The organism is Xanthomarina arctica (assembly GCF_014638915.1).
GTDB lineage: Bacteria > Bacteroidota > Bacteroidia > Flavobacteriales > Flavobacteriaceae > Xanthomarina > Xanthomarina arctica.
Map to the genome: position 1 here is coordinate 173,015 of NZ_BMFQ01000001.1, position 57,671 is coordinate 230,685.

At 32.4% G+C, this 57,671-nt stretch carries 62 protein-coding genes and 2 tRNA genes (2 of these 64 running past the window's edge); 33 read left to right on the top strand and 31 right to left on the bottom strand.

Features of this window, described 5'->3' with window-relative positions; translation table 11 throughout:
- The 8 genes from IEV77_RS00750 to IEV77_RS00785 all read left to right on the top strand — a co-directional run.
- A protein-coding gene (locus tag IEV77_RS00750) for a DnaJ C-terminal domain-containing protein (RefSeq protein WP_188460891.1) crosses the window boundary here: on the top strand, window positions 1-555 show its 3' portion. 336 nt of this gene lie to the left of the window's left edge; the window shows 555 of its 891 coding nt (coding positions 337-891); its start codon lies beyond the left edge, outside the window; its stop codon occupies window positions 553-555.
- Window positions 556-557: 2 nt separating this feature from the next.
- Window positions 558-854, top strand: coding sequence for a chaperone modulator CbpM (locus IEV77_RS00755; RefSeq protein WP_229736552.1), 297 nt, complete (start codon window positions 558-560; stop codon window positions 852-854).
- A gap of 150 nt (window positions 855-1,004) precedes the next feature.
- Entirely contained in the window at window positions 1,005-1,535 is a 531-nt protein-coding gene (locus IEV77_RS00760; protein ID WP_188460895.1) for a hypothetical protein, read from the top strand.
- 98 nt (window positions 1,536-1,633) lie between these two features.
- Window positions 1,634-2,389 (top strand): NYN domain-containing protein, encoded by a 756-nt coding sequence (locus IEV77_RS00765; RefSeq protein WP_188460897.1) that lies wholly within the window; start codon window positions 1,634-1,636, stop codon window positions 2,387-2,389.
- A 9-nt stretch (window positions 2,390-2,398) separates the two neighbouring features.
- Complete coding sequence (locus tag IEV77_RS00770; protein ID WP_188460899.1) at window positions 2,399-3,283, top strand: ChaN family lipoprotein; 885 nt, start codon at window positions 2,399-2,401, stop codon at window positions 3,281-3,283.
- A 79-nt stretch (window positions 3,284-3,362) separates the two neighbouring features.
- Window positions 3,363-4,193, top strand: a complete 831-nt coding sequence (locus IEV77_RS00775) for a glycosyltransferase family 32 protein (protein WP_188460900.1) — start codon at window positions 3,363-3,365, stop codon at window positions 4,191-4,193.
- 187 nt (window positions 4,194-4,380) lie between these two features.
- The gene (locus IEV77_RS00780; protein WP_188460902.1) at window positions 4,381-4,626 is read left to right on the top strand and encodes a hypothetical protein; all 246 of its coding nucleotides are present in this window, start codon (window positions 4,381-4,383) and stop codon (window positions 4,624-4,626) included.
- Window positions 4,619-4,840 carry a type II toxin-antitoxin system RelE/ParE family toxin gene (locus IEV77_RS00785; RefSeq protein ID WP_188460904.1) on the top strand — a complete coding sequence of 74 codons (222 nt, stop codon included), beginning with the start codon at window positions 4,619-4,621 and terminating at the stop codon, window positions 4,838-4,840. The genes IEV77_RS00780 and IEV77_RS00785 overlap by 8 nt, the downstream gene beginning before the upstream one ends.
- A 476-nt stretch (window positions 4,841-5,316) precedes the next feature.
- On the opposite strand, the gene IEV77_RS00790 is transcribed toward IEV77_RS00785, so the two are convergent.
- The 3 genes from IEV77_RS00790 to mutS form a co-directional block, all read right to left on the bottom strand.
- Window positions 5,317-5,400 (bottom strand) — tRNA-Leu (locus IEV77_RS00790).
- A gap of 31 nt (window positions 5,401-5,431) precedes the next feature.
- Window positions 5,432-5,503 (bottom strand) — tRNA-Gly (locus IEV77_RS00795).
- Between the two features lie 96 nt (window positions 5,504-5,599).
- A complete protein-coding gene (gene mutS / locus IEV77_RS00800; RefSeq protein ID WP_188460906.1) occupies window positions 5,600-8,212 on the bottom strand; it encodes a DNA mismatch repair protein MutS in 2,613 nt (870 codons plus the stop codon).
- Window positions 8,213-8,369: 157 nt separating this feature from the next.
- Here mutS and IEV77_RS00805 point away from each other — a divergent pair, with 157 nt between their 5' ends.
- Together IEV77_RS00805 and IEV77_RS00810 are read left to right on the top strand one after the other, a co-directional pair.
- Window positions 8,370-8,804, top strand: a complete 435-nt coding sequence (locus IEV77_RS00805; RefSeq protein WP_188460908.1) for a DUF1573 domain-containing protein — start codon at window positions 8,370-8,372, stop codon at window positions 8,802-8,804.
- Between the two features lie 71 nt (window positions 8,805-8,875).
- A complete protein-coding gene (locus IEV77_RS00810; RefSeq protein WP_188460910.1) occupies window positions 8,876-9,415 on the top strand; it encodes an RNA methyltransferase in 540 nt (179 codons plus the stop codon).
- On the opposite strand, the gene IEV77_RS00815 is transcribed toward IEV77_RS00810, so the two are convergent.
- Both IEV77_RS00815 and folK read right to left on the bottom strand, forming a co-directional pair.
- Window positions 9,412-9,903, bottom strand: a complete 492-nt coding sequence (locus IEV77_RS00815; protein WP_188460912.1) for a GyrI-like domain-containing protein — start codon at window positions 9,901-9,903, stop codon at window positions 9,412-9,414. The genes IEV77_RS00810 and IEV77_RS00815 overlap by 4 nt on opposite strands.
- The gene (gene folK / locus IEV77_RS00820; RefSeq protein WP_188460914.1) at window positions 9,890-11,032 is read right to left on the bottom strand and encodes a 2-amino-4-hydroxy-6-hydroxymethyldihydropteridine diphosphokinase; all 1,143 of its coding nucleotides are present in this window, start codon (window positions 11,030-11,032) and stop codon (window positions 9,890-9,892) included. Before folK ends, IEV77_RS00815 begins: the two co-directional genes overlap by 14 nt.
- 352 nt (window positions 11,033-11,384) lie before the next feature.
- On the opposite strand from folK, the gene IEV77_RS00825 reads away from it, so the two are divergent.
- The 4 genes from IEV77_RS00825 to IEV77_RS00840 all read left to right on the top strand — a co-directional run bounded on the left by IEV77_RS00825 (window position 11,385) and on the right by IEV77_RS00840 (window position 15,767).
- Window positions 11,385-14,078, top strand: coding sequence for an AsmA family protein (locus tag IEV77_RS00825; protein WP_188460916.1), 2,694 nt, complete (start codon window positions 11,385-11,387; stop codon window positions 14,076-14,078).
- A 137-nt stretch (window positions 14,079-14,215) separates the two neighbouring features.
- Window positions 14,216-15,079 carry a sigma-70 family RNA polymerase sigma factor gene (locus tag IEV77_RS00830; RefSeq protein WP_188460918.1) on the top strand — a complete coding sequence of 288 codons (864 nt, stop codon included), beginning with the start codon at window positions 14,216-14,218 and terminating at the stop codon, window positions 15,077-15,079.
- A gap of 41 nt (window positions 15,080-15,120) precedes the next feature.
- Window positions 15,121-15,315, top strand: coding sequence for a 30S ribosomal protein S21 (gene rpsU, locus IEV77_RS00835; protein WP_188460919.1), 195 nt, complete (start codon window positions 15,121-15,123; stop codon window positions 15,313-15,315).
- A gap of 5 nt (window positions 15,316-15,320) precedes the next feature.
- Complete coding sequence (locus tag IEV77_RS00840) at window positions 15,321-15,767, top strand: GNAT family N-acetyltransferase (protein ID WP_188460921.1); 447 nt, start codon at window positions 15,321-15,323, stop codon at window positions 15,765-15,767.
- A 6-nt stretch (window positions 15,768-15,773) separates the two neighbouring features.
- Here the strand turns inward: IEV77_RS00840 and IEV77_RS00845 are convergent, their stop codons facing one another.
- Window positions 15,774-16,565, bottom strand: coding sequence for a DUF2797 domain-containing protein (locus IEV77_RS00845; protein WP_188460923.1), 792 nt, complete (start codon window positions 16,563-16,565; stop codon window positions 15,774-15,776).
- 42 nt (window positions 16,566-16,607) lie between these two features.
- On the opposite strand from IEV77_RS00845, the gene IEV77_RS00850 reads away from it, so the two are divergent.
- Entirely contained in the window at window positions 16,608-18,122 is a 1,515-nt protein-coding gene (locus IEV77_RS00850; protein ID WP_188460925.1) for a GH3 auxin-responsive promoter family protein, read from the top strand.
- A gap of 337 nt (window positions 18,123-18,459) precedes the next feature.
- Here IEV77_RS00850 and IEV77_RS00855 read toward each other — a convergent pair whose 3' ends face one another.
- Window positions 18,460-19,332, bottom strand: a complete 873-nt coding sequence (locus IEV77_RS00855) for a MerR family transcriptional regulator (RefSeq protein ID WP_188460927.1) — start codon at window positions 19,330-19,332, stop codon at window positions 18,460-18,462.
- A 151-nt stretch (window positions 19,333-19,483) separates the two neighbouring features.
- Between IEV77_RS00855 and IEV77_RS00860 the strand changes: the two genes are divergently transcribed.
- The 5 genes from IEV77_RS00860 to IEV77_RS00880 all read left to right on the top strand — a co-directional run bounded on the left by IEV77_RS00860 (window position 19,484) and on the right by IEV77_RS00880 (window position 24,480).
- Window positions 19,484-20,911: a fasciclin domain-containing protein gene (locus IEV77_RS00860; RefSeq protein WP_188460929.1), complete on the top strand. Its 1,428-nt coding sequence runs from the start codon at window positions 19,484-19,486 to the stop codon at window positions 20,909-20,911.
- 111 nt (window positions 20,912-21,022) lie between these two features.
- Window positions 21,023-22,486, top strand: coding sequence for a bifunctional phytoene desaturase/3,4-desaturase (gene crtID, locus IEV77_RS00865; RefSeq protein ID WP_188460931.1), 1,464 nt, complete (start codon window positions 21,023-21,025; stop codon window positions 22,484-22,486).
- 1 nt (window position 22,487) lies between these two features.
- On the top strand, window positions 22,488-23,324 hold the full coding sequence (locus IEV77_RS00870) for a phytoene/squalene synthase family protein (RefSeq protein WP_188460933.1): 837 nt from the start codon (window positions 22,488-22,490) through the stop codon (window positions 23,322-23,324).
- A gap of 22 nt (window positions 23,325-23,346) precedes the next feature.
- The gene (locus tag IEV77_RS00875) at window positions 23,347-23,796 is read left to right on the top strand and encodes a sterol desaturase family protein (protein ID WP_188460935.1); all 450 of its coding nucleotides are present in this window, start codon (window positions 23,347-23,349) and stop codon (window positions 23,794-23,796) included.
- A 3-nt stretch (window positions 23,797-23,799) separates the two neighbouring features.
- Window positions 23,800-24,480 (top strand): lycopene cyclase domain-containing protein, encoded by a 681-nt coding sequence (locus IEV77_RS00880; protein WP_188460936.1) that lies wholly within the window; start codon window positions 23,800-23,802, stop codon window positions 24,478-24,480.
- Between the two features lie 4 nt (window positions 24,481-24,484).
- Here IEV77_RS00880 and IEV77_RS00885 read toward each other — a convergent pair whose 3' ends face one another.
- The 7 genes from IEV77_RS00885 to IEV77_RS00915 all read right to left on the bottom strand — a co-directional run bounded on the left by IEV77_RS00885 (window position 24,485) and on the right by IEV77_RS00915 (window position 30,652).
- Complete coding sequence (locus tag IEV77_RS00885; protein ID WP_188460938.1) at window positions 24,485-25,006, bottom strand: GNAT family N-acetyltransferase; 522 nt, start codon at window positions 25,004-25,006, stop codon at window positions 24,485-24,487.
- Between the two features lie 71 nt (window positions 25,007-25,077).
- On the bottom strand, window positions 25,078-26,310 hold the full coding sequence (clpX, locus tag IEV77_RS00890) for an ATP-dependent Clp protease ATP-binding subunit ClpX (protein ID WP_188460940.1): 1,233 nt from the start codon (window positions 26,308-26,310) through the stop codon (window positions 25,078-25,080).
- Window positions 26,311-26,397: 87 nt separating this feature from the next.
- Window positions 26,398-27,072, bottom strand: coding sequence for an ATP-dependent Clp endopeptidase proteolytic subunit ClpP (clpP, locus tag IEV77_RS00895; RefSeq protein ID WP_188460942.1), 675 nt, complete (start codon window positions 27,070-27,072; stop codon window positions 26,398-26,400).
- A gap of 202 nt (window positions 27,073-27,274) precedes the next feature.
- The gene (gene tig / locus IEV77_RS00900; protein ID WP_188460944.1) at window positions 27,275-28,603 is read right to left on the bottom strand and encodes a trigger factor; all 1,329 of its coding nucleotides are present in this window, start codon (window positions 28,601-28,603) and stop codon (window positions 27,275-27,277) included.
- An 82-nt stretch (window positions 28,604-28,685) separates the two neighbouring features.
- Window positions 28,686-29,033 (bottom strand): phage holin family protein, encoded by a 348-nt coding sequence (locus IEV77_RS00905; RefSeq protein ID WP_188460946.1) that lies wholly within the window; start codon window positions 29,031-29,033, stop codon window positions 28,686-28,688.
- 43 nt (window positions 29,034-29,076) lie between these two features.
- Window positions 29,077-29,844 (bottom strand): alpha/beta fold hydrolase, encoded by a 768-nt coding sequence (locus IEV77_RS00910; protein ID WP_188460948.1) that lies wholly within the window; start codon window positions 29,842-29,844, stop codon window positions 29,077-29,079.
- A gap of 94 nt (window positions 29,845-29,938) precedes the next feature.
- A complete protein-coding gene (locus IEV77_RS00915) occupies window positions 29,939-30,652 on the bottom strand; it encodes a pyridoxine 5'-phosphate synthase (protein WP_188460950.1) in 714 nt (237 codons plus the stop codon).
- Between the two features lie 89 nt (window positions 30,653-30,741).
- Between IEV77_RS00915 and IEV77_RS00920 the strand changes: the two genes are divergently transcribed.
- The 8 genes from IEV77_RS00920 (at window position 30,742) to murI (ending at window position 39,005) form a co-directional block, all read left to right on the top strand.
- Window positions 30,742-31,401 (top strand): CBS domain-containing protein, encoded by a 660-nt coding sequence (locus IEV77_RS00920; protein WP_188460952.1) that lies wholly within the window; start codon window positions 30,742-30,744, stop codon window positions 31,399-31,401.
- 1 nt (window position 31,402) lies between these two features.
- A complete protein-coding gene (locus IEV77_RS00925) occupies window positions 31,403-32,287 on the top strand; it encodes an NAD kinase (RefSeq protein WP_188460954.1) in 885 nt (294 codons plus the stop codon).
- 100 nt (window positions 32,288-32,387) lie between these two features.
- A complete protein-coding gene (porG, locus tag IEV77_RS00930) occupies window positions 32,388-33,077 on the top strand; it encodes a type IX secretion system protein PorG (RefSeq protein WP_188460955.1) in 690 nt (229 codons plus the stop codon).
- Window positions 33,078-33,818 (top strand): undecaprenyl pyrophosphate synthase, encoded by a 741-nt coding sequence (uppS, locus tag IEV77_RS00935; RefSeq protein ID WP_188460957.1) that lies wholly within the window; start codon window positions 33,078-33,080, stop codon window positions 33,816-33,818.
- Window positions 33,751-36,432, top strand: coding sequence for a BamA/OMP85 family outer membrane protein (locus IEV77_RS00940; RefSeq protein WP_188460959.1), 2,682 nt, complete (start codon window positions 33,751-33,753; stop codon window positions 36,430-36,432). The genes uppS and IEV77_RS00940 overlap by 68 nt, the downstream gene beginning before the upstream one ends.
- A gap of 171 nt (window positions 36,433-36,603) precedes the next feature.
- Window positions 36,604-37,614, top strand: coding sequence for an OmpH family outer membrane protein (locus tag IEV77_RS00945; protein WP_188460961.1), 1,011 nt, complete (start codon window positions 36,604-36,606; stop codon window positions 37,612-37,614).
- A 36-nt stretch (window positions 37,615-37,650) separates the two neighbouring features.
- Window positions 37,651-38,160 (top strand): OmpH/Skp family outer membrane protein, encoded by a 510-nt coding sequence (locus IEV77_RS00950; protein WP_188460963.1) that lies wholly within the window; start codon window positions 37,651-37,653, stop codon window positions 38,158-38,160.
- A 65-nt stretch (window positions 38,161-38,225) separates the two neighbouring features.
- Window positions 38,226-39,005 carry a glutamate racemase gene (gene murI / locus IEV77_RS00955; RefSeq protein ID WP_188460965.1) on the top strand — a complete coding sequence of 260 codons (780 nt, stop codon included), beginning with the start codon at window positions 38,226-38,228 and terminating at the stop codon, window positions 39,003-39,005.
- 27 nt (window positions 39,006-39,032) lie between these two features.
- On the opposite strand, the gene IEV77_RS17425 is transcribed toward murI, so the two are convergent.
- The 3 genes from IEV77_RS17425 to IEV77_RS00970 form a co-directional block, all read right to left on the bottom strand.
- Entirely contained in the window at window positions 39,033-39,515 is a 483-nt protein-coding gene (locus IEV77_RS17425) for a DUF6265 family protein (RefSeq protein ID WP_308419205.1), read from the bottom strand.
- Between the two features lie 6 nt (window positions 39,516-39,521).
- On the bottom strand, window positions 39,522-40,040 hold the full coding sequence (locus IEV77_RS00965) for a gamma carbonic anhydrase family protein (protein WP_188460968.1): 519 nt from the start codon (window positions 40,038-40,040) through the stop codon (window positions 39,522-39,524).
- Window positions 40,041-40,173: 133 nt separating this feature from the next.
- Entirely contained in the window at window positions 40,174-41,184 is a 1,011-nt protein-coding gene (locus IEV77_RS00970; protein ID WP_188460970.1) for a PorP/SprF family type IX secretion system membrane protein, read from the bottom strand.
- 247 nt (window positions 41,185-41,431) lie between these two features.
- On the opposite strand from IEV77_RS00970, the gene IEV77_RS00975 reads away from it, so the two are divergent.
- The 5 genes from IEV77_RS00975 (at window position 41,432) to IEV77_RS00995 (ending at window position 46,024) form a co-directional block, all read left to right on the top strand.
- Window positions 41,432-42,340: a NifU family protein gene (locus tag IEV77_RS00975; protein WP_188460972.1), complete on the top strand. Its 909-nt coding sequence runs from the start codon at window positions 41,432-41,434 to the stop codon at window positions 42,338-42,340.
- A 51-nt stretch (window positions 42,341-42,391) separates the two neighbouring features.
- Window positions 42,392-42,592 carry a dodecin family protein gene (locus IEV77_RS00980; protein WP_188460974.1) on the top strand — a complete coding sequence of 67 codons (201 nt, stop codon included), beginning with the start codon at window positions 42,392-42,394 and terminating at the stop codon, window positions 42,590-42,592.
- Between the two features lie 146 nt (window positions 42,593-42,738).
- Window positions 42,739-44,778, top strand: a complete 2,040-nt coding sequence (locus IEV77_RS00985) for a thioredoxin domain-containing protein (protein ID WP_188462923.1) — start codon at window positions 42,739-42,741, stop codon at window positions 44,776-44,778.
- A gap of 2 nt (window positions 44,779-44,780) precedes the next feature.
- Window positions 44,781-45,134, top strand: a complete 354-nt coding sequence (locus IEV77_RS00990; RefSeq protein ID WP_188460976.1) for a DUF1304 domain-containing protein — start codon at window positions 44,781-44,783, stop codon at window positions 45,132-45,134.
- Between the two features lie 77 nt (window positions 45,135-45,211).
- On the top strand, window positions 45,212-46,024 hold the full coding sequence (locus IEV77_RS00995) for a mechanosensitive ion channel family protein (protein ID WP_188460978.1): 813 nt from the start codon (window positions 45,212-45,214) through the stop codon (window positions 46,022-46,024).
- Between the two features lies 1 nt (window position 46,025).
- On the opposite strand, the gene tsaB is transcribed toward IEV77_RS00995, so the two are convergent.
- The 14 genes from tsaB to cyoE form a co-directional block, all read right to left on the bottom strand.
- The gene (tsaB, locus tag IEV77_RS01000; protein WP_188460980.1) at window positions 46,026-46,703 is read right to left on the bottom strand and encodes a tRNA (adenosine(37)-N6)-threonylcarbamoyltransferase complex dimerization subunit type 1 TsaB; all 678 of its coding nucleotides are present in this window, start codon (window positions 46,701-46,703) and stop codon (window positions 46,026-46,028) included.
- 4 nt (window positions 46,704-46,707) lie between these two features.
- A complete protein-coding gene (locus IEV77_RS01005; RefSeq protein ID WP_188460982.1) occupies window positions 46,708-48,087 on the bottom strand; it encodes a TolC family protein in 1,380 nt (459 codons plus the stop codon).
- Entirely contained in the window at window positions 48,080-49,195 is a 1,116-nt protein-coding gene (locus IEV77_RS01010) for an efflux RND transporter periplasmic adaptor subunit (protein ID WP_188460983.1), read from the bottom strand. The genes IEV77_RS01005 and IEV77_RS01010 overlap by 8 nt, the downstream gene beginning before the upstream one ends.
- A 74-nt stretch (window positions 49,196-49,269) precedes the next feature.
- A complete protein-coding gene (locus tag IEV77_RS01015) occupies window positions 49,270-50,514 on the bottom strand; it encodes an ABC transporter permease (protein WP_188460985.1) in 1,245 nt (414 codons plus the stop codon).
- A gap of 1 nt (window position 50,515) precedes the next feature.
- Window positions 50,516-51,745 carry an ABC transporter permease gene (locus tag IEV77_RS01020; RefSeq protein ID WP_188460987.1) on the bottom strand — a complete coding sequence of 410 codons (1,230 nt, stop codon included), beginning with the start codon at window positions 51,743-51,745 and terminating at the stop codon, window positions 50,516-50,518.
- Entirely contained in the window at window positions 51,738-52,439 is a 702-nt protein-coding gene (locus tag IEV77_RS01025; RefSeq protein ID WP_188460989.1) for an ABC transporter ATP-binding protein, read from the bottom strand. Before IEV77_RS01025 ends, IEV77_RS01020 begins: the two co-directional genes overlap by 8 nt.
- An 80-nt stretch (window positions 52,440-52,519) precedes the next feature.
- Entirely contained in the window at window positions 52,520-52,747 is a 228-nt protein-coding gene (locus tag IEV77_RS01030) for a CAMCR motif-containing small membrane protein (RefSeq protein WP_188460991.1), read from the bottom strand.
- 10 nt (window positions 52,748-52,757) lie between these two features.
- A complete protein-coding gene (locus IEV77_RS01035) occupies window positions 52,758-53,303 on the bottom strand; it encodes a DUF420 domain-containing protein (protein WP_188460993.1) in 546 nt (181 codons plus the stop codon).
- Window positions 53,296-54,042, bottom strand: coding sequence for an SCO family protein (locus IEV77_RS01040; RefSeq protein ID WP_188460996.1), 747 nt, complete (start codon window positions 54,040-54,042; stop codon window positions 53,296-53,298). Before IEV77_RS01040 ends, IEV77_RS01035 begins: the two co-directional genes overlap by 8 nt.
- The gene (locus IEV77_RS01045) at window positions 54,032-54,754 is read right to left on the bottom strand and encodes a thioredoxin domain-containing protein (protein WP_188460998.1); all 723 of its coding nucleotides are present in this window, start codon (window positions 54,752-54,754) and stop codon (window positions 54,032-54,034) included. The genes IEV77_RS01040 and IEV77_RS01045 overlap by 11 nt, the downstream gene beginning before the upstream one ends.
- A gap of 146 nt (window positions 54,755-54,900) precedes the next feature.
- A complete protein-coding gene (locus tag IEV77_RS01050; RefSeq protein ID WP_188461000.1) occupies window positions 54,901-55,281 on the bottom strand; it encodes a cytochrome C oxidase subunit IV family protein in 381 nt (126 codons plus the stop codon).
- 56 nt (window positions 55,282-55,337) lie between these two features.
- On the bottom strand, window positions 55,338-56,315 hold the full coding sequence (locus tag IEV77_RS01055; protein ID WP_188461002.1) for a cytochrome c oxidase subunit 3: 978 nt from the start codon (window positions 56,313-56,315) through the stop codon (window positions 55,338-55,340).
- A gap of 141 nt (window positions 56,316-56,456) precedes the next feature.
- Window positions 56,457-57,038, bottom strand: a complete 582-nt coding sequence (locus IEV77_RS01060) for a cytochrome c oxidase subunit 3 (protein ID WP_188461004.1) — start codon at window positions 57,036-57,038, stop codon at window positions 56,457-56,459.
- A 3-nt stretch (window positions 57,039-57,041) separates the two neighbouring features.
- Window positions 57,042-57,671 carry the 3' portion of a heme o synthase gene (cyoE, locus tag IEV77_RS01065; protein ID WP_188461006.1) on the bottom strand. The gene runs 264 nt beyond the window's last position, so 630 of the gene's 894 nt are visible here — the last part of the coding sequence; its start codon lies beyond the right edge, outside the window; it ends in the stop codon at window positions 57,042-57,044.

The following is a 57,671-nucleotide window of genomic DNA, read 5'->3' on the forward strand; positions in this document are numbered from 1 at the left end:
TTTGGTGGAGGCGGAAGATCCAGACAAAGTAGTAATAATGCCATGTTTCGAGGTCAGGATTTTAATGCCGAATTACAACTAGATCTTAAGGATGTGTACACAAGTGAAAAACGAACGCTAACCGTTAACAATAAAAACATTAGGATTACCATTCCTGCTGGAGTTGAAAACGGCCAATCCATTAAAATTAAAGGTCATGGTGGCAAGGGTGTCAACAAAGGTCCAAATGGCGATTTATACATTAAATTTAATATTGTAAACAATACCAATTTCAAGAGAGATAAAGAGAATCTTTATACCACGATAGATTTAGATTTATATACCTCTCTTTTAGGTGGCGATGTAACGGTTGATACTTTTGACGGAAAAGTAAAATTAAAAGTAAAACCAGAAACCCAAAATGGCACCAAAGTAAAGCTTAAAGGCAAAGGATTTCCAGTTTATAAGAAAGAAGGTCAATTTGGCGACTTATACATTACTTACAATATAAAAACACCAACAAATTTAACTGATAAAGAAAAAGAATTATTCACCGAATTATCAAAATTAAGATGATTATGGAAAAAGAAAATTTAATATCAATTCAAGAATTTTGTGTCATTTATAAAGTTCCAGAAACTTTTATAAACTCGTTATATGATTACGAGCTTATTGAGATTGTAACCACAGAAAACACCCAATTTGTACAAATAACGCAAATTAAAAACATTGAGAAACTCATTCGGTTTCATTTTGAAATGGACATTAATTTAGAAGGTATTCATGCCATTTCAAATTTACTTAATAAGGTAGAAAATCTTCAAGACGAAATAAATAACCTCAATAATAAAATAGATTTTTACCAGGCAGAATAAGCAAGAAAAGGAGATTTATTTTTAACTAGAACTTGAATTACCGACTAAGATTTAGACTGAAATAACATGATTTCTTTAATAAAGTATTTTAAATGGACTATAAATTTCTTTCAGTAACAAAACCCAAATAACCCAAATAAAAAACCACAGATGAAAATAAAAAACCTACTTCTTATCTTATTTTTAGGATTAATTTTTTTAGCATGCTCTAGCGATGATGATGAAAATCCAGAAGCTGAAAATCAAAACATTGGAGGCTATCAAATTGGCAATACTTATTACAATACTCCTTTTGCATATATTAATGATGAAAACACCCAAAATGATAACCCCAGTGATTTGGCAATTATGTTAAGCAATATAGATATCCTCCAATCAAACAATATCGATTCAGGAATAGATATGATGTATGTTGATTATCTAGGTATTGATTTTGAAATTGGACCAAAAGATCTGTTAGATTATAGAATTACAGAAAATGCGTCAAGAGTTAACGGTTATATTGAGGGAGGAACCAGATTACTTGATAACATGAATCAAGATCTGTATGCCACGCAAATTAACTTTATAATAAATTCTTTTTCAGACACACATATTGATTTTGAATTTACGTTTACCAGACAAGATGGCGAAATAGTTACAGGAGAATATTCTGGGACTTATGTGAATGTTAGCAGCTAATTTATTTAACTCTTAAACCATATTTAATTGCCTTGATTTGAAGTTGCTTCTGAAAATTCAATATCTTGTAGAAATCATTAAAAACCAAAATTAGCGATATGAATTTAAACTTAGCAGTTCTTATAGATGGCGATAATATTCCTTCGGCTCACGTAAAAGAAATGATGGAAGAAATTGCGAAATATGGCAATCCAACCATTAAAAGAATTTATGGAGATTGGACCAAACCTCATCTTACTAGATGGAAAGATCTCCTACTACAAAATGCCATTACCCCTATTCAACAATACGCATATACTACAGGAAAAAACGCAACAGATTCTGCCATGATTATAGACGCCATGGACATTCTCTATTCCAATAAAGTAAATGGTTTTTGTTTGGTTTCTAGCGACAGCGATTTTACAAGATTAGCTACCAGATTAAGAGAAGCAGGTATGCAAGTGATAGGAATTGGCGAAAAAAAGACTCCTACACCTTTTATTGTAGCCTGCGATAAATTTATATACGTTGAAATTCTAAGAAAACAATCTGAACAAAAAGACGATGCCAGCACCAAAGAGAAAGAAAAAGACAGTGTTGATAAAATCACCCCACAAGTTATAAAATTAATTTCTACAACCATCGACGATTTATCAGACGAAGAAGGATGGGCTTTTCTTGGAGATGTTGGAAGTTTACTTCAAAAAAAACAGCCTAATTTCGATTCTAGAAATTATGGCTTTGAAAAATTAACTCCAATGATTAAATCTATAGGGAGCTTTGAGGTTGAACGACGAGAAACACCAAAAAGCAAACACAAGTTAATTTTTGTTCAAAACATGGAACAACACAATAAAAAAATTAAAAAGTAATTAGAAGTAATGAAACAAATATCATTAACAGCTTGCATCCTTTTATTCTTTGTAAGCTTCATTTCTGCTCAAAACAAACCAGCTTACAAATTGTTTAAAAACGATGGAAAAATAGTTGATTACGATAAAATGATTAAAGATTTATCTAAAAGTGATATGGTCTTTTTTGGAGAATATCACAACAACCCAATTTCCCACTGGTTGCAATTGGAAATGAGTAAAAGTTTCTTTGAAACTAATGGAGACAAACTTTATTTTGGTGCCGAAATGTTTGAGAATGGCAACCAATTAGTTTTAAACGAATATTTAGCAGGCTCCTACCCTGAAGATAAAATGCTTCCAGAAATTACTCAATTATGGAGTAATTACAAAACAGATTATAAGCCATTAGTAGAGTTTGCTAAAGACAATAACCTACGTTTTATAGCGACCAACATTCCAAGGCGTTATGCTTCCATGTTAAGCAAAAAAGGCATGGACGCTTTAAAAGAACTAAGTCCCGAAGCCCTTGCCATGATTGGTCCAGATTTAGAAACCTATTTCGATCCTACGGTAAAAGCATATGCTGAAATGGCGGATAATATGGGAGGACACGTACCACCAAACATGTTAAACATACAAATTGCACAAGCATCTAAAGATGCAACCATGGCCTATTTTTCTTTACAAAATTTTAGTCCTGGTGATTTCCTCTTTCATTTTGAAGGCTCTTATCACTCTAATTATAATCAAGGTATTATTTGGTGGATTAATAAAATGCAACCCGGATTAGATATTAAATCGGTTACCACTGTTTTACAATCGGAATGGGATGAATTGAGCAAAGATGACAGAGCCGAAATTGCCAATTATATTATTGTGGTGGCAGATAATATGACACAGACAAAAGGATAAAATGGGTTAATTTAGATAACTAAGTTTATTAGGTTTACAAGAAAAACATCATTGAAAAACATTAAAATTTATATTTAAAATGTCCATAAAATTAGATTTATCAGGTCATGGATCTATACCAAAATTAATTCACATCTCTTGGAAAAACAAGAGTATCTTGGATAACCAATCTCCTATAATACTGAATGGTATTACAAATCTAATAAAAATCAACCCAGATTACAAAGTAGAAATTAGTGATGATGACGATGTGGAAATCTATCTCAAAAACAACCTTAAAAAATGGGACTATTTTAAAATAAAGAATAAAAAAATTGTCGAGAAAATAGATTTATGGCGATTACTAAAAATGTATGACGAAGGTGGTATTTACATAGATATAGATAGGTATGTTAACATTCCTTTTAGCGACATTATAAAAAGTGAAACCAAGTGTGTCTTACCAACTTGTGGAGACGTCGATTTCTCTCAAGACATCATGATTAGTTGCAAAAACAATCCCATCTTTAGAAAGGCAATTGACTATAATCTAAAGGGCAGATATTGGATTAACCCTCGTGGGGTATTTCATTTGGGCCCACCTTTATATATGAGAGCCTTAACAGAAGTGGTTTTTGGTGAAAGAAAAGGAAGAAAACCTGGAAGTGATGTCATGGAGAATTTTAGAAATATACTAAAAAGTTCAAAGCATTTTCAAACTTATAAAGAAAACTTACCTAATGATTCTTTTCTTTTTAATTACGATGAGACCACTTTCCACTTAGGAAATGGATTGAGCAAAGCAGAGTTTTATAAATCGCAAAATGTAAAAGATTGGAGTTCGGGCTTTGATAAAAACACCCTTATTTTAGTATCTATTCTCTGCTTCATGGCCCTTGTGCTGTACTTGCTAATCTTCTTAGCTACTTAAATTAATATGGGACTACAAGTTGTTTATTTACCTTTTAAAGTGAAAAGGTTATGATGTAAACAGACTTGACTTCGTCGAGTCCTATATCAAATTGTTGAGAAAAGCGCCTCAGATAAAATCTTCGCTTGTTTCATTTCATGAACTTGGTTCTCGGTATTTAATAAACAAAATTCATTATATTTGTATTATGGCAACAACACCAAATCTAACAGTAGAGCAATTAGCTCAAGCATTTAAGGAACTTCCTGTTAAGGAAAAAATAAAACTCCTTAATTTGCTTCCTGAAGAATGGTTTGAATCTAAAACCCATAAGCTTACAGAAAAACAAAAGGAAGTTTTAGATGTAGCTACTCAAAAAGAAGTTGAAGGAAAATCTGTTTTTAACTCCTGGACAGACGTTGAGCATTACGTGAGAACTCGAAACAATGCCTAAATATCATGTTACTTTAGAAGATGATGCAAAAATAGATATCGCAGACTCTTTTGATTGGTATAGTAATATTTCTACTATTATTGCTGATAACTTCCTTACTGAAATAAAGAAATCTATTAACTACCTCGAACAAAACCCAAACCAGTTTAAAATTGTTTATAAGGACTTTAGACAAGTTCCAGTAAAAAAATATCCTTTTGTATTATTATACTAGACTGAACACAGTATGGTTAAGATATATAGAGTATTCGCAACTAGAAATAATCCGAAAAAACGTTTTAAATAAAAGATTCTTTAAATAGACAGATTCTTACTAAACAAAACTCTTAAAACTAAAAGACTAACAAAGCTCTACTACTAAACAGGAGAATGGTTGCCTAAATGTTGACTAGATTAAAAAAACTAACATCTTAAAATAAACGGACTTGACTTCGTCGAGTCCTATATCAACATGTTGAGAAAAGTCGATTCAAAAGGTTGGATTGCATTTATGGTTTAAAAACTTGCTAGTAAGAAAAGGATTTGGAAGTAAAAAAGGACTTGACTTCGTCGAGTCCCATATCAACATGTTGAGAAAAGTCGATTCATAAAAATGAATCGCTTTTTTGGTTTAAAAATTTACTGGAAAGCGAGCTTTCCGTAAATTTTTAAACCAAAAAAGTCGAAACTTTCGTTTCGACTTTTCATCTGTACTGAAGACGGGACTTGAACCCGTACGTCCTAATGGACATTGGATTTTAAGTCCAACGTGTCTACCAATTCCACCACTTCAGCTTGGTATATTTTTATCTTAATCAGCGTATAGAGCGAAAGACGGGATTTGAACCCGCGACCTCCACCTTGGCAAGGTGATGCTCTACCCCTGAGCTACTTTCGCAGTTTTAATGAACGTACAATCCCTCGATTGCGGTTGCAAATTTAAAATATTTATGCGAATAGCAAAGCCTTTTTTAAAAAAAAATTAAATTTATTTTTAAGCCAGCTTTTTCTTTACCAACATACGCTTAATTTCATTGAGTTTCATAAGCGCTTCCACAGGCGTAAGTGTATCAATATCAAGATGTAAAATTTCTTCTTTAATATTTTCCAACAAAGGATCATCCAAATTAAAAAAACTTAACTGCATGTCATTATCTAGCGATTTTACTTTTTCAGTTAATTCTTCGCTAGAATGCGATTTTTCCAATTTCTTCAATATTTTATTTGCACGATGTAAGACTTGCTGTGGCATACCAGCCATTTTAGCAACGTGTATTCCAAAACTATGGGCTGATCCACCCGCAACAAGCTTTCTTAAAAAAAGTACGTTGTCTTTCAATTCTTTTACCGAAACGTTATAGTTTTTAATCCGAGCGAAAGTTTCGGTCATTTCATTTAATTCATGATAATGGGTTGCAAAAAGTGTTTTTGCTTTCGCCGGATGTTCATGTAAATATTCGCTAATAGCCCAAGCTATCGAAATCCCATCGTAAGTACTGGTTCCTCTTCCTATTTCGTCAAGGAGAACTAAACTCCTTTCAGAAAGATTATTTAAAATAGAAGCCGTTTCGTTCATTTCTACCATAAAAGTAGATTCTCCCATCGAAATGTTGTCACTCGCTCCTACTCTAGTGAATATTTTATCCACCACACCTATTCTCGCTTCTTTTGCGGGCACAAAACTCCCAGTTTGAGCCAAGAGCACAATAAGCGCTGTTTGACGTAAGATAGCCGATTTACCAGACATGTTTGGCCCAGTAATCATGATGATTTGTTGCGTATCTCTATTCAGAAAAACATCGTTAGCTATATAAGCCTCACTTGGAGGTAATTGCTTTTCAATAACTGGATGTCTCCCGTCTTTAATATCTAAATCGAACGAATTATCTAAAATTGGATACACATAGTTATTATCGTTTGCCAATTGCCCAAACCCACACAAACAATCCAATTGCCCAATTATTTGAGCATTTTGTTGCACTGCTTTTATGTATTGCATCATCCAAGTAATTAATTCTGCAAACAACTGTTGCTCTATGGCTAAAATACGCTCTTCGGCACCAAGAATTTTCGCTTCGTAAACCTTAAGTTCTTCGGTAATATAACGTTCTGCATTGACTAAGGTTTGTTTTCTAATCCATTCAGCAGGCACTTTGTCTTTATGCGAATTTCTAACTTCAATATAATAACCATACACATTGTTTGAAGCTATTTTTAAAGATGTGATTCCTGTGCGTTCGCTTTCACGCTTCAGCATATTATCCAAATAGGTTTTCCCTGAATGAGATAACCCACGTAACTCGTCTAATTCAGAAGAAAAACCTTCAGAAATAGTAAAGCCTTTTAAGACATTTACAGGGGCATCTTCATTTAAGGTTTCCTTAATTTTTTCTCGAAGCACTTCACAACTTTGAAGCGTATCTCCTATCACTTTTAAAGCTTCGTTATCGCAATTTGAAGCCAAGGCTTTTATAGGAACAATAGCTTCTAAAGAGTTTTTAAGCTGAATAACCTCCCGAGGATTCACTTTACTTGTTGCGACTTTAGAAATTAAGCGTTCTAAATCGCCTATATGTTTGATGTGATTCTGAATTTTTTGAAGAAAACTTTTATTTTTACTCAAAAAATCAACCACTTCATGGCGTTGTTTTATTTTCTTAATATCTTTTAAAGGTAAGGCCAACCAACGCTTAAGCAAACGTCCTCCCATAGGAGAAATGGTTCTATCAATAACATTTAAAAGTGTAACCGCATTATTATTTGTAGAATAATACAATTCGAGATTTCTAATGGTAAATTTATCCATCCAGACATAATCGTCTTCGGCAATTCTACCAATAGAAGTAATATGTTGTAGTTTGTTGTGTTGGGTTTCTGCTAAATAATGTAAAATAGATCCTGAAGCAATAATTCCTTCGTCTAAATCTTCAATTCCAAATCCTTTTAAGGTTTTAGTATCGAAATGTTTGATTAAGGTTTCATTAGAATAATCTATTTGATAAACCCAATCTTCCAAATAAAAAGTATGAAAATCGGCGCCAAAGGCCTCCTTGAAATTGTTTCGTTTTTGTTTCGAAACAAGTACTTCACTCGGACTGAAATTCTGAAGAAGTTTATCTATATACTCTTGGTTCCCTTGAGATGTTAAAAACTCGCCAGTTGTAATATCAAGAAAGGAAATACCTATATGGATTTTCCCAAAATAAACCGAACACAGAAAGTTATTGGATTTAGATTTTAAAACCTCATCGTTAAAAGCCACTCCAGGAGTCACCAATTCGGTTACACCACGTTTTACAATATTCTTAGTAAGCTTTGGATCTTCTAGTTGATCGCAAATAGCAACACGTTCACCAGCTTTTACCAATTTAGGCAGATAAGTATTTAAAGAATGATGAGGAAACCCAGCCAATTCAATCTCACTTTCGCTTCCTGCACCTCTTTTAGTTAAAATAATCCCTAAAATGCCGGCTGTTTTTATAGCATCTTCACCAAAAGTTTCATAAAAATCTCCTACGCGAAACAACAACAAGGCATCAGGATATTTAACCTTAATCGCATTATACTGCTTCATTAAAGGCGTTACTTTTTTAATTTCTTTTGCCAAGGTTCAGGTGCTTTTTAGTGTCTAAATTCAATTTAATGCGAATTTAGTCAATTTAATAGTTGTTATAAAATAATGTTAAAAATAAAAATCTAATAACATTTTTGTATTATTTAAGTAATTTTGAGGTAAATCTTAATTAAATAAAAACTTTATACATATGAAAAAATTATTTTTACTAAGTTTCGCTATGCTTGCCATGGTGACAGTAAGTGTAGCTCAAAACGCTATCGAAACAAGTGCCCCAGGAACTGTCGTTACTGAAGATGGCGCCATGATTGAGTTTGAATCGGAAACCATAGATTATGGAACTATTGAGAACAAATCGGACGGAAACAGAGAATTTAAATTTACAAACACAGGTAATACACCACTAGTAATAACAAATGCTAAAGGTTCTTGCGGATGTACAGTTCCTACAGTGCCAAAAGGAGCAATTGCACCAGGTGAATCTGCTGTTATAGGAGTAAAATATGCAACAGATAGAACTGGAGCTTTTTCTAAAAGCATCACTTTAACGTCGAATGCAGTTAATGCACCAACTAAAGTGATTAAAATTAAAGGTACAGTGAACCCACCTGTTGAGGCTAACTAATAATTCCATTTTAAAAATTATATTTAAAACTTCCTTTTTTTAAAGGAAGTTTTTTTTTGGATATTTACAGCATGAGAAAATTAAAAAATAGCGAGTTAGACAGACTAAGTGTTGAAGATTTTAAAGGCGTTAAAAAAACACCTATAATTATTGTACTTGATAACATTAGAAGTTTAAATAACATTGGCTCCGTTTTTCGAACAAGCGACGCTTTTTTAATTGAGAAAATTTATCTCTGTGGTATCACTGCAACGCCACCACACAAAGACATTCATAAAACGGCTTTAGGAAGTACGGATGCTGTTGCTTGGGAATATGTTGAAAACACCATAGACCTAGTTGAAAAACTCAAGAAAGACAATATCAAAATAGTCTCTATTGAACAGGCCGAGAATGCCACCATGCTCAACGACTTTACGCCTAAACAACAAACAACATACGCCTTAGTTTTCGGGAATGAAGTAAAAGGAGTAGCTCAAAATATAGTTACTAATAGCGATGTCGTTTTAGAAATCCCACAGTTTGGAACCAAACATTCTTTAAATATTTCTGTGAGTTGTGGTGTTGTTATTTGGGATTTATTTTCTAAGCTATCTGCTTTAAAAAATTAGTCTTTTCCTTTAATAGGAATCCAAACATCTTCTTCGATATTTTGTAAATATTTACTGTAGTTTTCAGATAGTTCCTCAAAATGAGCTCTGTTGTCTAATTCGAAGTCTGAATTTGGTAACCAGTCCTGAAAAATATATTGACGGCTTTTTGGGAAATCCTGGGTAGCTCCTTTATAAGTAAAAACGGCATAGGTACCAGCTTTTAAAATAAACGGTTCCATACCTTTCGGAATGTCGTCTAAATTTGAAACCTCAACGCCAACCCATTTTTCGAATGTAGTTCGAGCTGTTATATCTTTCATTTCAAGTTCTCCATAATCTTGAATTGAAAACACGTGTTTTCCTAAGCGAGAAGAAATTTCATGTCTTCTAGGCATAAACTGCCTCGCCAAATTTCCAGTTTCTTGCTGGATTGTTTGTAAACTCATGTTGGCTTTTATACCAACAACCAATCTATCTTTAGTTTCTTCAATTCTATGTTTCATCATTTTTACTACAAATCTCACCTAAAAGCCAAAGATAATCAGCTCTGTTTTCAACAAAATCTCTATCTGATATATCAATAATTTTCACATTCAATTCCGATTGATTTTTTAGAAACTCTAAATAGCCAGAATTGATTTTATCTAAATAATCATTTTCAATATTCTGCTCGTAATCTCGTCCTCTTTTCTTAATATTTAGTTGCAAACGCTCCGTATTTTGATATAAATACACATATAATTCTGGCTTTGCAATGTCTTTGTACATTAAATAAAAGAGTTTTCTATACAACTTGAATTCGTCTTCTAAAAGCGTAATTTTAGAAAATATCAAGGATTTATAAATATCGTAATCACTAATTATAAAGTCTTTAAAAAGATCTAATTGCGATAAATCGTCACTAATTTGTTGATATCTATCGGCTAAAAAAGACATTTCTAAAGTAAAGGCATACCGCTTAGAATCTTCATAGAATTTTGGCAAAAATGGATTTTCAGCAAAACGTTCTAAAATTAACTTCGCATTAAAATCTTTAGAAATCATTTTTGTTAAACTCGTTTTCCCTGCACCAATATTACCTTCAATAGCAATATAATTATAGTTTGAAAATTGAAATTGTTTGCTTGGGTTTTTTAGCCAGATATTAATAGATTCTAAGTTACTTGCATCTTCACATTCCTCCAACAAAACGGCGATATTTTTATGTAGAATGGGATGCGCTAATTTGGGTGAAATTTCCAATAAAGGTTTTAAAACAAATTTTCGTTTGTGAAGTTCTGGATGTGGCACCTGAAGTAATTTGGTGTCTATAATTTCTTCATCTATAAACAATATATCCAAATCGATAGTTCGAGATTGATAACCTACCTGCTCATCTCTCACCCTCCCTAAAGAATTTTCAATTTCTAGTAAGCCTAGCATCACTTTTTCTGGAGATATTTCCGTTTCCAAAATAATACAGCAATTATAAAAATAGTCTCCCTCAAAGCCAAGTGCAGGCGTATTGTAGACTTTAGAAATGATTTTTATTTTACCAATTTTTTGAAAAATCAGGTTTATAGCATCTTGAAGATATTTTAATCTATCGCCTTTATTGCTACCTAGAGAAATGAAAATTTTGCGTTGTGTATCCATTGAAAAAACAAATTAACTAAAAGAATTTTTAAAAGTTTATATTTACCAAGCCTATTTATTCACAATTTTAGATGAACATAAAATACAAACTTGCTGCACAACGACTCTCCCTCAATTTATCTGCACTATTGTCCGAAACAACTTTAGTAGCTCAATAATTGCTAACTTTCATATTAAGGTTTTATACAAACCATTACCCAATTTTGGCATTAATCTTTTAAAACACATTTTCAACTTAAAAACGAAACAGGACATAGACCTACTAAAATATTAAAGTTTTATTAAACTTTTGTTTTTAGACAACCTTGGCCTTATTTTATACGTATATACTTACATAAACTAATCACCCTACATGAAAAAAATATTAAAAATTACTGGAATCACCTTACTAACCATCCTGCTATTACTAATAGCTATTCCTTATGTGTTTCAGTCCAAAATAAAAGAGATTGTTAAACGTACCATCAACGATAATTTAAATGCACATGTTGAATTTAGTGACGTTAGCCTAAGTTTTATTAGAAGTTTCCCGCAAGCTCAGGTTCAAGTAACCGATTTGGTAATTACCAATTTCGAACCTTTTAAAGACGAAACTTTAGCATCGGCGAAAAACATTTCATTAAACATGTCTGTTAAAGAATTGTTTAAAAATGCAAGTGAAGACCCGATTGTAATTAATGAAATCAATTTAGAGGAAGCCCTTATTATTCTTAAAACAAATAAGAGAGGCGAAACTAATTACGACATATCTAAAAAAGAGGATGAACAAACAAATACGCCTAAAGATTCATCTAGCGGCTTTACGTTAGATATTAAAGATTATGCCATAGTAAATAGTGCTTTAACTTATTTAGATGAAGCCTCGAACACTGCTTTTTATATTACAGAATTAAATCATTCAGGAAAAGGCACTTTTTCAGGTGACGTTTCAGAGTTGGACACAGAAACAAGCGCCAGAGTCAGCTTAAAAGTTGATAGCACCGAATATTTAAGCAATAACGAGCTTAAACTAGATGCATTAATTGGTTTAGATTTAACCAATAACAAATATACCTTTAAAGAAAACAAAGCTTTAATCAATCAATTACCATTAGAATTTCAAGGTTATGTGCAGATGCTTGAAGATGGTCAGGAAGTTGATATAACCTTTGAAAACCCAGGTTCCGATTTTAAAGATTTCCTAGCAGTAATTCCTAAAACATATTCTAAAAGTTTGGACAATGTAGAAACCACGGGTAATTTTAAAATCAAAGGGTTTATTAAGGGTAAAATAACTGAAGAAACAATTCCCACTCTAGATATTAACATGGTTTCTAACGATGCTTCCTTTAAATATCCTGATTTACCAAAACGCGTGGAAAACATTTCAATAAATGCATCTATTAAAAATTCAACAGGTCTTGCAGATGACACTTATGTAGATCTTCAAACTTTGAATTTTAAAATTGATCAAGATGTTTTTAAATCGTCGGCTGTTATTAGAAATCTGACTTCAAACATCACAGTAAATGCGAATGTTGATGGAGTTATAAATCTTGCCAATTTAAGCCAAGCTTATCCTATAGATTTAGAAAATGATCTTACAGGTATTTTAATTGCTAAATTGGAGACTAATTTCGATATGGATGCCATTGAAACCAATGCTTACCAACGCATAAAAAGTAATGGGAATTTGAATATAAAAGGTTTCAAATTTGCTTCGGAAGACTTAGTGAATCCAATTGAAATTTCGGAAGCAACCATCACTTTTAATCCTACAACTGTAAATCTTAATAAATTTGATGCAACTACTGGGAAAAGTGATATAAAAGCCAATGGAACCATTAATAATTTACTTGGTTTTGTTTTTAGCGACAAAAAACTAGAAGGAGAATTCAATGTAAATTCCAACGCATTTTACGTGAGTGATTTTATGAAAGAAACTACTCCAAACACTTCAGAAAACAAAAACGCAACACCTACAGAAGCTTTTAAAATCCCAGCTTTCTTAGACTGTAAAATCAATGCAGACGCTAAAACAGTCTATTACGATAACCTAACTTTATCCAATGTTAAAGGGAATTTATATATAAAGGATGAAAAAGCGGTACTAAGAAATATGAGTTCTAATATTTTTAATGGGAAACTCTTGTTGGATGGTTATGTAGATACAGCTACAACTACCCCAACATTCATGATGAATTTAGACATGAATCAGTTTGATATTTCTCAAGCATTCAACGGTTTAGAACTCCTGCAAAGCTTAGCTCCAATTGCTAGCGCCCTTCAAGGAAAGTTAAATAGTATTATTTCACTTTCTGGAAATTTAGATGACAGTTTCACACCAGATTTAAACAGTATTAGCGGTAATGCTTTTGCCGAATTACAAACTACAGAAATTAAGCCTAAAAATGAAGCACTTATAAGTGCTTTAGACAACGCACTTAGTTTTGTCGATTTTAGCAAATTAGATTTAAAAGACTTAAAAACCAATCTAACTTTCGAAAATGGGATGGTAAACATCAAGCCTTTTAATGTTAGCTATAAAGATATTGGGATTACCATAGACGGTTCTCATAGCTTTACTAACAACATGAATTACAACGCCGTATTCCAAGTTCCAGCAAAATATTTAGGAAGTGATATTAATCGATTAATTGGAAAAATAGATGAACAAGCCGTGAATAACTTATCCATTCCAGTTTCTGCCAATATTACAGGAACTTTTAATAAACCCGTTGTAAAAACAGATTTAACTAGTGGTGTTACAAGCTTGACCAAACAGCTTATAGAAATTGAAAAACAGAAACTATTAAATCAGGGTAAAGATCAATTATTACAATTAATTGGAGGTGTTGCCAATACCCAAAATCCTACTACTCCAAAGGATTCTACTAGTACAACCAACCCAATTTCCGATCCAATAAAGAATGTTTTAGATGGAATTATTAATAGCGGTTCAACCAAGCCGAAAGATTCAATAACGACAACAAAACCAAAATCGATTAAAGATCTATTAAACGAATCTTTGAACAAAAAACCTAAAAAGACAGATTCCATTAATTAATGTAAATCCTAATTATATGTTAACTTTTACTGATTATCAGGAATTTAGTTTATAATTTTTTAAAAGAAATGCTCTTTTACTTGGATTTGTCAGCTAAAAGGTTACATTGATAGATTCACACTAATACAGCAATCTGAATGAGGCAATTAAAAATTACAAAGCAAGTTACAAATAGAGAATCTAAGTCTTTAGATAAATATTTGCAAGACATTAGTAAACTCCCTTTAATTACAGCCGATGAAGAAGTTGAATTGGCACAACGTATTCGAGAAGGAGACCAACTTGCTTTAGATAAATTAACTACCTCTAACTTACGTTTTGTAGTATCTGTTGCAAAACAGTACCAAAATCAAGGGTTAACATTACCGGATTTAATTAATGAAGGAAATGCAGGATTGGTTAAAGCTGCCAAACGTTTTGATGAAACCAGAGGTTTTAAATTTATCTCGTATGCTGTTTGGTGGATAAGACAAGCCATTTTACAAGCTCTAGCAGAACAATCTAGAATTGTACGTTTGCCTTTAAATAAAATTGGTTCTATTAACAAAATCAATAAAGCTTATTCTTATTTAGAACAAGCGCATCAGCGACCTCCAAGTCCTGAAGAAATTGCAAACGAGTTAGAAATGACCGTTAGTGACGTAAAACAGTCCTTAAAAAATTCTGGACGTCACTTATCCATGGATGCTCCTTTAAAAGAAGGTGAAGATTCTAGCTTATACGATGTTGTTAAATCTGGTGAGTCACCAAATCCAGATAGAGAACTGATGAGTGATTCGTTAAACTTAGAAGTCAATCGTGCTTTAAACACCCTGTCTCAAAGAGAAGCAGATGTGATTAGACTTTACTACGGAATTAGTAACGAACAACCTATGAGTCTTGAAGAAATTGGTGAAACCTTTGGTTTGACTAGAGAACGTGTAAGACAAATAAAAGAAAAAGGTATCCGAAGATTAAGACATACCTCAAAAAACAAAATACTTAAAACATATTTAGGTTAGGCCTATATTAAGGTTTAACTTTACCCCCTTATAAGAAACACATGATAAAGATTGAAATTAAAGAAGGAGAGAAAATTGATAGAGCTCTAAAACGCTACAAAAAGAAACACAGAAATGTGAAAATAATGCAGAATATTAGAGAAAATCAGTTTTTCACTAAACCTTCAGTGAAAAAAAGAAGACAATTACAAAAAGCTTCATATATTCAAAACTTAAGAGATCAAGAGGATATTTAGAAAATATGCTTTCTTTTAAAGTATATCATTCTAAAATAAAACCTTCAGAAGAAGAAAAACAAGACATTGTAATTTTTTTACATACACATTTACAGGAATTTAGTGATACCAAAGAAGATATTACTAAATGCTTGGATTATGCAGTAAAAAACAATGTTACTTCCTTTGGAGGTTTTGTATTGGTTATCAAAGAACACGATATGCTTCAAGGGATAACCATTATCAATAAAACGGGCATGAACGGTTATATTCCAGAAAATATTTTGGTATATATTGCTGTGCATGAAAATGCCCGAGGGAAAGGTATTGGGAAAAAACTCCTTTTAGAAGCTATTTCTTTGGCCGAAGGCGATATTGCCTTGCATGTAGAACCTAGCAATCCAGCTATAAAACTATATGAAAGCTTAGGATTTTCTAATAAATATCTAGAAATGCGACTGAATAAAAGTTGATTTCTACTATATAGAAATAGTCACCACCAAACCTTCATTACTCCGCACATTAAAAACGGTGTCATCTTCAAAAATCAGGTATTGCCCTTTTATTCCTGCTAATTTTCCAGTGTAGTTGGGTGTTTTTCCTAAATTCAAACTTTTAGGTTTTGTTGGATAATGCAAAACTGGAAAATGGATATTCGTTTCAGAATTTGAAGCCAGATAATAGTCCTTAGCCTCGTCTGGAATGTATTGCTTTAACTTGTCTCTCCAAATCACTAAATCTTCGTCTGCTATCTCATTTTTCAACATAGTTCGCCAATTTGTTTTATCAGCTACGTAATCTTTTAAAGCTATTTCGGTAATACCAGCCAAATATCTGTTTGGTACTTCAACAATTTCAATGGCTTCATGAGCTCCTTGATCTATCCAACGCGTTGGCACCTGACTTTTTCTGGTCACTCCAACCTTTACATTACTAGAATTAGCTAAATACACAATATGTGGTTGCAATTGCACATGTTTTTCATATTCCAAATCTCTGTCTTCTTGGTCTAAATGCGCTGTACTTAATTCTGGTCTTATAATCCAATCTGCTGCTTGTGGAATTTCAAAAAAACAACTCTTACAAAACCCTTGTCTGTAAATAGGTTTATTCAAACTACAATTTAAACATTGGTATTTTACAAACTGAATGTTTATTGTCTTTCCCAGTAACTGATTCATATTAATGAAATCTGTTTCAAATATTAAATAATATTGAACGGGATCAGAAAATTCTGTTTTCATTTTTGTTAAAACACCTTGGTAAGTCATAAAAAAAAGTCTTATTTTTATTTTCTTAAATATAATGCAAATATGCCAATTCCTATAGTAAATTCTATTGCTTCCTGGTTTTTAAAAAAACGATTCCATCAAATTGATTTGTTTTTAAAGTATCCTAATGAAGTACAGCAGGAATTACTTTTACAACTTATCAATAAGGCAAAAGACACGGAAATTGGTAAACAATATGGTTTTGAATCTATTACAGATTATAAAACATTTGCTGATCGCGTTCCCGTCTCAACCTACGAAGAATGCCAAGAAAACATTGAACGTTCAAGAAAAGGAGTGAATAATATTTTTTGGCCTCAGCCTATTAAATGGTTTGCAAAATCTAGTGGCACAACCAATGCAAAAAGTAAATTTATTCCTGTAAGCGAAGACTCTCTTGAAGATTGTCATTACGCAGCTAGTAAAGATTTGCTTTGCATGTATTTGAACAATAATGAAAATTCGCAATTATTTACAGGTAAAAGTTTACGACTTGGAGGTAGTAAAGAACTTTACAAAGAGAATGGGACAACCTTTGGCGACCTTTCCGCAATTTTAATAGATAACATGCCTTTTTGGGCAGAATTTAGTAGTACTCCTAGTAATAAAGTCTCTTTAATGAGCAATTGGGAAGAAAAAATGCAGGCTATTGTAGACGAAACTATTCAAGAAAATGTGACTAGTTTGGCTGGGGTTCCATCTTGGATGTTGGTTCTACTAAACAATGTTTTAGAAACCACAGGAAAAAATAGTTTACTTGATATTTGGCCTAACTTAGAAGTATATTTTCATGGAGGCGTAAGTTTTCTTCCTTATAAAGAGCAATACAAAAATATTCTACCAAAGAAAGATTTTAGATATTATGAAATCTACAATGCTTCTGAAGGCTTTTTCGCCATCCAAGACCAAAACAATTCTAGCGAATTACTTCTTATGTTAGATTATGGTATTTTTTATGAGTTTATTTCCATGGAAACCTATGGCACTAAAAATGAAAAAATTATTCCACTTAGCGAAGTAGAAATGAACGTAAACTACGCTGTTATTATTACTACCAATGCAGGACTCTGGCGCTACAAAATTGGCGACACCGTTAGATTTACATCCATAAGTCCTTACAGAATTAAAGTCTCAGGAAGAACGAAACACCATATAAATGCTTTTGGAGAAGAGTTAATTATCGAAAACGCAGAAGATGCTTTAAAAAAAGTATGCAAAAAAACCAAAGCTGAAATAGTGGAATATACCGCTGCCCCTATTTTTATGCAAGGCAAGGAAAAAGGAGCTCATGAGTGGTTGATAGAGTTCAAAACACCTCCCGCAGACATCCATTATTTTAATGAGCTGTTTGATAATGCCTTAAAAGCCTTGAATTCTGATTACGAAGCCAAGCGATACAACAACATGACACTTAATAAACCAACCATTCATATTGCAAGAGAACAACTGTTCTACGACTGGCTGAAGCAAAACAATAAACTTGGAGGACAACACAAAGTACCAAGACTCTCTAATACTCGTGATTATTTAGATGCCTTATTGGATCTGAACAAATAGGAAACCTTTAAACGAGGAAAATTGAAAAAAATATTTTTACAACGACTATTTTTTGTCCTTCATCTAAAAATGGAGTCAGTCATTTTTTTCTTACAAACAAAATGCTAAATTTACCATGCTATTAATCTTAAACGATATCAATTTGGCATTTTATCAACCAATTAAATACCAAATTGCTGTCGTTTTTTTAGAACAAATTTTCTTATAGTTTTAGGAATATTTCAAAATATAGTGTCAAATTATTAATTAAAATCCATACCCTACATAAAATCCCACTCGAACCAGATACCTATCTAGAGAGTGGGTTTTTATTTTTACGTGCTTTTTTTAAATAACCTTATTGCTGTTCCTTTAATATATTTATAAAATCGTCTGGATGAGGCACGTAAGTAAGACGTTTATCATCCATAAACCCTTCCATAATACCTGGATTGCCAGACACCAATAAGGGAATACCTGCTTGTGTTATAATAGTGTCCAACTTGAGTTTTAATGATTCATGAGTTGGTGTAATAAACATTGATAACATTACTTTAGGCTGAACAAGTTCAACAACCTGCTTGATATTTTCAGTAGGCACATTCTGCCCTAGATAATATACTTTCCATCCCATTTTTCTCGCAACAAAATAGGCGAGTAACAACCCTATTTCATGATGTTCGCTTTCTGTTAAGAACATTAAAATAATTGGAGCATTTTTATCGGCATTGGGTAATTGATCGATGGCTGAAAACATTTTTTTCTTAATCAAATTAGAAACAAAATGCTCTTGAGCAGGCATGACCTTATTAATGCCCCAAAGCACACCAATCTGATTTAAAAAAGGATATATTAATTGGGTAGTTGTATGTAATAGTCCCTTTTTTTTAATCTGAGCATTTAATACATTGTTAAAAGCAACTTCGTCCATTTCAAGTGTACTCACGACTAGGGAGCTAATGTCATCCTCTTGTTTACCAAGGATTAATTTGGTGGCAACAACACTGTTGATATCTTCTTCCGACATTTTATCAATCTTAGAAATCCGATACCCATTTCGGGTAAGAATACTAATATTCATCAATTTTTTCAATTGAGTATCTGTATAATACCTAATGTTTGTTTCGGTTCTTGATGGTGCTAAGAAACTATATCTGGTTTCCCATTTACGTAATGTATGTGCTTTAACACCTGTTAACGCAACAATTTGCGCCATAGAATATGTACTCATGTCTAATGTTTTACCAGACAAAGTTAAACAAAAAATATTGTTAAACGACAAAACTCAAAAATGTTTTGTCTAACTTTTTTACTTTTTACTTGGACAGTATTAAAATTTATTACTATATTTGTCCAAGTTATAATTAAAATACTTAGACAAAATGAAAACAAAACTTTTTTACCTCGTATTATTTAGCCTATCTATATTTATTACTTCTTGTAGTAATGACGATGATAGCACGCTGCCTACTCCAACAACTCCACAACAGGAAAATATTGTTGAGATAGCGTTAGGAACTCCAGAATTAAGCTCTTTGGTTGCCGCTTTATCTAGAGCAGAAGGAGATTTAGTAAACGTATTAAGTGGTAACGGACCATTTACAGTACTTGCTCCAACAAACGCAGCCTTTGCTACGTTTCTTTCAGACAACGGTTTTAGCTCTTTAGAGCAAGTACCGACCGATGTTTTATCTCAAATTCTGTTAAATCATGTAATTATGGCCGATGTTAAGGCTAGCGATTTAATATCTTCAGGTTCTGGATATGCTTCAGGTAGCGCCACAGGTGCAGGCGATCAAAATATCAGTATCTTTTTTGATACCATGAATGGTGTTATGTTTAACGGCGTAGCCTCTGTAACAACAGCAGATGTAGATGCATCTAACGGAACTATTCATATAATAAATGCCGTATTAGGTTTACCAGATGTTGTGGATCATGCACTTGCAAATCCATCTTTTTCAAGTTTAGTTGCTGCTTTAGGAGCTGCAGACGGGAATTTGGTAAATGTTCTTCAAGGAACTGGACCTTTTACAATTCTAGCACCAGACAATAATGCATTTACTACATTTTTAGATGGAACTCCTTTAGGAAACGTTGATACTGCAGCACTTTCTCAAATACTATTAAATCACGTGATTATAGGGTCTTCAATTACTTCTAGTTACTTAGTTGATGCTGGTTCAGGATATACAAATACAGGAGCAACAGGAGCTGGCGGAAATGCTATGAGTTTATACTTTAATACAAGTAGTGGTGTTATGTTTAACGGATTTTCTACAGTGGCTCAAGCAGATGTTGTAGGAACCAATGGAATTATCCATGCAGTAGATACTGTTATAGATATTCCAACAGTTGTAACCTTTGCTGTTGCAGATCCTAACTTCTCAACATTAGTAACAGCTTTAACAGATTTAACTCCGGCAACCGACTTTGTATCTATTTTATCTAGAACTCAAGGAGGTAATGGAGATGGCATTAACCCAGACTTTACGGTTTTCGCACCAACAAACGATGCATTCTCTGCATTAGGAACAGTACCTGCCGAAGGAGTTTTAACCCAAGTTTTATTACACCACGTTATTGCTGGGGCAAATGTAATTTCTGGCGATTTAAACAATCCAGGAAACACAACTGCTTCTACTTTAGAAGGAGATAATATAACCATTACACTTCCTGGAACAGGAGGGAATATTGCAAATATTACAGATGGTTCAGGAGCGACAGATATTGGAATAATAGCTGTAGATGTTCAAGCTGGAAATGGCGTGATCCATGTTATTAACAAAGTGATGATTCCAAATCTATAAAATAAATAAATCGTCTTTAAATTATTATGAAAAAGAATAGGCTATAGTTGGTTGGTTAGTAGTAAGCCGATAACTCTTATGGTTGTCGGTTTATTTTTTTAAAAAAGACAAATGAAAACAAAAAAAATTATCATTATTGGTTCAGGATTTTCTTCACTTTCAGCCTCTTGCTACTTAGCTAATCAAGGTTATGAAGTAACTGTTTTAGAGAAGAACAAAACTGTAGGAGGTAGAGCTAGACAATTAAAAAGAGATGGCTTCACGTTTGATATTGGTCCAACTTTTTATTGGATGCCAGATGTTTTTGAACGTTTTTTTAACGATTTCAATACCTCAGTCTCGGCGCACTATACCCTAAACAAACTTAATCCTGCTTATCAGATTTATTTTGGCAAAAAAGATTCAGTATCCATATCAGATAATTTTGAAGATATCAAGAATACCTTCGAGCGTATAGAAAAAGGAAGTGGTAAAAAGCTTCAAAAATTTATTAATAAGGCTCATAGGAATTATGATATTGCCATTAAAGATTTAGTTTACAAACCAGGAGAACATGTTTTTGAAATCATTAATCGTAAAACTTTCTTAAAACTTTATGAGTTCATTTTAACCATAAAAAATCAAGTTTCTGGTTATGTGAAAAACAAACAACTTCAAAAAATATTAGAATTTCCAGTGTTATTTCTGGGTGCAAAACCAAGTAACACACCTTCATTTTATAATTTCATGAATTATGCCGATTTCAAACTTGGCACTTGGCATCCGCAAGGAGGCATGTACGAAGTTGTAAAAGCCATGACTACTCTTGCCCAAAGTTTAGGTGTGAAAATTATTTCTGATAGTGAGGTTGAAAATATAGAAATCGAAAACAACACAGTAACAGGAGTGACTACAAAAACTAGTTTTTTTCCTTGTGATATTTTATTGAGTGGAGCGGATTATCATCATACAGAAACCTTATTACCACAAAAATTAAGACAATACTCAGAAGCTTATTGGGACAAGAAGGTATTTGCGCCTTCTGCCCTATTATTTTATGTTGGTTTTGATAAAAAACTAGAAAATGTATCTCATCATACCTTATTTTTTGATACCGATTTTGACGCTCATGCAAAAACCATTTACGACACCAAAGAATGGGCAGAAAAACCGTTGTTCTATGCTAGTTTTCCAAGTATCACAGATGCTTCAACCGCACCAAAAGGACAAGAAGCAGGTATTTTTTTAATTCCTATTGCACCAGATGTTGAAGATACACCAGAAATTAGAGAACATTATTTCAAGCAGTTAATTGATAGAGTCGAAGATATAACCGGTGAAACTTTAAAAGAGCACATTCTATTTAAAGAATCCTATTGTGTAAATAATTTTAAAGACGATTACCATTCCTATAAAGGCAATGCTTACGGTTTGGCAAATACACTCACACAAACCCATGTGCTTAGGCCAAAATTAAAAAGTAAAAAAGTAGATAATCTGTATTTCTGTGGCCAACTGACAGTTCCCGGACCAGGAGTTCCACCTTCCTTAATTTCAGGAAAAATTGTGAGTGATTTAATATTAAAATATCATTAAAATGAAACAACTTTTCGATACTTCCAGCCTAAAGTGTAGCAAAATTGTTACAAATACGTATAGTACGTCGTTTTCTTTAGGCATTAAATTATTTGCACCTTCAGTACGTCCACATATCTATGCCATTTATGGGTTTGTACGTTATGCAGATGAAATTGTAGATTCTTTTGAAGGATATAATCAGAAAGATTTATTTCAGGATTTTGTTGAAGACTATAAGAAATCTTTAGATAGAAAAATAAGTTTAAATCCCATAATTAATGCCTTTCAGGAAGTTGTTCATCATTACAAATTATATACATACGCTGATGATTTTCTAAAACGAATGGAAGCAGATTTATATGTTACAGATTACACAACCAAGGAAGCTTATGACAATTACATTTATGGTTCAGCAGATGTAGTTGGTTTGATGTGTTTACGTGTGTTTGTAAATAATGATGAAGAGAAATTCAACCAATTAAAAGATTCGGCAAAACATTTAGGTTCCGCTTTTCAAAAAGTAAATTTTTTAAGAGACATTAAGGATGATATAGAGTTATTAGGACGTTCCTATTTCCCTAATTTATCCCATAACACATTGAATAACGGCAACAAAAAAGAGATTATAGCAGATATTGACCGAGATTTAGAAATAGCTTACAAAGGGATTATCCAGCTACCTTTAGAAAGTAAATTGGGTGTTTATATTGCTTACAGATATTATTTAAAATTGCTTAAGAAACTAAAAAAGGCAGATTCTGAAAAAATACTAAGTGGCCGTATCCGGATTTCTAATGCGTTGAAAGTTTTTATTCTTACTAAGTCGTATATCAGATATAAGTTAAACTTTTTTTAATCTAAAATCAGTAACTTTCATTATGAACATTCTATTATACATTTTAATAACCCTTGCTACTTTTTCACTAATGGAATTAGTAACATGGCTCACGCATAAATATGTGATGCATGGATTTTTATGGATTTTACATGCAGACCATCATCAACCTAAATACCCACATGTGTTTGAAAAAAATGATACTTTTTTTATCATTTTTGCCACTCCAAGTATCCTCTTATTCTATTTTGGAGCCATTCCAGAATTAAACTTTATGTTTTTTATTGGTTTGGGGATTTTCTTCTATGGTTTAACCTATTTTTTAATTCATGATGTGTTAATTCATCAGCGCTTTAAATGGTTTAAAAACACGAAGAATAAATTTCTTATCGGTTTACGAAAAGCTCATAAAGTGCATCATAAACATTTAGGCAAGGAAAAAGGCGAATGTTTTGGAATGTTATTTGTTCCAGAGAAATATCATAATAAATAACTCATGGAAGTCTACACCTATTTATTGGTAAATTTAGCTTGTGTTTTCGTGCCTTTTATAGCTAGCTTTTATCCGAAACACGCGTTTTATAAAGATTGTAAACCATTTTTCAAAGCCAATCTTATTGTAACTTTATTATTCGTGATTTGGGATTCTATATTTACAGGAATTGGTGTTTGGGGTTTTAATGAAACCTATTTGACAGGTATTAAAATAGGTAATTTACCAATTGAAGAGGTTTTATTTTTTATCTGTATTCCTTACGCCTGTGTGTTTAGCTATTTTGCCTTTCAGTATTTTTTTAAACCGAATATATTACAGAGGTCTCAAACTTTTATCTCTTATATTCTTATTGCGGTTTTGCTAATTGTAGCCATTTTCAATTACAACAAATTATACACAGCTGTCACTTTTTTCGCCACCAGTTTTTATTTGATATTTCTAGTCTATAAAAAGACAGATTTATCCTTGCATTACCTCAGCTATTTTTTTGTATTGCCTTTCTTCTTTTTAAGCAATGGTGTATTAACCGGGAGTTTTTTGGTAGAACCTATTGTTTGGTACAACGATGCTGAAAATTTAGGAATCAGATTATTTAACATCCCAATTGAAGATTCTGTTTATGGGTTATTAATGATTTTTATGAATATTGAATTGTATAACTATTTTAAGCGAAAGGTGTAAAAACTCAAAACGATAAGGTATAAATATTATTGTTTGGAAAGCCTTCATCAAATCTATCCTTCTGATATTCAAAATTATGTTTTTCCAACAAAGAGATCGAACCTTTATTATACTTACTAGTAAAAGCCTCGACTGTCTTTAATTGAAGTTTTTGAAATCCAACATCTAAAACCACCTCTAAGGCCTCACTCATAATTCCCTTATTATGAAAATCTGGTAATAAATCATAGCCAACTTCAGCTATTTTTCTGTCTTTGCTAAAATTCCATAAACAAATGGAACCCACTTTTTTTGATTCTGAACTCAGCTTAATTATCCATGTAACTGATTCTTGATTGTCCAATAACCCTAAGACTTTTTTTAGCTGTGTTTCTGCTTGTTCATGTTTTTTAAATGGCTCTCTATCTATATACTTTTGCACTTCAGCATTGGAGCGTAAGTCATATATAATATTTGCATCTTCTTCACTTATTAAACTCAATGTTAATCTTTGAGTTTGTAATTCCTTAATGTTTTTAAAAATCATACATCAATTTAAATAAAAAAGCCATCTGTAAACAAATCTACAGATGGCTTTCTACGTTTATAATATTGATATTAAGAAACAGCTTTCAATTTCTTAATAGTTGTTTTAGATAATTTTTCTTCAGCATAGGCCTTAGTTACCTTAATTTCCTTTTCATCAGTACTAGGTAATTCGAACATGGCATCGGTTAGAATTTCTTCGCATAACGAACGTAATCCACGTGCTCCAAGTTTGTATTCTATAGCTTTTCCAACAATAAAATCTAATGCACCATCTGTAATTGTGAATTCTATTTCATCCATTTCAAACAACTTTTTATATTGTTTGATAATGGCATTTTTAGGTTCCGTTAAAATGGCTCTTAAAGTTTCAGCATCTAATGGGTCCATGTAAGTTAATACTGGAAGACGTCCAATTATTTCAGGAATCAGGCCAAAATCTTTTAAATCTTTTGGAATAATGTACTGCAATAAATTATTTTGGTCTACTTTTTCTTCAGACATAGAAGCACTATAACCAACGGCTTGCATGTTTAAACGTTTTGAAATTACTTTTTCAATGCCATCGAAAGCTCCACCAGCAATAAATAAAATATTTTCGGTGTTGACTTCAATAAACTTCTGGTCTGGATGCTTACGACCTCCTTTTGGTGGTACGTTAACAACGGTTCCTTCTAATAATTTCAATAAGGCTTGTTGTACGCCTTCCCCAGAAACATCTCTAGTTATGGAAGGGTTATCGCTTTTACGAGCAATTTTATCTATTTCATCAATAAATACGATGCCTTTTTCAGCTTTGTCTAAATTGTAATCTGCTGCTTGTAACAAACGCGTTAAAATACTTTCTACATCTTCACCTACATAACCCGCTTCTGTTAAAACCGTAGCATCTACAATAGCTAAAGGTACATTCAGCATTTTAGAAATGGTTTTTGCCATTAAGGTTTTACCTGTTCCTGTTTGTCCAACCATGATGATATTTGATTTTTGAATTTCAATATCGTCATCACTTGCTGGTTGTAAAAGTCTTTTGTAGTGGTTGTAAACTGCCACAGACATCACTTTTTTAGTCATTTCTTGACCAATAATATATTCGTCTAAAAATGTTTTTATTTGTTTTGGTTTACGCAACATGAGTTCAGCAGAAAGCTCGCTTTTATCTCCTTGTTTAGATTCCTCTAAAACAATTCCATGAGCTTGCTCAATACATTTATCACAAATGTGCGCATCTAATCCTGCAATTAATAAATTTGTTTCTGGCTTTTTCCTACCACAAAACGAACATTCTAAATCTTCCTTTGCCATTACTAAATAAATTCCAAGTTAAAAATTCCGAATTCCAAGTTTTCCTTAGAGAGGAATCATTTTTATAGTTTTAATATCAATGAGTTTTTAGCTACGCACTAAAATTTCATCAATCATTCCGTATTCTTTAGCTTTATCGGCTTTCATCCAATAATCTCTATCACTATCTGAATACACTTTGTCGTAATCTTGTCCAGAATGCTTACTAATAATTTTGTAAAGCTCTTCTTTTAAGATTAAAATTTCTCTGGCCGTAATTTCTATATCACTTGCTTGTCCTTGAGCGCCACCTAATGGTTGGTGAATCATAACACGAGAGTGAGTTAAACCACTACGTTTTCCTTTTGCCCCAGCACATAATAAAACAGCTCCCATAGAAGCAGCCATTCCTGTACAAATTGTTGCAACATCTGGTTTGATAAACTGCATGGTATCGTAAATACCAAGTCCTGCATAAACAGAACCACCTGGAGAGTTAATATATATTTGAATGTCTTTAGAAGAGTCTGTACTTTCTAAAAACAATAATTGTGCTTGAATAATATTAGCGACCTGGTCGTTAATTCCTGTTCCCAAGAAAATAATACGATCCATCATTAAACGAGAAAACACATCGAAGATGGCAATATTCATTTGACGTTCTTCAATAATATTTGGCGTTAAGTTATTTGGATACATACTTCCAATAATTTGGTTGTAGTACGTACTGCTTATTCCTTGATCTTTTATAGCGAATTTTTCAAATTCTTTTCCGTAATCCATAAATTTTATAATTGTTTTCTTAAAGTTAGATCCTGACCTTCGTCAGGATGAGTTCAATTAACTATTTAAAGAAATAGTTTTCACTCAATTAAAAAGGCGTTAAAATTATAAATTTCAACGCCTAAATATAAGGATTTATTCTTTAAACTTTGTTAACACTTACATAAGGTCTGTGTTAGATTAAATAATTTATTTTGACGTCTTATTTGTCTCCATAAACTTCTTTAACAAACTCTTCGTAAGTAAGTTCCTTAGTTTTAAGGTTTGCTTTTTCTTTATAAAGGTCTAATAATTTCTGACTGATAATTTGTTCTGAAATTCTACGAGCTTCATCTTGGTTAGACAACACACGAGCTGCAATATCTTCCAATTCTTTATCTGTAGGATTCATTTGACCAAACTGAGCCATTTGAGCTTTAATCATTTGCTTAGCATGATCTTTAATATCATCCATAGTTACTTTGACGTTATTCTCAGTAATTAATTTCCCTTCAATTAATTGGTAACGTAAGCTTTTTTCAGATTTTTCATATTCATCTTTAGCTTCATCTTCACTTAATTGATTTTCACCTGAAGTTTGCATCCATTTTGTAAGGAATGCCGCAGGTAAATCGAATTTTGTATTTTCAACAAGATATTCAGTAACATCGTTTAATAGTTTCTGATCTGCTTGTTGCTTGAATTGCTTTGCAGCATCTTCTTTTATTTTATCTTTTAATTCTGAAACAGATTTTACAGCATCTTTTCCAAATAATTTGTCGAATAACTCTTGGTCTAAATCTGCTAATTCGCGTCCATTTATTTCGGTAACTGTAAAAGTTACTTCAATATCTAATCCGTGAATAGCATCATGATCTAATTTTAATGCATGCATTAATTCGTGATCATCGTTATAAAGTCCTTTTGTTTTTAAAGTAATAACATCGCCAACTTTAGCTCCAACAAATTTCTTTTCGGTAGCTTTTCCTTTAAATTTATCTAAAGTTAAAGTGACTGTGTTTTCAATCTCTTTTTCTTCATTTTGAAAAACACCTGTTATCTCACTGTCTTTAGCTATTTCAGTTTGAGGAGTTAATTTCCCGTATTGCTTTTGAATGTTTGTTACTTGCTCTTTAATCATCGCTTCTCCAGCAACAATATTGTAGCTAGTTATCGCTTTTTTGCTTTTTAGATCAACGTTGAATTCTGGTGATAGACCAAGTTCAAATTCAAAAGATAATTTTTCTGAATCCCAATCTAAATCGTCTTGAGGCTTTGGAATTGGATGTCCAAGAACATCTAATTTTTCTTCAGTTAAATATTTATTTAAAGCTTCTTGTAATAATTTGTTTACTTCATCAACTAAAACAGCTTTACCATATTGTTTTTTTACCATTCCCATTGGGACATGACCTTTTCTAAAACCTGGTATGTTAGCCGTTTTTCTGTAGTCTAATAAGATTTTTTCAACTTTATCGTTATAATCGTCTTTAGCGATATCTACTTTTACTACAGCATTTAATGCATCGATATTTTCTCTTGTAATATTCATTGTATTATGACATAAAAATTGGGTTGCAAAAATACATATTTTTTTACAACCCAACAAAGATTTTAACGTATTGTATGTCAGCCTATTTTACATCTTCTTTTAATAAAGAAAATAAGATAGATTGAAGCACAGATAGTAACAAGCTAAATAGCAAGGCTATCCAAAAACCACTAACCATAAAACCATCTATAAAACTGTTAGCCATTAATATAATCAAGGCATTGATAACAAGTAAAAATAGGCCCAATGTTACCACAGTAATTGGCAAAGTTAAAATGACCAAAATAGGCTTGATAAAAATATTAAGTAAGCCTAATACGATAGCCACAATAATGGCAGATCCAAAACCAGAGACTTCAACTCCTGGTAAGATGTAAGCTAGAATAACAACTGCCACTGCAGTCAATAAAAGGCGAATAATTAAGTTCATAATTTTGTTTTAGTTAGATTTAAAGATAGTAAACTAGGATATATTACCCTAAAAAATTCATGACTTCGTCAAAAAAGGCTTTCGGGTTTTCAGCATGTAACCAATGTCCAGCTTTTGGAATGGTTATAATTTTTGAATTTGGAAAATGGTTTTTAATAATGGATTCATCTTGTAATCCAATATATTCAGATTTATCTCCACGAAGAAAAAGCGTCTCTCCTTTATATTGCGCATGAATTGGTAATGCTTCGCCTATTTCATCGATATTTTCATTTAACACTTCTAGATTTATTCTTAAAGCCAATTCTTTAGCATCATTCCAATAGAGATTTTTTAATAAAAATTGGCGTGTCCCAAAATCTGAAACATATTTCGCCAATTGATCGTCTGCATCTCCTCTACTTTCCATGTTATTAAAATCCAGACTGCTTAAGCCTTCTAAAATGGCATCATGATGGGTTGGATAAAATCTTGGTGAAATATCGGCAATTAGGAGTTTCGAAACTAGTTCTGGGTACGTTGTAGAGAAAAGCATCGCAGTTTTCCCACCCATAGAGTGGCCAAGAAGCACAATGTCTTTTAACTGATGCGTGTCGCAATAGTTTTTTAAATCTTCAACTAAAACCTCATAGTTAAAATTGTCACTATGAAAACTTCTTCCGTGGTTACGTTGATCTATTAAATGTACCTGATAATTTTGTTTACTAAACTTTGCGCCAAGGGTTTTCCAATTATCACTCATGCCTAAAAAGCCATGAAGAATGACAAAGGGTTTTCCTTCACCTAGAATATTTGAATATAGTTCTTCCAATGGTTTGTATGTTTGTTTTTTTTGGTGGCTAAGCGTAGTCGAAGCCACATTAAAATCTTAAACATGACTTCGATTACTCTCAGTCATCAATATACTACTGCAATTTCTGTAAATACATTTGAATAACGTTTTCAACTCCTAAATATAAACTTTCTGAAATTAACGCATGACCAATAGACACTTCCAAGAGACCCGGAATATGCTCTTTAAAAAATTTAATGTTTTCTAAAGACAAATCGTGGCCTGCATTAACACCTAAACCTAAAGCATTTGCTAATTCAGCACAAGCCGTATATGGTTTGATAGCGGCTTTATTACCTAAGCCATATTCATGAGCAAAAGCTTCAGTATACAATTCAATTCTATCTGCTCCAGTAGCTTTAGCACCTTCAATTTGTTTTAAATCTGGATCGATAAAAATAGAGGTTCTAATCCCATGATCTTTAAATTCTTTAATAACGTCTATTAAAAAATGTTTATGTTTTATAGTGTCCCAACCAGCATTACTAGTAATAGCATGTTCGGCATCTGGAACTAAAGTTACCTGAGTTGGTTTTAATTCTAAAACCATTTTTAAAAATTTATCGACCGGATTTCCTTCAATATTATATTCTGTATATACTTCAGATTTTAAATCGTAAGCATCTTGATATCTTATATGTCTTTCGTCTGGTCTTGGATGAATGGTGACTCCTTCTGCTCCAAAAGCTTGGACATCTCTAGCAAATTGAACCACATTTGGCATATTGCCTCCTCTAGAATTTCTTAAAGTAGCAATCTTATTTATATTAACACTTAATTTTGTCATGACTTCAATTTTAATCCTACAAAAATACAAAGTCATTCAAGGTTATTGTAGTAATTTTTAATTAATTTGCAGTAACTTTAATAGACGCAATGAATATTTCAGAATACATAATAAACGATATTAAACCTCTTCAGAATGATGATAAAATTAGCGACTTGCAATTGCTGTTTAATCAACTTACCTATTCTCATATTCCAATAAAAAACAAAGAAGGTGTTTATTTAGGTTGCATGTCTGAAACTGATGCACATTGTTTTAGCAGTAATAAGCCTATTTCAGATTACAGCCATGCCATAGAAGGTTTTTTTGTTAGACAACAAACCATTTGGTTGGATGTGCTGGAAGCATTTGCTCAAAATTCAACGAATATTATGCCTGTTTTAAATGAAAATAACATTTATTTAGGCTATTATGAATTGAATGATGTAATTAGTCTTTTTAATGAAACTCCTTTCTTTGCTGAGGCTGGAAACATTTTAATTGTTGAAAAAAGCTTAAATGATTATTCTTTTAGTGAACTTAGCCAGATTGTAGAATCCAACGACGGCAAATTATTAGGTGCTTTTATTTCGAAAATTGAAAATGGCCTAGTCCAAGTGACTCTTAAAATTGGCAACACAGGATTAAACGATATCATGCAAACGTTTAGACGTTACAGTTACAACGTTGTTTCTGGACATGAAGAAGATAGTTATCTCGAAAATTTAAAAGACAGATCGGATTATTTAAATAAATATTTAAACATTTAATATGAAAATTGCAATTTCCGGTCAATTCTATCATAAAAACGCTGAAGAAGCGGTAGAGATTCTATTAGATTATCTTTACGAAAAGAACATTAATGTTTATATAGAAGAAACCTTTTTCGATATTATAAACCACAATTTAACCAACCATACAAACTACGATAAGTTTAAAACCTTTAAGGCTTTAGACAAAAGTTTCGACTTACTTATTAGTATTGGTGGAGATGGAACCATTTTAAGAACTATTACTCTAGTTAAAGATTTAGACATTCCAATAGTTGGAATAAATACTGGGAGACTAGGATTCCTTGCAACCATCCAAAATGAAAATATTACAAGCGCTATAGACGATATCTTATCTGGGAATTACAAAATATCGGAACGTAGTTTAGTTTCTGTAAAAACGTTCCCAGAACACAAAGATTTTAAAGACTTAAATTTTGCATTAAATGAAATTACCGTTAGCAGAAAAAACACAACATCTATGATAACGGTAGAAACGAAACTAAACGGAGAGTATTTAACCTCTTATTGGAGTGATGGTTTAATTGTTTCAACACCTACAGGTTCTACAGGGTACTCCTTAAGTTGTGGCGGACCAGTTATTACACCAGACACAAATAGTTTAGTATTAACACCTATTGCACCTCATAATTTAAGTGCGAGACCATTAATTATAACAGATTCTACTGAAATAGAACTCAAAGTACACGGAAGAGAAGAAAACTTTTTAATCTCTTTAGACTCCAGGATAGCAACTTTAAGCAATGACACGATTGTTACCATAAAAAAAGCCCCATTCAAAGTAAAAATGATTGAATTATTAAACGAAAGCTTTTTAGATACACTTCGAAAAAAACTTCTTTGGGGTGAAGACAGACGTAATTAGACAATAATTTGCATGAAAAGCAGTTTTATTCCTATAACAATTTGATTCAAATTATTATAGGCTAATCTTATTTATTATATTTGCAAACTTTTGAACATTTATGAGGTATTTAACCACAATATTTTTATTCATTTTAACTTTTCAATTAAGCCAAGCGCAAACCCATGAACTTGGGGTTTTTGTTGGTGGCAGTAATTTTATTGGAGATGTTGGGGCTACCACTTACATTTCACCAAACCAAATTGCTTTTGGTGGGGTTTATAAATGGAATAGAAGTCCAAGGCACTCGTTTAGACTTTCTTTATTATATACCGATTTGGAAATTAACGATCTAAAATCTGACGATCCGAAAAGACAGCAAAGAGGTTATCAACTTACCAACGACTTGGTAGAAGCATCTTTGGGAATTGAATTTAATTTTTTAGATTTCGATTTGCATGATGGAACAAAAAAAGCAACACCTTATTTATATAGTGGTATATCGGTAGCCCACTACGATAATTTTTATTTTACTCAAAATGGACAACTTACCTCAGAAGGCACAAGCAGTTTTGCTTTTGGCATTCCAATGGTTTTAGGATTTAAGTACCGTTTTATGGGGAATTTTATTATTGCTGCCGAAATTGGAGCTAGATACACTTTTAGCGACGAAATTGATGGAAGCGCTCCAGATTATGACCATGATGCTAACACTGCTTTTGGAAATAAATACAACAACGACTGGTATATGATTACAGGAGTAACACTAACCTATACCTTTGGTAGAAAACCTTGCTATTGCGTTTTTTAAATGGATTTAAAATCAACTATAAATACAAGTAAATTACCTAAACACCTAGCTATTATAATGGATGGCAATGGACGTTGGGCGAAACAACAAGGCATGTTACGGGCTTTTGGTCATGAAAATGGCACCAAATCCGTAAGACATGTTGTAGAAGCGTCTGCAGAACTAGGTATTGAAAATTTAACACTTTACGCCTTTTCTACAGAAAACTGGAATAGACCCAAATTAGAGGTTCAAACACTCATGAAACTTTTAGTGTCTTCTTTAAAAAAAGAAATTAAAACGCTACAAGACAACAATATAAAACTTTTAGCCATTGGTAAACTAGATGAACTCCCTAAGAAGGCGCATAAAGAACTTTTTGAGGTAATTGAAAAAACCAAGAACAACAAACGTATGGTTTTAACTCTTGCATTAAGTTATGGCTCTAGAGAAGAATTAATAAATACAGTAAAAAAAATAAGCATTAAAGTTAAAAATAATATAATTTCGCCCGAAAATATTGATGAATCGGTTATTAATGAGCATCTTTACACGCAAAATTTACACGACGTAGATTTGCTTATCAGAACAAGTGGTGAACAACGAATAAGTAATTTCCTTTTATGGCAAATTGCTTATGCTGAATTGTATTTTACAGATGTACTTTGGCCAGATTTTACGAAGCAACATTTATATGCAGCAATTATTGAATATCAAAAAAGAGAACGACGGTTTGGGAAAACAAGTGAACAAATTAACTAATAAAGTACTATTGAAGACATACTTACTATTCATTTTTACATTGCTATTTTTTGTAAATTTTCAAGGATTACAAGCACAAGACACGAATGCTCAAAATGGCAAAAAATATACGGTTGGTGGCATTGATGTAATAGGAGAAACAAGTTTTAGCAAACAAACTATTGTAACTTATTCTGGTTTACGAGTAGGCGAAGAGGTGATTATTCCTGGCGATAAAATAAGTAATGCGATAAAAAAACTTTGGAATTCCAACCTTTTTAATAATATTGAAATATATATCAATAGAATTGAAGATAACGTCGTCTTTCTAGAAATTAGGCTAGATGATTTACCTGAACTTAACGAAGTTAAAATAAATGGTGTTAAAAAGTCCAAGGTAGAAAAACTTATTACTGAAAACACCTTAAATAAAGGTGTTAAAGTAACCGAGAACCTTATAACTACTACAAAAAACTACCTTATTAGCAAGTATAAAAAAGAAGGTTTTTATAATACCAAAGTTAATATCAATACCATAGAAGTTCAAGACACCATTCAAACATCTAAAAGTGTTATGAACATGGTTGTTAATATTGATAAAGGAAAAAAAGTAAAAGTAAAAGAGATTCATTTTAGTGGGAATACGGTTATCCCAGATAGCAAACTTAAAAAAGCTATGAAAAATACCAAGCAAAAAAGTATTACTCACGTTCTTAAACGTTCCAAGTTTATAGAAACCGATTTCAAAGCAGATTTAAAAAGCATTGTAGATAAATACAAAGAAAACGGGTATCGAGATGCACGTGTACTTTCTGATAGTGTTGTTGTTATAGATAGTAAAAATGTATCTGTCTATATTAATTTAGAAGTTGGAGAATTATATTCCTTTGGTAAAATTAGCTTCATTGGAAACACGGTTTATTCAGATGATGTTTTAAGAAGAATTTTAAGAATATATCCAGGTGAAACATATAATGGAACCCTACTGTCTAAAAGAATTGCAGACAACGAGAATCCTGATGCTTCAGATATTACCAACCTATATCAAAACAATGGTTATTTATTTTCTACCATTAATCCAGTAGAAATTAGTGCCGAAGGAAATATTATTGATTTGGAAATTAGAATTTCTGAAGGAAAACCTGTTTATTTTACAAATGTAACTGTAGTAGGAAATGACGTTACAAACGATCATGTTATTTACAGAGAATTACATACACGACCAGGCCAACTTTACAACAAATCGAATGTTATTAGAACCATTAGAGAGCTTAGTCAGTTAGGATTTTTCGATGCGGCACAAATTGCAACCAACTTTAACAATCCAAACCCCAACGAAGGAACTATTGATTTAGAATATGTTGTTGTAGAAACAGGATCTAGCCAGATAGAACTACAAGGTGGTTATGGTGGAGGTGGATTTATTGGTACCTTAGGATTATCTTTTAACAACTTTTCTTTAAGAAATCTTTTTAATATTAAAGAATACAAACCTGTACCAAGAGGAGATGGTCAACAATTGTCTTTACGATTACAAGCAAGTCAATTCTATCAAACATATAGCTTTTCATTTTCCGAACCATGGTTAGGAGGGGAAAAACCAGTTCAATTTTCAACATCTGTATCTCATACAAAACAATTTTTATATGATGCTCAAACAGGAAAAGCAGATAGAGACAAGGCCTTTACTATTACTGGACTATCTGTTGGATTAGCAAAGCGTTTAAATGAACCAGATAACTTTTTTACTTTATCTCAAGCTATTAGCTACCAACATTATAATTTAAAAGATTATAATACTGGCTTGTTTACTTTTGGAGATGGGTACTCAAACAATTTAGCTTATACTATTGGAATAAGTAGAAACAGTACATATAACGACCCTGTTTACCCTGTTGGTGGATCAAGTTTCAGCGCAAGTGCCAAAGTAACCTTACCTTATTCGTTATTTAATAATGTTGACTATTACGCATTAAAACACGATAGAGAAGATTTACAAGCTATCGTTGATGATCCAAATTATTCAAATTCACAAAGAGTAACAGCTGCTGAAGGAATTGCAGAAATAGATCAAGAACGTTTTAAGTGGTTAGAGTTTTATAAAATTCAATTTAAAGCAGAATGGTTTGCCGAAATTGTTAAAAAATTCGTTTTAAAACCAAGTGTTGAATTTGGTTTCTTAGGAGCATACAATCAAAATAGAGGAGATATTCCTTTCGAGCGCTTCTTTCTAGGAGGTGATGGCCTTGGGTCTTATAGTTTAGATGGTAGAGAAACTATTTCACTTCGTGGATATCCAAACCAATCTATTCAACCTTTAGATGAAAACGGCTACGCAACATCTGATGGTGGTACCATATATAATAAGTTTTCGTTGGAATTAAGATATCCAATTACCTTAAAAGCACAAGCAAAAATTTATGTTTTAGGATTCGTAGAAGGTGGTATTTCATACAATGCATTTAATGACTACAACCCTTATGACTTGAAACGATCTGCTGGTGCTGGACTACGTGTCTTCATGCCTGCATTTGGTTTATTAGGTATTGATTTAGGGTATGGATTCGATGCACTTCCTGGGCAAACACAACCAAATGGATGGGAAACACACTTTATAATTGGACAACAATTTTAATTTGGCACGATATTTTCTATAAACAATTTGCATATTTAAATTGAGAATTAAAATTTTTAAAGTTAAATTTCGTTAATTTTGAAAATAACAATTGGAAAACAAACAGACAATTTAAATAATTAGCTGTCGTTTTAGAATTTATAGAACCATCAATTATAAAATATGACACAAATGAAATTAAAAGTTCTTTTTTTACTGATAATAGTTTCTACAATAAGTATGTCTACTTATGCACAACGTGGTGTAAGAATCGGATATATTGATACCGAATACATTTTACAAAATGTACCAGAATATCAAGAAGCATCTGCGCAATTAGAAAATAAAGTTCAAAAATGGAAAATAGAAATTGAAACCCAATTAAGCCAGATTGAACAAAAACGCAAAGATTTAAGCAATGAAAAAGCGCTTCTAACAAAAGAGCTTATTGAAGAACGTGAGGAGGATATATCATTCGAGGAAAAAGATATTCTTGACTATCAGCAAAAACGTTTTGGTCCGAATGGTGATTTAATGATTCAAAAGAGACAATTAATTCAGCCTATTCAAGATCAAATATTTGCAGCGGTTCAAGATATGGCAGAAAAAAGGAAATACGATTTTGTTTTCGACAAATCTGCAGATGTTGTTATGTTATATTCGGCAGAAAGATTTGATTTTAGCGACGAAGTTATTAGAAGTATATCTAGAACCTCTAAACGTACTCAAGCTGAAACAAAGCAGGAACGAAAAGCTGCTGAAGCCGAAGAAAACCTTCCAGAAATAGATAAAGAACAGGAAGCAAAAGAGGCTGAACTTGAAGAAAAGAGACAAGTAGTCTTAGATGAAAGGGAACAAAAGCAACTTGATGCTCAAAAAAGAAGAGATAGTATCATTGCAGAAAGACAACGCTCAAGAGATGAAAAACTAGAAGCTAGAAATACGCAAAGCCAAGAGACCACAACTACAGAAGATGGAGAGGTAGTAACGGAAACTGGGGAACCTGTAGAGCAAAAATCTGCTGAAGAGATTCAGGAAGAACGAAGACAGCAAAAATTACAAGATCGCGAAAACAGACAGAAAGAGCTAGATGAGAGAAGACAAAAAATTCTAGACGATAGACAAAAAGCGAAAGAAGAAAGAGAAAATCAAGAGAATACAAACAATAGTGGCACGGTGCCCGAAGAATCAGATAATAATTAACAATTAAATTATAACACTTATTAATACTATTTAAAAATGAAACATTTCAAGACCTTTTTATTTGCAGCAGCATTATTTATTGGAGCAACAACTTTTACACAAGCTCAAAGCAAAATCGCGCATATTAACACACAAGATTTAATTAAAGCCATGCCAGATATGGGTATAGCTCAAGCTGAAATGGATAAGTTAGGTAAAACTTACGAAGCAGATATTCAATCTATGGTTACAGAGTATCAAAACAAAATGAAACAATACGAAGCTGAAGCAGCAACGAAAACGGACGAGGAAAACCAAAAACGTTTAGTTGAAGTTCAAACAATGCAACAAAACATTCAGCAGTATCAAGGACAAGCACAACAAGAAATGCAGAAAAAAGAAATTGACTTATTAAAGCCAATTACTGAAAAAGCAAAAATGGCAATCTTAAAAGTAGCTAGAGCTCAAGGTTTCGAATACGTTTTAGATTCTACTCAAGGTGGAGGCGTAATCATGGCAGATGGCAACAACTTAATGGATGCTGTTAAAAAAGATTTAGGTATCTAATCTTTTTTTAAAAGATAATTTTAAAGCCACTTAAATTAAGTGGCTTTTTTTTATTTTTGATTCTCATGAGCAGGCAACCTATTGGCATATTCGATTCTGGTGTTGGCGGCACTTCCGTATGGAAGGAGCTTAATCTCTTGTTGCCTAATGAAAACACTATTTATCTTGCAGATAGTAAAAATGCCCCTTATGGCGAAAAATCCAAAGAGGAGATTATAAAACTTAGCAAAAAAAACATCGATTTACTTTTAAGCAAGAATTGTAAGTTGATAGTTGTAGCATGCAATACTGCCACAACCAATGCCATTAAAATTTTAAGGGAAACTTACTCTGTTCCTATTATTGGTATTGAACCTGCAATAAAGCCTGCCGCTTTACAAACTAGAACTAAAGCCATAGGCATTCTAGCTACCAAAGGGACACTCTCTAGCGAGTTATTCCATAAAACCACAGATTTGTTTGCAAGTAGTATTAACGTTGTAGAACAAGTTGGAGAAGGCATTGTTTCCTTAATAGAATCCGGAAAAGTAAATACTCCAGAAATGAAGGCTCTTTTAGAAATCTATTTAAAGCCCATGCTGGATGCTAACATAGATTATTTAGTTTTAGGTTGCACTCATTACCCGTACCTCATTCCACAATTATTAGAAATATTGCCAGCCCATATTAAAATAATTGACTCTGGTAAAGCTGTTGCCAAACAAACGGAAACCGTTTTAAAACAACATCAGCTATTGAATATAGCTTTAAACAAGCCAAAGTTAGAATTCTATTCTAATGCCCATTTAGAGGTTTTAAAATCCCTTATTGGTGACACGAAAACAATTTCTTATTTAGATTTTTAATCCTAATTTAAGTTTTCTAGGAATCCCCTATTCTCGTTTAAAATTAAAATCCATTTTCCTTAATTCCCCCTCTATTGTTCCTTCTATCCAAGCATGAATAGCATTTGTTTCAGGATTGGAATATGAAATCCTTGTTGGGAAAGCATGTTTTGGATTTTCAAATGTAAAAATCCCCTTCTCGGATGGAATCTTTTTAAAAGTTATCGGCATATCAGCTTCTTCTCTATAGCCAACAACTGTTAAATACAAGCCGTTTTCAACCTGCTCAACAGTTATATGTTCAGCAAAAACTGTATCCTTTTTAACTAGAGCAAAACTATGCGAGAATATCGTGCTATTATTTAATTTAGACCAGTTTTCATAAGATTGCTGTTCATTTGTAATATTTGACCAATTTCCAATTAACCATTGTAGATCCTCTATCTGATCATAACTTTTTAATGATTTAACAAGTTCCTTTTGTTCATTTTTACATGAAATAAAAAAACCAATCCTAATAGCAATAACTATTTCATTTTAATCTTCTTGAAACCAACTAGCGTATTTTACGTAGTTTTCAGCTATTCTATGTATTTCACCAGACAATAACTCCTGACTAATGTCTTTAACTTTTTTGGCAGGAACCCCTGCATAAATACTTCCAGCTTCAATGGTGGTGTTTTGAGTAACTACAGCTCCTGCCGCAACAATACTATTACTTTCAACCACACAATTATCCATTACAATACTTCCCATTCCTATTAATACATTATCGTGTATGGTACAACCATGAACAATGGCATTATGACCAATGGACACATTATTACCAATGTTGGTTGGGTGTTTTTTGTAGGTTGCATGAATAACTGCTCCATCTTGTACATTTACTTTATCGCCCATTTTTATATAGTGGACATCGCCTCTAATAACGGCATTAAACCAAACACTACAATTATTACCCATGGAGACATCTCCAACAATAGTGGCATTTTCTGCTATGTAACATGTCTCAGGAATCTGAGGTTCTTTTCCGTTAACTGGCTTTATAATGGGCATAAAATATTGGCTTAATTATTTAAATGAATAATAAAAATACGATAATTTTTGAAGAGTGAAAGTGAATTTTTTCAAAAAACGAACAAGTTTAAAACAAAAAAAAGCCTTGATAGATTCAAGGCTTATACTTTTTTTAATTTACTGCCGGACAATTACAATGGTAACGTTCTTTTTTACAAGCAAAATTGAAACCTAAGGTTAATTGATGAAATCCGCCGTTATTATAAACTACAGAATTCGCCTGATAAGAATAGGTATATGCAAACATAAATTGATCGTAATTAATTCCTAAAAATGGAGTTACATATTGTAGATTCTGACTTGCTATTTCAGTTCCATCTTGATATTCTGCACCATCTAAACTTCTTCTATAAGAAATACCTCCCCAAAGAACTCCAAAGTCCATTTGTTTAAAAGCTTTACCATTTATATCAATAGAAGATTCTTTCGTACCATCTTTATACATAAACATAAGCGAAGGTTCAAAACTCCATTCACTTCCATATTTTTGAAAGACATTTCCGGCACTTAACAAAAACTCTCTTGGGTTATCGTAAACGTATAAACCATTTTCATTAGAGTTTACACCATCATTTTTAAGCATGTTTTTAACTGTAGCATGTGCATAAAAATTATATAAGAAATATGAGAACCCGAAATCTATGTTAAAATCCGTAGCACTTTGTTCGATACCTGCTATAATTGGATCAAATGGTTCGTCTATAAAAGCAGTTTCGTCAAGTTTATATTGCAAAGCCCCTATACTTAGTCCAAATGACAACATGTTTAAATCAACTTCCGTTCTAGAAAACATGATATGATGTGCATAAGTAAGGTAAACACCACTTTGAGAATGGTATCCATTTTTATCTGAATAAAAGATGGCTCCTATTCCAGAATTAGACTCCCCTATTCGACCATTAATATTAGCTGTTAAAAGGCTAGGTGCATCATCATCTCCAAACCATTGTTGACGTCCAGTAACTCTAATCTTGGCGCAATTGGCGGCTCCAGCCATGGATGGGTGAATTAAGTAGTAATTATCTGTTAAATAATCGGAGTAAATAGGCATACCTTCCTGGGCGATAGCTGTTTGCGCTATTAAAAACACAAAAGCTAACATATAAAACCTTTTTAATATCATAATTTTAGTTTAAGGGATCCTGTTTAAATACTTGTTAAATTGGCTATTAATGAAACTTAATTTTTACAAAAAAATTATAAACAGAAACCAAATATATAAAAATTACTTTTTATCAGTATCCCTATTAAGTTAAAGGTTTTATTTTTTTTAGACCATTAATGACAAAAACGCACCTTTTAAAGCGAAAAAACCAAATATATGGATAACTGAAATTAACTTTTAGTATTTTTGTAAAAAATTTTATCTTATGAGTACCTTCGAAGTTTCAATTAAAGAAACTAGCAATAATAACATCATAAAATTTGAAATTAATCAATTTATTACCCAGCATCAAAGTTTCGAATTTAATAATATAGACGAGGCCAAATCGTCACCTTTAGCACAACAGTTATTCTATTTACCTTTTGTTAAAAAGATTTATATCTCTGGCAATTTCATTGCTATTGAAAGATATAACATTATAGAATGGAAGGATGTACAGGAAGAAGTATCCGAACAAATAGCAACTTATTTAAATAGTGGAGGTCTTGTAGTTGAAGAAAAAGAAAAACCTACACCAAAGGCATCATCAGTTTCTGTGTATGCCGAAAGCACGCCCAATCCTACTACGATGAAGTTTGTTGTTAATAAGAGATTAGTACCCACTTCTTACGAATTCACTTCTATAGAGGAAGCAAAACTTTCTCCTTTAGCTTCAGAATTATTTCATTTCCCATTTGTTAAGGGCGTTTTTCTTGATGAGAATTTTGTTTCTGTCACCAAATACGACATGGCGGATTGGAACGATATTACCATGGACCTTCGTGAGTTTATTAGAAATTATTTAGAACAAGGCAAAGAAATAATAGTTACTGAGGTTTCAAACGCAGTAAATAAAACCTCAGAGCAACTGGATAAATCTTATGAAGAATTAGACGATATCTCTAAAGAAATTATCAGTATTCTGGATGAGTTTGTAAAACCTGCCGTTGCTAGAGATGGTGGAAATATCCAATTTACGTCATACAACCCTGAAACCAAAGTGGTGGAAGTTGTATTACAAGGTGCTTGTAGTGGTTGTCCTTCTTCAACATATACTTTAAAAAGTGGGATAGAAAATATTTTGAAGGAAATGCTTCAAGGTAAAGTTAACAGTGTTGTTGCTATAAACGGATAATTTTTTCTTAACTTTAAGATTCACTAAAGTTTCATTTAAAAAATTAAAATTATGGCAGTATTAAAAGTAATCGAAGTTTTATCCAATTCAAACGAAAGTTGGGAAGATGCCACCAAAAAAGCAGTGAAAGAAGCATCTAAAACTGTAAAGAATATTAAGTCTGTATATGTTCAAGAACAAAGTGCTATTGTTAATGGCGATAATGTTACAGAATTTAGAGTGAATTTGAAACTCACTTTCGAAGTAAAATAACTAATTTATTAAAAACATAAAACTAAAGCGTTCTTAACCGAGCGCTTTTTTTGTGCCTTTAATATCATTAACTTTGATAGATGAAATATGTTCAGTTATTAATTTGTAGCATTTTAATAAGTTGTCAAGGACAAAATAAAAAACCCATGGATCACCCATATACAAACCAATTAATTCACGAAACTAGTCCGTATTTACTGCAACACGCTCATAATCCTGTGGATTGGAATCCATGGAATGAAGCCGCTTTAAACCAAGCCCAAACAGAAAACAAATTATTATTAATTAGCGTTGGTTATGCCGCTTGCCATTGGTGCCATGTCATGGAACATGAAAGTTTTGAAGACACCATTGTTGCTCAATTGATGAATTCTAAATTCATAAACATTAAAGTGGATAGAGAAGAGCGTCCAGATATCGATCAAGTTTATATGAATGCTGTGCAACTTATGACAGGAAGTGGTGGATGGCCAATGAACGTGATAGCACTTCCAGACGGCAGACCCGTTTGGGGAGGCACTTATTTTAAAAAAGAGCAATGGATGAGTGCTCTGGAGCAGATCTCTGATTTATATGTTAGAAACCCAGAAAAACTCTACGAGTATGCCGATAAGTTAGAAAAAGGCATTAAAGCCATGGATGTGGTCTCCATAAATAAAGATGAAGCGGATTTTAACAATCAGTTCATAGACGAAACTGTAAACAATTGGTCTTCATATTTCGATCATCAGCAAGGCGGATTAAAGCGTGCGCCAAAATTCATGATGCCTAATAACTATCATTTTTTAATGCGATATGCTTATCAAAATAAGTATCCAGTACTCCAGAAATTTGTAAACTTAACACTTACTCAAATGGCTTTTGGTGGACTTTACGACCAGGTTGGCGGTGGTTTTTCCAGATATTCTACTGATGTAAATTGGCACATACCTCATTTTGAAAAAATGCTTTACGACAATGCCCAATTAGTAAGTTTGTATTCCGATGCCTATTTAATTACAAAGAATGAACTTTATAAAGATGTTGTTTATGAAACTTTAAAATTTGTTGAAAGGGAACTGACTGCGGAAAATGGTGCTTTTTACTCCTCTTTGGATGCAGATAGCAACACTCCCGAAGGTCATTTGGAAGAAGGGGCTTTTTACGTTTGGAATAAAGAAGAGCTCCAAAAATTACTTGCATCAGAATTTGAATTATTTTCAGATTATTATAACATCAACGATTACGGTTTTTGGGAAAATAAACATTACGTGTTGATTAGAAAAGCTGATGACACTACTGTTTTAAAGAAACACCATATTAGTATTGAAGAGTTAAAGCAAAAGAAAGTTAAATGGAAAGCGCTCCTATTAAAAAATCGAGAAAAAAGATCCAAACCCAGATTGGATGACAAAACCCTAACTTCATGGAATGCATTAATGATAAAGGGATATGTGGATGCCTATCGTGTTTTTGCTGAAGAAGATTTTTTAGAAGTCGCCGAAAAAAATGCTAATTTTATATTAGACAACCAATTACGGGAAGATGGTGGTTTATACCATAATTACAAAAACAATACAAGTACTATAAATGGCTATCTCGAAGATTATGCAACAACCATTGAAGCCTTTATAACTCTTTACGAAAATACACTGGATGATAAATGGTTGCTTACAGCTAGAGATTTAACAAATTATGTATTCGATCATTTTTATGAAGAAAACAATAGCATGTTTTATTTCACTTCTAATGAAGATCCATTACTTGTAAGTAGAAGCACTGAATATAGAGACAATGTTATTCCGGCTAGCAACTCTATAATGGCTAAGAACTTATTTAAATTATCGCGTTACTTCGATAATAATTACTATTATGAAACAGCAACTAACATGCTAAATAATGTGAAACCAGAGATTCAAGAATATGGCTCTAATTATTCAAATTGGTTAGATTTAATGTTAAATTACACAGAGCCTTTTTACGAAGTTGCCGTTAGTGGCACAAAAGCTCATTATAAAATAAAGGAAATAAATGAGGTTTATCTTCCAAATAAAATTATTGCAGGAAGCACTAAAGAGAGTCACCTACCGTTGTTAAAAAATAGATTGCAAGAAAATGAAACCTTTATTTACGTATGTGTAAACCATGCTTGTAAACTTCCAGTAAAAAGTAGTATTGAAGCAATTAACTTAATAAAAAAACCATAATTATGACACCTGTTACTATTTTCCTAATTTGCTTAGTTGCGATAGAACATTTCTACTTTTTGTATTTAGAAATGTTTTTATGGACCAAGCCAAAAGGTATTAAGGCCTTTGGATTAAAATCTAAAACATTCGCAGAAGAGACGAAAGTCTTGGCCGCCAACCAAGGTTTGTACAATGGTTTTTTAGCCGCAGGATTATTATTTTCCCTTGCAAACAATGATATTAAAACTATTCTTTTCTTTTTAGGCTGTATTGTTATTGCAGGAATTTGTGGTGGATATTCAACCAAACAAAAAAAACTTTTTTACTTACAATCTATCCCTGCAATTTTGGCAATCGTCTCTATCTATTTTTAAATAAGCACTTGTTTTTACTTGAAAACCAGATTTTAAAGATTTTTTTTTAACTTTGCACCTTAATTAAAAAAATATATATGGATATTGAAAAGTGGACAACCAGAGGAATTGAATTAGGAACCGAATATGGCTTAAAAATATTAGGAGCTATTATTATTTGGATCATTGGTTCTTGGGTTATTAAGAAATTAATAAAAGGTACTCGTGTTGTAATGACTAAAAGAGGTTTTGATATAAGCCTTCAAAAATTCTTATTAAACTTAGTAGGATGGATATTAAAAATACTCTTAATTCTTACTATTTTATCACAATTAGGTGTTGAAACCACTTCATTTGCTGCCATTTTAGCGGCTGCAGGTTTGGCTGTTGGTTTAGCTTTACAAGGTTCTTTAGGGAATTTTGCTGGAGGTGTACTAATTATGATTTTTAAACCTATTAAAATTGGGGATTTAGTAGAAGCACAAGGTGAGATTGGTGTTGTTAAAGAAATTGAAATCTTTACAACCAAATTAATCGGACTGTCTAACAAGGAAATAATCATCCCAAATGGCGCCCTATCTAATGGAAACATTGTTAATTATTCAACAGAAGGAACTAGAAGGGTTGATTTAACTATTGGAGTTGGTTACGATTCTGACATTAAAAAAACCAAAGAAGTTTTAATGAATGTACTGACTTCTAACCCAAAGGTTCTTTCAGATCCTGCACCAACTGTAAATGTATCTGAATTAGCAGATAGTTCTATAAATTTTGCTGTAAGACCTTGGTGTAAAACAGCAGATTACTGGGCGGTATACTTTGAGTCAATGGAAAACATTAAAGAAGCTCTTGATGCTGCTGGAATAGAAATTCCTTACCCACATCAAGTTGAAATTCATAAAAAAGAGTAATCTATTTTTTAGATTTTGGCTTTAAGGCTATAAAATCTTTTAAATAATAAGGTTCAAAATAAGCGACATCTTCGGTGTCGCTTTTTTTGTACTTATTATAAGCTATTTGGCCCATTTCTTTTGCTGAAGGCAAACTGTCATCCACAAAATGTGCATTTGTATGATTAATGATGGTTTTAGTTTTTTCAACCCCATTTCCAACAAAATAAACAGCTCCTTTCTCTAAATATTCTACAAACGAATCTGCTTCTAAGATCTGAGCTTCAACTTGTCTAATTTCATTATAATTAGAATCAAAAACTGCTGAATACACCTCCATTCTCCTAGCATCTAACATTGGAACTATGGCGCCATTTTCTAAATGAACTTGATGAGCCAAAGCTTCTAAAGTAGAAACAGAAATTAAAGGCTTATCTAAAGCAAAACAAAGCCCTTTTGCAGCGGAAACACCAATTCTTAGGCCCGTGTAAGAGCCAGGGCCTTTACTTACCGCAATAGCATCTAATTGGCTTGCAGTTACATTATTTTCATCTAAAAGTCTTTCTATATACACATGCAAACGCTCTGCATGAGAATATTCTTTACTATTATCTTCTAAAACGGCAAAAGTCTCTCCTTGTTTAGAAAGAGAGACTGAGCAATTTGTTGTGGATGTTTCTATGCTTAAAATTAGCGCCATAAGTTTAATCTGTTAACGGTATACCAAGGTAGAAATCTAATACTTTGGTAGTAAATACAAAATTATATTTTGCATTAATTAAACTTGCTTCCGCATTAACCAACCTATTTCTAACTTGCTCAAATTCTAAAGAATTCATAACACCATAATTAAAGCTTTCTTGGGCATTTTTAAAAGTTACTTTTTGAGCCTCTAATGAAACTTGAGAAGCCTCAAATTGTTTAAAAGCTGCCTTTGCATCTGCATAAGATTGTTCGATGGTTGAACGCAAGTCTTGTTTTGCCTGATCTAAAGAATATTCAATACGTCTGTTGTTTATTATGGCTCTATCAACATTAGCTTTTGTTTGCATTCTATTAAAAATTGGGACGTTAAGACTAAAACCTACAGCATATCCTAAATTATCTTCAAATTGTTGTCCGAAGCCATTAGGGACCACCTCAAAATATAATGGATCTTCAGGATCTGGAAAAATAACTCTTTGATCATCTTGTCCTTGATAGTGTTGGTAGGAAGTACCTGCGCGAGCATAAAAATTTAATGTAGGATAATAGGCGCTTTTAGCTATATCAATTCCCAATACAGAATTTTCAATATCTAATTCAGCCTTTTTTATCTCTGGTCTATTTAAAAGTGCATAATCATAAATGTCATTAGAAGTTTTATGATCAATTAAAACAGCAGGAAGTGACAATTCAATTTCTTCAACATCAAAACCATCATTAGAGATTTGTAAAAGCTGAGCCAACGCCAATTTCGACAATGCTAGACTATTCTCTACATTGGTAAGTTTCTCATTATCACTAGCTAATTGAGCTTGAACTTCATACAAATCTGCTCGAGGTCTAACTCCTGCATCTACTAAGTCCGTTATTTGAGTCACTTGTTTCTCTGTTATTGCAACTTGTTCCAAGGCAACTTTTAGGTTTTCCTTATTAAGTAAAATATTTAAATATTGATTAACAACATTGACAGAAATATTATCTTTTAAAATATTTAATTGTAAAACACTTGTTTCAATTCCTAATTTAGCTTGTTTGTAAATACTGGTATTTCTAAAACCATCAAATAACGTTACTCCTGTATTTAAACCGAAACTGTTACCTCTTGAATCTGCAGAAACACGATTACCATCTTGTCCAATAAAAGAACCAAAATTCCAATCTTGCGAAGCGGATCCATTTAAATTAGGTAAGAAATTCCCTTTAGCGGTTACTAAATCTTGTTCTGCCGTGTCCGTATTTAATGCTGTTTGATTAATCGAAATATTATTCTCTAAAGCATAATTTATACATTCCTCAAGAGTCCATAACTTTTCTTGGGCAAAGGAAGAAAATCCTATAAACAGCGTTAAAGCTACTGTAGTAAATATATTTTTATTCATCTTCATCGTTATTTTCTTTAGAGGCTTTATTCCACACTTTAATTTTATCTCCTTCTTTAACACCTTCTAAAATTTCAACGTTAATTCCATCTGAAATACCTAGATCCACATAAACTTCCTCGTAGGTACTATCCCCATTTGAAATTTCAACAAATGGTTTTTCTGTTATTCTATTAAATTGAAGTAAAGCTTCTTTAATTACTAAAACACTGTCTTTACTTTCTAAATCTATTTCAGCATTGGCACTATAACCTGCTCTAATTTTTGTAGATGGAGTAACAGACACGTCAGCTTTTATTGTAAACTGAACTGCGCCATTCTCTTCTTGTCCTTTAGGTGCTACGAAAGTTAATTTTGCAGGAAATTCTTGCTCATTTAATGCTCCAAGAACCACTATAATGTCTCTCCCTTCTTCTATCTTTCCTACCTCTGCTTCATCTACTTTTCCTTCGAAAATCATTTTACTCATATCTGCAATAGTTGCAATAGTTGTTCCTGCATTAAAACTATTAGCTTCAATAACTTGGTCTCCTTCTCGAACAGGGATTTCTAAAACGGTACCAGGAATTTGAGCTACAATATTAGTATTTGCTGAACCTCCTCCAGAAAGCGACCCTTGTCTGATAATTTGATAATCGTTCTGAGCTTGAGATAAAGATTCTTTGGATTGATTATAAGATAACTCGCTATTTTCAAAATCTTGTTTAGAAATAACACCTTTTTCGAAAAGACCTTTGTTTCTATCGTATAGTATTTGTGCATTATCCAAAGCTAATCTTGACGTACGTGTTCTACTATTTGCACTTGCTAAGCTTTGCTCGTTTGGTACCACACGAATTTTAGCAATTAGGTCCCCTTTTTTAACGATATCGCCTTCTTCAACATATATTTTGTCAATAATTCCAGCAATTTGAGGTTTTAATTCAATTTCTTCTTCAGGATTTAGTTTTCCTGTTGCAACCACTTTTGTTTTAATTGAAGTATAAAATGGCTCTTCTACTTTAAAATCTTCAATTCCTTTTGAATTTGAATCTTTAAAATATTTAATTACCCATACAAAAAGTATTATTAATACAATTCCAATGATGATTTTTACTGTTTTATTCATGTGATTTTTGTTATTGTTCTTGATTGGCCAAATAGCTTATTAAAATAAGCTATTCTATTTTTAGTTTTGATTGATTATTCTTCCCTTAATGCGTCGATTGGTTTAATACTGGTTGCTTTAAAGGCCGGAATTAGCCCTATTAAAGTTCCTAAAATAACTAGTATAATTAAAGATATAAATATGACTGATATAGAAACTGATGCATTTACAATAACTGCTTCATCTCCTTGCCCAAAGGCCGAATCGATACCTATTAATATCCAACCTCCACTAATAATTCCGAAAAATCCTGCTAAAAGAGTTATAGAAACTGCTTCCACAACAATTTGTCTCTTAATTTCAAAAGGAGTTGCACCTAAGGCTCTCCGGACTCCAATTTCTTTGGTTCTTTCTTTTACCGTTATCAGTAAAATGTTCCCAATAGCAAAAACTCCTGCTATTAAAGTTGCGATTCCAACAAACCATGTTAAAAACTGCATCCCAACTAAAAATCCTGTGATTTTAGCGAACTCTTTCCCTAGATTAAAACTTCCAAATGCACGTTTGTCTTCTGGATGAATGTGATTTAAATTTCTTAGGATAAGTTTAGCATCTTCTTCGATTTGAGATATGTCGGCATCAGGTTTTCCGGTAAGCATCATCCAACCTATTTGGTCTCCTTGATTATAAATTTGTTGAAAGGTTGTAAATGGAATATGAATGTCACTTGTTGGTCCCATATTGACATTTCCGTTTTCAAACATGCCAACAACTGTAAAATTAATACCATTGATTTTGATTAATTCACCAATAACTTCAGCGTCCTTTTCAAAAAGTTGCTTGTAAATATCTTCTGAAATAACGGCTACTTTTCTTTTATCATTAATATCGCTTTGGTTTATAAAGCGACCAACTATCATTTTCTTTTTTTGGACTTTATCTAGCAATGGAAAATCGCCATTAACACTGTAATTTCCGGATAAAAAACCTCTTACAACTAAAGATTGATTTTGATTTCTTGGAACAACAAACTCGATACCCTCTACGTTTTCTTCAATTAATTTAGCATCTGTAAGGGTTAACTTTACTTGTTTTCCCTCTTGAAACCCTTTAAATGGTTTACTGGTACTTTGTCCCCAAACAAAAACACTATTGGTTGCAAAACTACCAAAGAGTCTATTAAAAGAATTTTCTAAACCTTTAGCAGAACCAAGTAAGCCGATAAGTAGTAAGATTCCCCACCAAACACCAACCATAGTAAGCATAGATCTTAGTTTATTTTTACTAAGACTATCCCATACTTCTTGCCATGTATCTCTTTCAAATAAAAATTTAAACATATTAATCGTCTCTTAAGGCTACTATTGGTTTAATTAGTGATGCTTTTTTAGCCGGTAAATATCCAGCAATTCCTCCTGCTACAATAAGTGTTATGGTTGCTCCAATTACTAATGATGTGCTAACACTTGGGTCTTTTATAAAATAAACTTCTAAGCTTGGTCCAACAAATTTTAAGACTGCCATGCCAATTAATAATCCTACATACCCTGCAATGGCCGTAATTAAAACAGACTCTGCTAAGATGATAGTAACGATAGATTTAGGAGAAGCACCTAGGGCTTTTCTAATGCCAATTTCTTTAGTTCGTTCTTTAACAATAAAGATCATGATGTTACTGACACCAACAATACCAGCTATTAAGGTTCCAAAACCTATGACTAAAATAATGATACCTAAGCCAAAAGTCATTTGATTTACTGTTTTCGATTCGTTTGCTAGATTTCTAACACGAATGGCTCTTTGATCACTACTAGCAACATCAAATCGATCTTTTAAATCTGTTGTAAGTGTGTTACTAAAAGAAATAGCTTTATCGAAATCCATTTCTGGATTATAGGTTAAATTAATTTGATCTATATAATCATTATTCCCATATACTCTTTGTGCCGTACTTACTGGCATGTATATTAAACGTTCTTCGTTATCTCCACCATCATCTTCAAAAATTCCCACAATTTTATATTGCAAGCCATTCAAACTTAAATATTTGCCTAGAGCCGTAGTTTTAAGAAATAAATCTTCTTCTACAAGTCTTCCTATTACAATTACTTTAGATTTATTATCTATATCCAATTGATTGATATATCGACCTTCTTTAATTCTGGTATTTTCTAAAAATTGATGATCTGGATGTACAGCTCTTACAGAATAAGCGTCTTTTTCATTTCTAAAGGAAGCATTGACATTTAGATAATTTCTAGAAGTTATATACTGGACTTTATCTCCATAGGTTTCTTTGATATAGTCGAAATCTTTATTTTTAAATTGAATTTGTCTTCCTGCTTGGTAGCCTTTACTGGCAGTTGTAGTTGTTCCAGATTGAATAAAAATAGAATTATTAGCATCATCGGAAAAAGCTTCAGCAAAGGTGTTATTCAACCCATTTGCGATACCAAAAAGTATGGTAAATAGCAAAATAGCAAATGCCACAGTAAAACCAGAAAGGACACTTCTGGTTCTGTTCATATTTATACTTTGAAATATTTCTCTCCAAAGGTCTCTATCAAACATATTGCGAGGCTCTTACTTGTTCTACTTTAACGTCTTCTACCATAACACCATCTTTTAAACGCACCAATCTTTTACACATGTGTGCAATATCTTCTTCGTGTGTTACAATTAGAATGGTTTTTCCTTCATCATTAAGACTCTGAATAAAATCCATAATCTCATAAGATGTTTTAGTATCTAATGCTCCTGTAGGCTCATCAGCCAATAATAATTTTGGATTTGCTGCTAAAGCTCTAGCAATGGCTACACGTTGCTTTTGACCACCAGATAACTCATTTGGTAAATGATGAGCCCAAGGTTTTAATCCTACTTTTTCTAAATGAAACAAGGCTTTTTCTATTCTATCCTGTCTTTTCATCCCTTGATAATACAACGGTAAGGCCACATTATCTAAAGCATTTTTATAATTTATGAGGTTGAAGGATTGAAAAATAAAACCTAAAAACTTGTTTCTGTAAATAGCGGCTTTCTTTTCTGTTAGATTTTTAATAGGAACGCCATCGAGGATGTATTCGCCCTCGTCGGCCTCGTCTAACATTCCAATAATATTTAATAAGGTAGATTTTCCAGATCCAGAAGACCCCATAATAGCAACCATTTCTCCATCTTCAACAGAAAGGTCGATTCCTTTTAATACATGTAAACTTGTGTCTCCTATTGGATAGGATTTGTGAAGTTTCTTAATGTTTAACATATTTCTTTTGTTGCTAGTTATCGCTTTATAACAGTTAGACTGTATAAGCCTTAAAATGTTACAACAAAATTAAATATTTTTTAGAGGCTTGGTTTTTTTGACTTGTTAAATTTTCTATAAATAAAAAACCCTATTCCACCTATAAGCACATAAGGTATAGCCATTAAGTAGACAATCCCATCGTTGATGCCTTCAGCCATTTCTTGGCCTTCTGCGTTTTCCAATACGGCTCGGCACATGGCACATTGCGCATTTGATTCCAGGAAAAAGAAAACAGTAAACAGTAAAAAAAGAATTTTGCGCTTCATAATAAAAATATTAAACATAATATGGAGAAATCATAAGATACACAATAACTCCAGTAACTGCTACGTATAACCACAATGGAAAAGTAATTCTAGCAATTTTTTTGTGTTTTTCAAAATTCGCTGTTATTGCTCTTACATAAGTTATTAATACGAAAGGAATAATAACAATAGATAGTAAAATATGTGTTATTAATATAAAGTAATAGATGTATTTAATAGCACCCTCTCCTCCAAATGTAGTAGAATCGCTAGTCATGTGATAAATAACATATAAAACTAAAAACACGGCTGAACAACCAACGGCAGTTGTCATTAAATTTTCATGAAGTACAACGTTCTTATTTTTAATCGCAAAAAAAGCTAAAATAAGTAATAAGGCTGTTAAGCCATTAATGGTTGCATAAATTGGTGGCAAAAAGGTTAATGGCTCCACATCAAAACCTAAATCACGTAAATTAACACCAAAAAGACCTGCAACTACTAAAGGAATTGCAATGGATAGAATAACAATCCATTTATTATATTTTTTTTCGTCTCTATTTTTAGTGTTATTCATTAAGCAATTTTTTAATATCTTCTTTTAACAAACTAACTTCTTCTTTTTCGCCATCGTCGTTCACCTTTTCGGTTTCAGAAACCGTACCTCGGTAATAAATTAGTGGATTACCAAATTCGTCCATTCTAGAACGAATAAACCCATTTTTATCTATCAAGGCAAAATTTCCTGAATGTTCAAATCCACCTTCTACTTCTTGCGCTTCTGCAGTATACAAATTAAAACCTTGGTTTGCCAACGTATAAATAGCATCTTTCTTTCCTGTCATTAAATGCCAGTTAGGATTTGTAATTCCATATTGGCTAGCATAATCTTTTAAGACTTCTGCAGTATCGTGATCCGGATTTATTGAAAAAGAAGCGATTCCAAATTCAGGATTTCCTTTAAAAGCATTTTGAATATCGACTAGGTTTTTATTCATTTTTGGGCAAATAGTTGGACATGTAGTGAAGAAAAATTCTACAACATATACTTTACCTTCATAATCCTTATTTGAAACGGTATTGCCATTTTGATCCATAAAACTAAAGGAAGGGACTTTTTTGGCTTCTCCATCGATTTCTAGAAAAGATAATTTGTTGTTGTCTTCAAAATTATTGTCTTGCCCTTGGCTCATTCTATCACTTCTAGTAATGTCGTCGTTTTTAATTCTATCAATAATTTTTGGGACAAAAATAATTCCAAACACCAAGATAATGAAGGCCATGCCTATGTACGAATAATTGGTTTTATTGCTCATTTGTTTGTTTTAAATCGTTAGCTCTTCTAGTTGAGGAATCGAAATTCCCTTTTCTTCTTTCTCTATATTCTTGAAATAAGACTCGTAAGTCGTCTGCGCTTAATTTATTCTTTATTTCGGCTACCTCTATACAATCATAAGCATATAAAGGATATACTTCTTTCCCTTTTTCCTTTTCGCTGTCTGATCTATCGTCTAGTCTTCCTCGTTGATTTAAGTCTTTATCAATAATGAACACATCATGAGTCGATAGATCTGTTTTCAAAGAGTTTCTAGATTTTAAGCTATTATAGACCGCTTGAATTTGGGATTCTTCACCAAAAACAAAATGCCAGTATTTTAAGTCTTCGTAAGATTTTATTTCTTCCTTAAGTGCTTCAATATCATCTTGAGTTCCATTAGGCAACAATATAACTACCTGAAATTTTTTAAAGCCTTTAAACTTATCGTAAACCAGTTCTTTTAAATTTGAAGCTGCTATGGCATTACTCATTGGGTCTGTGCCTAAAAACCCAAGAATAGTAATATGCTCTGTAAGTAGGACTTCCTGATTATCTTCTGAAGTGAAACTATTTATATCCATTACATTTCCATGAACGACATCTAACGGATTATAATGATGTTTAGCAGGAAATAACATAAGTAAGAAAATAACTGGAAGGAAGAACAATATTCCTAGAGTCGTATAACGTTTTATAAGCTTCTTATTCATTTATAGCTGTATGAAAAATTGATTTTAAATGATATAAAAATCAGGGGTTATAAATCTTAAATCTGTTTTAAGTCTTGTCTTGCAAAAATAAAAAAAGACGGTTTAAAAACCGTCTTTTTTTATCTATTTAACTTTAATAAAGCTTGTTAAAAATCATGTTTCATAAAACCATTGGAAATAACACTTCCTACGTAACCACCTTCCTGTAAAAGGATAAATAATAAATAGCTAATTAAAAAAACGGTAGTCCAAACAACCATTCTTCTTAAAGCGGCTGTTTCATCCCTCATGTGCATAAAGTCCCAAGTAATATAGTAAGCTTTTACCAAAGTTAAGATAATGAATATCCAGTTTAATATTTTCATACCAACTATATGTCCCATTAACATTTCTGGCTTATATATTCCAAGTATAACTTCAACCATAGTTATAATTGATAGAAGAATAAGTACTCCCCAAATTTTTTGTGTGTTAGATTTAAATTTAACTAACCCTCTAAATATTTCTAATTTATGTGCGTGTGCCATTTTTTAAATGCTTTTTAGATCTCGATATCAATCGTGACAAAATATATTCTATTTAATTAAACTAGGTAAAAGAATGTAAATACAAATACCCAAACTAAATCTACAAAGTGCCAATATAAACCAACTTTCTCGACCATTTCGTAGCTTCCTCTTTTTTCGTAGGTTCCAAGAATCACGTTAAAGAAAATAATTATGTTTAGCAATACTCCAATAGATACGTGAAAACCGTGAAATCCAGTAATAAAAAAGAAGTAGTTTGCAAATAATGGTGGGCCATATTCATTGTGAATAAGGTTAGCACCTTCTACAACACCTTTTCCTTTGGTTTTTAATTCTTGTAACGATGCTGCTCTAGACAAAATAGTTTTATGTCCGTTTTCATCAGAATAGGTAGTTTTAACTAATAAATCTTTATTTGCTTCAAAACCTGCAACAACCTCATCGATGGTATAGCTAGGTAATCCATTTTCTTTATTAAACCAAAGTCCATTTTTGGATAAATGTTGAGTACGTTCAACAGGTTGCCCAATGGCAAAATCTTTTAAAGCTACTCGATTTCCATCTGCATCCACAAATTGAATGATATTACCTCCATTGGTTGTAACAGCTCCATATTCTCCTTTTATAAATGTTGTCCATTCATAAGCCTGAGAACCTAAGAATGTAAGTCCACCAATAATGGTTAAAAACATGTAAATGGTTACTTTTGCTTTATTCATTTGGTGACCAGCATCTACAGCTAATACCATAGTTACGGATGACATAATTAATATAAAGGTCATGAATGCCACGAAAATCATAGGATAATTTCCATGAATAAAAGGGACGTGTGTAAACACATCGTCTGCTATTGGCCAAATTTCAGGAAATTTAAATCTTGAAAATCCGTAGGCTGCTAAAAATCCACAGAACGTTAAAGCATCGGAAAGAATGAAAAACCACATCATCATTTTACCATAACTAGCGTTTAAAGGCTTGTTGCCTCCTCCCCAAGTTTTTTCTTCTGTTCCAGTATTTACAACTGTCGTGTTCATATATTTGGTTTAGTATTTATTTAAAAGTTGAACAAAAATAATCAATTTATCTTTCTAACGAAATTTCCTTATCTAAAATTTAAACACTCTAAATAAGGTTTGCCACAGTTATTAAAGCATATTGCTTAAAAACAATGGTTTTTATTTCACAAAATATAAAAATAAAAAGAGATATAACCATAGTATATCTATAAAGTGCCAAAACGTTGCTGCTAGCTCTAGGCCAAGCATATTTGAAGGTTGATACTTTTGTTTAAAATGATTATAAATAACCACCAACAAACAAATTAGACCAACAACCACGTGTAAAATGTGTACAACAGCTATTAAATAGATGTAAGACATGGTAATATTACTGGTTGGTCCAGTAAAATTATATCCTAAATCGATGATTTGCTGAAATCCTGAAAACTGACATATAATAAAGACAATACCAAGTACCAAGGTCGCTAATAATAACAGCGTGGTTTGTTGTCTTTTATTCTTTTCCAAGGCCTTTTTAGCTAATGCAAACGTTACACTACTAATTAAAAGAATAATGGTACTTATTATAAAAGCATTTGGTAATTGAAAATCGCTTAACCAATCTGGTCGGGTACTACTAACAACAAAAGCACTTGTCCATCCAGCAAAAGACATGACCAATGATATGATTCCAAACCAAAGCATCATTTTTTTTGCTCTGTTATTTTTCTCTTCTAAAGTACCTTGAGTTAAATCCATGAATTATCTTATAAACTTATCTAATACGTAAACTATTTGTAACAGGGTAATGTAAGACACACTTGCCAACATTAATTGTTTTGCTGCCACAACAGTCATTTTTTTATACAATTGAATCGCGTAATAAAGCATTCCTAATCCTAATAAGAATACAATAATAGCCGAAATGGGTGTTAAATATAATCGTCCTGTAAACCCAAAAGCAGGAACAATAGATACCAAGATAGTCCAAATGGTATACATAATAGTTTGTACGGCAGTCCCTTTATCTTGTTTCCCAGTAGGCAACATAAAGAAGCCTCCTTTTTTATAATCTTCAAATAAGAACCAACCTATGGCCCAAAAATGAGGAAACTGCCAGAAAAATTGAATGGCAAATAAGGTTCCGGGTTCAACACCAAAGTTATTAGTAGCCGCAACCCACCCCAACATAAACGGAATAGCTCCAGGAATGGCTCCAACAAAAACTGCTAAGGGCGTTTTGGTTTTTAAAGGCGTGTATGCACAAGTGTATAGAAATATAGATATAGCACCAAACATAGCAGTTTGCGGATTGATACTATATAATATGGCAATTCCTAAAATAGTAAAAAGCGACGCTATAATAAAAGCTGTAGTCACGCTCATTCTACC

What these genes read in the sequence shown, in the direction of transcription:
- IEV77_RS00755 (WP_229736552.1), top strand. Translation starts at nt 558, where the DNA reads ATGGAAAAAGAAAATTTAATATCAATTCAAGAATTTTGTGTCATTTAT.
- IEV77_RS00760 (WP_188460895.1), top strand. Translation starts at nt 1,005, where the DNA reads ATGAAAATAAAAAACCTACTTCTTATCTTATTTTTAGGATTAATTTTT.
- IEV77_RS00765 (WP_188460897.1), top strand. Translation starts at nt 1,634, where the DNA reads ATGAATTTAAACTTAGCAGTTCTTATAGATGGCGATAATATTCCTTCG.
- IEV77_RS00770 (WP_188460899.1), top strand. Translation starts at nt 2,399, where the DNA reads ATGAAACAAATATCATTAACAGCTTGCATCCTTTTATTCTTTGTAAGC.
- IEV77_RS00775 (WP_188460900.1), top strand. Translation starts at nt 3,363, where the DNA reads ATGTCCATAAAATTAGATTTATCAGGTCATGGATCTATACCAAAATTA.
- IEV77_RS00780 (WP_188460902.1), top strand. Translation starts at nt 4,381, where the DNA reads ATGGCAACAACACCAAATCTAACAGTAGAGCAATTAGCTCAAGCATTT.
- IEV77_RS00785 (WP_188460904.1), top strand. Translation starts at nt 4,619, where the DNA reads ATGCCTAAATATCATGTTACTTTAGAAGATGATGCAAAAATAGATATC.
- IEV77_RS00805 (WP_188460908.1), top strand. Translation starts at nt 8,370, where the DNA reads ATGAAAAAATTATTTTTACTAAGTTTCGCTATGCTTGCCATGGTGACA.
- IEV77_RS00810 (WP_188460910.1), top strand. Translation starts at nt 8,876, where the DNA reads ATGAGAAAATTAAAAAATAGCGAGTTAGACAGACTAAGTGTTGAAGAT.
- IEV77_RS00815 (WP_188460912.1), bottom strand. Translation starts at nt 9,903, where the DNA reads ATGATGAAACATAGAATTGAAGAAACTAAAGATAGATTGGTTGTTGGT.
- folK (WP_188460914.1), bottom strand. Translation starts at nt 11,032, where the DNA reads ATGGATACACAACGCAAAATTTTCATTTCTCTAGGTAGCAATAAAGGC.
- IEV77_RS00825 (WP_188460916.1), top strand. Translation starts at nt 11,385, where the DNA reads ATGAAAAAAATATTAAAAATTACTGGAATCACCTTACTAACCATCCTG.
- IEV77_RS00830 (WP_188460918.1), top strand. Translation starts at nt 14,216, where the DNA reads ATGAGGCAATTAAAAATTACAAAGCAAGTTACAAATAGAGAATCTAAG.
- rpsU (WP_188460919.1), top strand. Translation starts at nt 15,121, where the DNA reads ATGATAAAGATTGAAATTAAAGAAGGAGAGAAAATTGATAGAGCTCTA.
- IEV77_RS00840 (WP_188460921.1), top strand. Translation starts at nt 15,321, where the DNA reads ATGCTTTCTTTTAAAGTATATCATTCTAAAATAAAACCTTCAGAAGAA.
- IEV77_RS00845 (WP_188460923.1), bottom strand. Translation starts at nt 16,565, where the DNA reads ATGACTTACCAAGGTGTTTTAACAAAAATGAAAACAGAATTTTCTGAT.
- IEV77_RS00850 (WP_188460925.1), top strand. Translation starts at nt 16,608, where the DNA reads ATGCCAATTCCTATAGTAAATTCTATTGCTTCCTGGTTTTTAAAAAAA.
- IEV77_RS00855 (WP_188460927.1), bottom strand. Translation starts at nt 19,332, where the DNA reads ATGAGTACATATTCTATGGCGCAAATTGTTGCGTTAACAGGTGTTAAA.
- IEV77_RS00860 (WP_188460929.1), top strand. Translation starts at nt 19,484, where the DNA reads ATGAAAACAAAACTTTTTTACCTCGTATTATTTAGCCTATCTATATTT.
- crtID (WP_188460931.1), top strand. Translation starts at nt 21,023, where the DNA reads ATGAAAACAAAAAAAATTATCATTATTGGTTCAGGATTTTCTTCACTT.
- IEV77_RS00870 (WP_188460933.1), top strand. Translation starts at nt 22,488, where the DNA reads ATGAAACAACTTTTCGATACTTCCAGCCTAAAGTGTAGCAAAATTGTT.
- IEV77_RS00875 (WP_188460935.1), top strand. Translation starts at nt 23,347, where the DNA reads ATGAACATTCTATTATACATTTTAATAACCCTTGCTACTTTTTCACTA.
- IEV77_RS00880 (WP_188460936.1), top strand. Translation starts at nt 23,800, where the DNA reads ATGGAAGTCTACACCTATTTATTGGTAAATTTAGCTTGTGTTTTCGTG.
- IEV77_RS00885 (WP_188460938.1), bottom strand. Translation starts at nt 25,006, where the DNA reads ATGATTTTTAAAAACATTAAGGAATTACAAACTCAAAGATTAACATTG.
- clpX (WP_188460940.1), bottom strand. Translation starts at nt 26,310, where the DNA reads ATGGCAAAGGAAGATTTAGAATGTTCGTTTTGTGGTAGGAAAAAGCCA.
- clpP (WP_188460942.1), bottom strand. Translation starts at nt 27,072, where the DNA reads ATGGATTACGGAAAAGAATTTGAAAAATTCGCTATAAAAGATCAAGGA.
- tig (WP_188460944.1), bottom strand. Translation starts at nt 28,603, where the DNA reads ATGAATATTACAAGAGAAAATATCGATGCATTAAATGCTGTAGTAAAA.
- IEV77_RS00905 (WP_188460946.1), bottom strand. Translation starts at nt 29,033, where the DNA reads ATGAACTTAATTATTCGCCTTTTATTGACTGCAGTGGCAGTTGTTATT.
- IEV77_RS00915 (WP_188460950.1), bottom strand. Translation starts at nt 30,652, where the DNA reads ATGACAAAATTAAGTGTTAATATAAATAAGATTGCTACTTTAAGAAAT.
- IEV77_RS00920 (WP_188460952.1), top strand. Translation starts at nt 30,742, where the DNA reads ATGAATATTTCAGAATACATAATAAACGATATTAAACCTCTTCAGAAT.
- IEV77_RS00925 (WP_188460954.1), top strand. Translation starts at nt 31,403, where the DNA reads ATGAAAATTGCAATTTCCGGTCAATTCTATCATAAAAACGCTGAAGAA.
- porG (WP_188460955.1), top strand. Translation starts at nt 32,388, where the DNA reads ATGAGGTATTTAACCACAATATTTTTATTCATTTTAACTTTTCAATTA.
- uppS (WP_188460957.1), top strand. Translation starts at nt 33,078, where the DNA reads ATGGATTTAAAATCAACTATAAATACAAGTAAATTACCTAAACACCTA.
- IEV77_RS00940 (WP_188460959.1), top strand. Translation starts at nt 33,751, where the DNA reads ATGCAGCAATTATTGAATATCAAAAAAGAGAACGACGGTTTGGGAAAA.
- IEV77_RS00945 (WP_188460961.1), top strand. Translation starts at nt 36,604, where the DNA reads ATGAAATTAAAAGTTCTTTTTTTACTGATAATAGTTTCTACAATAAGT.
- IEV77_RS00950 (WP_188460963.1), top strand. Translation starts at nt 37,651, where the DNA reads ATGAAACATTTCAAGACCTTTTTATTTGCAGCAGCATTATTTATTGGA.
- murI (WP_188460965.1), top strand. Translation starts at nt 38,226, where the DNA reads ATGAGCAGGCAACCTATTGGCATATTCGATTCTGGTGTTGGCGGCACT.
- IEV77_RS00965 (WP_188460968.1), bottom strand. Translation starts at nt 40,040, where the DNA reads ATGCCCATTATAAAGCCAGTTAACGGAAAAGAACCTCAGATTCCTGAG.
- IEV77_RS00970 (WP_188460970.1), bottom strand. Translation starts at nt 41,184, where the DNA reads ATGATATTAAAAAGGTTTTATATGTTAGCTTTTGTGTTTTTAATAGCG.
- IEV77_RS00975 (WP_188460972.1), top strand. Translation starts at nt 41,432, where the DNA reads ATGAGTACCTTCGAAGTTTCAATTAAAGAAACTAGCAATAATAACATC.
- IEV77_RS00980 (WP_188460974.1), top strand. Translation starts at nt 42,392, where the DNA reads ATGGCAGTATTAAAAGTAATCGAAGTTTTATCCAATTCAAACGAAAGT.
- IEV77_RS00985 (WP_188462923.1), top strand. Translation starts at nt 42,739, where the DNA reads ATGGATCACCCATATACAAACCAATTAATTCACGAAACTAGTCCGTAT.
- IEV77_RS00990 (WP_188460976.1), top strand. Translation starts at nt 44,781, where the DNA reads ATGACACCTGTTACTATTTTCCTAATTTGCTTAGTTGCGATAGAACAT.
- IEV77_RS00995 (WP_188460978.1), top strand. Translation starts at nt 45,212, where the DNA reads ATGGATATTGAAAAGTGGACAACCAGAGGAATTGAATTAGGAACCGAA.
- tsaB (WP_188460980.1), bottom strand. Translation starts at nt 46,703, where the DNA reads ATGGCGCTAATTTTAAGCATAGAAACATCCACAACAAATTGCTCAGTC.
- IEV77_RS01005 (WP_188460982.1), bottom strand. Translation starts at nt 48,087, where the DNA reads ATGAATAAAAATATATTTACTACAGTAGCTTTAACGCTGTTTATAGGA.
- IEV77_RS01010 (WP_188460983.1), bottom strand. Translation starts at nt 49,195, where the DNA reads ATGAATAAAACAGTAAAAATCATCATTGGAATTGTATTAATAATACTT.
- IEV77_RS01015 (WP_188460985.1), bottom strand. Translation starts at nt 50,514, where the DNA reads ATGTTTAAATTTTTATTTGAAAGAGATACATGGCAAGAAGTATGGGAT.
- IEV77_RS01020 (WP_188460987.1), bottom strand. Translation starts at nt 51,745, where the DNA reads ATGTTTGATAGAGACCTTTGGAGAGAAATATTTCAAAGTATAAATATG.
- IEV77_RS01025 (WP_188460989.1), bottom strand. Translation starts at nt 52,439, where the DNA reads ATGTTAAACATTAAGAAACTTCACAAATCCTATCCAATAGGAGACACA.
- IEV77_RS01030 (WP_188460991.1), bottom strand. Translation starts at nt 52,747, where the DNA reads ATGAAGCGCAAAATTCTTTTTTTACTGTTTACTGTTTTCTTTTTCCTG.
- IEV77_RS01035 (WP_188460993.1), bottom strand. Translation starts at nt 53,303, where the DNA reads ATGAATAACACTAAAAATAGAGACGAAAAAAAATATAATAAATGGATT.
- IEV77_RS01040 (WP_188460996.1), bottom strand. Translation starts at nt 54,042, where the DNA reads ATGAGCAATAAAACCAATTATTCGTACATAGGCATGGCCTTCATTATC.
- IEV77_RS01045 (WP_188460998.1), bottom strand. Translation starts at nt 54,754, where the DNA reads ATGAATAAGAAGCTTATAAAACGTTATACGACTCTAGGAATATTGTTC.
- IEV77_RS01050 (WP_188461000.1), bottom strand. Translation starts at nt 55,281, where the DNA reads ATGGCACACGCACATAAATTAGAAATATTTAGAGGGTTAGTTAAATTT.
- IEV77_RS01055 (WP_188461002.1), bottom strand. Translation starts at nt 56,315, where the DNA reads ATGAACACGACAGTTGTAAATACTGGAACAGAAGAAAAAACTTGGGGA.
- IEV77_RS01060 (WP_188461004.1), bottom strand. Translation starts at nt 57,038, where the DNA reads ATGGATTTAACTCAAGGTACTTTAGAAGAGAAAAATAACAGAGCAAAA.